The 57,671-nt window shown below is 65.3% G+C and carries 37 protein-coding genes and 1 pseudogene (1 of these 38 running past the window's edge); 27 read left to right on the top strand and 11 right to left on the bottom strand.

Translation table 11 applies throughout. From position 1 onward, the window contains the following. The 5 genes from pspA to ACIBJI_RS22190 all read left to right on the top strand — a co-directional run. Positions 1-108, top strand: the final stretch of a protein-coding gene (gene pspA, locus ACIBJI_RS22210; protein ID WP_364341458.1) for a phage shock protein PspA. The gene continues 723 nt to the left of window position 1, outside the view; 108 of the gene's 831 nt are visible here — the last part of the coding sequence; its start codon lies beyond the left edge, outside the window; the stop codon is at positions 106-108. Between the two features lie 150 nt (positions 109-258). Further along, positions 259-1,149, top strand: coding sequence for a hypothetical protein (locus ACIBJI_RS22205; RefSeq protein ID WP_364341456.1), 891 nt, complete (start codon positions 259-261; stop codon positions 1,147-1,149). 529 nt (positions 1,150-1,678) lie between these two features. Next, the gene (locus ACIBJI_RS22200) at positions 1,679-2,128 is read left to right on the top strand and encodes an SRPBCC family protein (RefSeq protein ID WP_364341454.1); all 450 of its coding nucleotides are present in this window, start codon (positions 1,679-1,681) and stop codon (positions 2,126-2,128) included. After that, positions 2,125-2,469 carry an ArsR/SmtB family transcription factor gene (locus ACIBJI_RS22195; RefSeq protein WP_397085530.1) on the top strand — a complete coding sequence of 115 codons (345 nt, stop codon included), beginning with the start codon at positions 2,125-2,127 and terminating at the stop codon, positions 2,467-2,469. The genes ACIBJI_RS22200 and ACIBJI_RS22195 overlap by 4 nt, the downstream gene beginning before the upstream one ends. 29 nt (positions 2,470-2,498) lie before the next feature. Then, positions 2,499-2,942, top strand: coding sequence for an SRPBCC domain-containing protein (locus ACIBJI_RS22190; RefSeq protein ID WP_364341450.1), 444 nt, complete (start codon positions 2,499-2,501; stop codon positions 2,940-2,942). 103 nt (positions 2,943-3,045) lie between these two features. On the opposite strand, the gene ACIBJI_RS22185 is transcribed toward ACIBJI_RS22190, so the two are convergent. Both ACIBJI_RS22185 and kdgD read right to left on the bottom strand, forming a co-directional pair. Continuing rightward, positions 3,046-4,179, bottom strand: coding sequence for a mandelate racemase/muconate lactonizing enzyme family protein (locus ACIBJI_RS22185; protein ID WP_397085527.1), 1,134 nt, complete (start codon positions 4,177-4,179; stop codon positions 3,046-3,048). 18 nt (positions 4,180-4,197) lie between these two features. Further along, a complete protein-coding gene (kdgD, locus tag ACIBJI_RS22180) occupies positions 4,198-5,112 on the bottom strand; it encodes a 5-dehydro-4-deoxyglucarate dehydratase (protein WP_396956035.1) in 915 nt (304 codons plus the stop codon). 262 nt (positions 5,113-5,374) lie between these two features. On the opposite strand from kdgD, the gene ACIBJI_RS22175 reads away from it, so the two are divergent. The 5 genes from ACIBJI_RS22175 (at position 5,375) to ACIBJI_RS22155 (ending at position 11,405) form a co-directional block, all read left to right on the top strand. Beyond that, positions 5,375-6,760: an MFS transporter gene (locus ACIBJI_RS22175; RefSeq protein WP_397085525.1), complete on the top strand. Its 1,386-nt coding sequence runs from the start codon at positions 5,375-5,377 to the stop codon at positions 6,758-6,760. A gap of 20 nt (positions 6,761-6,780) precedes the next feature. Then, positions 6,781-7,893, top strand: coding sequence for a lactonase family protein (locus ACIBJI_RS22170; RefSeq protein WP_397085523.1), 1,113 nt, complete (start codon positions 6,781-6,783; stop codon positions 7,891-7,893). 171 nt (positions 7,894-8,064) lie between these two features. Continuing rightward, complete coding sequence (locus tag ACIBJI_RS22165; protein WP_397085521.1) at positions 8,065-8,826, top strand: DUF4239 domain-containing protein; 762 nt, start codon at positions 8,065-8,067, stop codon at positions 8,824-8,826. Between the two features lie 93 nt (positions 8,827-8,919). Then, positions 8,920-9,786, top strand: a complete 867-nt coding sequence (locus tag ACIBJI_RS22160) for a hypothetical protein (RefSeq protein WP_397085519.1) — start codon at positions 8,920-8,922, stop codon at positions 9,784-9,786. A gap of 344 nt (positions 9,787-10,130) precedes the next feature. After that, a complete protein-coding gene (locus ACIBJI_RS22155; protein ID WP_397085517.1) occupies positions 10,131-11,405 on the top strand; it encodes a cytochrome P450 in 1,275 nt (424 codons plus the stop codon). Positions 11,406-11,477: 72 nt separating this feature from the next. Here the strand turns inward: ACIBJI_RS22155 and ACIBJI_RS22150 are convergent, their stop codons facing one another. The 5 genes from ACIBJI_RS22150 to ACIBJI_RS22130 all read right to left on the bottom strand — a co-directional run bounded on the left by ACIBJI_RS22150 (position 11,478) and on the right by ACIBJI_RS22130 (position 19,251). Further along, the gene (locus ACIBJI_RS22150) at positions 11,478-12,746 is read right to left on the bottom strand and encodes a cytochrome P450 (protein WP_364342000.1); all 1,269 of its coding nucleotides are present in this window, start codon (positions 12,744-12,746) and stop codon (positions 11,478-11,480) included. A 253-nt stretch (positions 12,747-12,999) separates the two neighbouring features. Continuing rightward, positions 13,000-14,235: a cation:proton antiporter gene (locus ACIBJI_RS22145; RefSeq protein WP_397085515.1), complete on the bottom strand. Its 1,236-nt coding sequence runs from the start codon at positions 14,233-14,235 to the stop codon at positions 13,000-13,002. 35 nt (positions 14,236-14,270) lie between these two features. Beyond that, positions 14,271-15,989 (bottom strand): 3-deoxy-7-phosphoheptulonate synthase, encoded by a 1,719-nt coding sequence (locus ACIBJI_RS22140; protein ID WP_397085513.1) that lies wholly within the window; start codon positions 15,987-15,989, stop codon positions 14,271-14,273. A gap of 40 nt (positions 15,990-16,029) precedes the next feature. Continuing rightward, positions 16,030-17,517, bottom strand: a complete 1,488-nt coding sequence (locus ACIBJI_RS22135; protein ID WP_364341432.1) for an NAD(P)/FAD-dependent oxidoreductase — start codon at positions 17,515-17,517, stop codon at positions 16,030-16,032. Between the two features lie 630 nt (positions 17,518-18,147). After that, positions 18,148-19,251 carry a hypothetical protein gene (locus tag ACIBJI_RS22130; protein WP_364341430.1) on the bottom strand — a complete coding sequence of 368 codons (1,104 nt, stop codon included), beginning with the start codon at positions 19,249-19,251 and terminating at the stop codon, positions 18,148-18,150. Between the two features lie 269 nt (positions 19,252-19,520). Between ACIBJI_RS22130 and ACIBJI_RS22125 the strand changes: the two genes are divergently transcribed. The 5 genes from ACIBJI_RS22125 to ACIBJI_RS22105 all read left to right on the top strand — a co-directional run bounded on the left by ACIBJI_RS22125 (position 19,521) and on the right by ACIBJI_RS22105 (position 37,627). After that, on the top strand, positions 19,521-19,694 hold the full coding sequence (locus ACIBJI_RS22125) for a hypothetical protein (protein WP_169811369.1): 174 nt from the start codon (positions 19,521-19,523) through the stop codon (positions 19,692-19,694). Positions 19,695-19,813: 119 nt separating this feature from the next. Next, the gene (locus ACIBJI_RS22120; protein ID WP_364341998.1) at positions 19,814-20,518 is read left to right on the top strand and encodes a PIG-L deacetylase family protein; all 705 of its coding nucleotides are present in this window, start codon (positions 19,814-19,816) and stop codon (positions 20,516-20,518) included. Between the two features lie 397 nt (positions 20,519-20,915). After that, on the top strand, positions 20,916-34,994 hold the full coding sequence (locus ACIBJI_RS22115) for an amino acid adenylation domain-containing protein (RefSeq protein WP_397085511.1): 14,079 nt from the start codon (positions 20,916-20,918) through the stop codon (positions 34,992-34,994). Between the two features lie 10 nt (positions 34,995-35,004). Beyond that, positions 35,005-35,937 carry an aldo/keto reductase gene (locus ACIBJI_RS22110; protein WP_364341425.1) on the top strand — a complete coding sequence of 311 codons (933 nt, stop codon included), beginning with the start codon at positions 35,005-35,007 and terminating at the stop codon, positions 35,935-35,937. Between the two features lie 325 nt (positions 35,938-36,262). Beyond that, complete coding sequence (locus ACIBJI_RS22105; RefSeq protein ID WP_364341423.1) at positions 36,263-37,627, top strand: wax ester/triacylglycerol synthase domain-containing protein; 1,365 nt, start codon at positions 36,263-36,265, stop codon at positions 37,625-37,627. A gap of 98 nt (positions 37,628-37,725) precedes the next feature. Here the strand turns inward: ACIBJI_RS22105 and ACIBJI_RS22100 are convergent, their stop codons facing one another. Together ACIBJI_RS22100 and ACIBJI_RS22095 are read right to left on the bottom strand one after the other, a co-directional pair. Further along, positions 37,726-38,982 carry a cytochrome P450 gene (locus ACIBJI_RS22100; protein ID WP_364341421.1) on the bottom strand — a complete coding sequence of 419 codons (1,257 nt, stop codon included), beginning with the start codon at positions 38,980-38,982 and terminating at the stop codon, positions 37,726-37,728. A 97-nt stretch (positions 38,983-39,079) separates the two neighbouring features. Next, positions 39,080-39,676, bottom strand: coding sequence for a TetR family transcriptional regulator (locus ACIBJI_RS22095; RefSeq protein ID WP_364341419.1), 597 nt, complete (start codon positions 39,674-39,676; stop codon positions 39,080-39,082). Positions 39,677-40,016: 340 nt separating this feature from the next. Here ACIBJI_RS22095 and ACIBJI_RS22090 point away from each other — a divergent pair, with 340 nt between their 5' ends. Beyond that, entirely contained in the window at positions 40,017-41,471 is a 1,455-nt protein-coding gene (locus ACIBJI_RS22090; RefSeq protein WP_364341417.1) for an AMP-binding protein, read from the top strand. Between the two features lie 221 nt (positions 41,472-41,692). Beyond that, entirely contained in the window at positions 41,693-42,256 is a 564-nt protein-coding gene (locus tag ACIBJI_RS22085; RefSeq protein ID WP_397085506.1) for a hypothetical protein, read from the top strand. A 235-nt stretch (positions 42,257-42,491) separates the two neighbouring features. Here the strand turns inward: ACIBJI_RS22085 and ACIBJI_RS22080 are convergent, their stop codons facing one another. Continuing rightward, positions 42,492-44,768, bottom strand: coding sequence for a hypothetical protein (locus ACIBJI_RS22080; protein WP_397085504.1), 2,277 nt, complete (start codon positions 44,766-44,768; stop codon positions 42,492-42,494). Positions 44,769-45,036: 268 nt separating this feature from the next. Further along, positions 45,037-45,741, bottom strand: a complete 705-nt coding sequence (locus ACIBJI_RS22075; protein ID WP_364341411.1) for a MerR family transcriptional regulator — start codon at positions 45,739-45,741, stop codon at positions 45,037-45,039. Between the two features lie 264 nt (positions 45,742-46,005). On the opposite strand from ACIBJI_RS22075, the gene ACIBJI_RS22070 reads away from it, so the two are divergent. The 10 genes and pseudogenes from ACIBJI_RS22070 to ACIBJI_RS22025 all read left to right on the top strand — a co-directional run. Further along, positions 46,006-46,464, top strand: a complete 459-nt coding sequence (locus tag ACIBJI_RS22070) for a hypothetical protein (protein WP_396956012.1) — start codon at positions 46,006-46,008, stop codon at positions 46,462-46,464. A 51-nt stretch (positions 46,465-46,515) separates the two neighbouring features. Beyond that, positions 46,516-47,427, top strand: coding sequence for an ROK family protein (locus tag ACIBJI_RS22065; protein WP_396956011.1), 912 nt, complete (start codon positions 46,516-46,518; stop codon positions 47,425-47,427). A 439-nt stretch (positions 47,428-47,866) separates the two neighbouring features. Then, on the top strand, positions 47,867-48,979 hold the full coding sequence (locus ACIBJI_RS22060; protein WP_364341407.1) for a GAF domain-containing protein: 1,113 nt from the start codon (positions 47,867-47,869) through the stop codon (positions 48,977-48,979). Positions 48,980-49,048: 69 nt separating this feature from the next. Beyond that, positions 49,049-50,059, top strand: coding sequence for a conjugal transfer protein (locus tag ACIBJI_RS22055; protein ID WP_364341405.1), 1,011 nt, complete (start codon positions 49,049-49,051; stop codon positions 50,057-50,059). 28 nt (positions 50,060-50,087) lie between these two features. Further along, complete coding sequence (locus tag ACIBJI_RS22050) at positions 50,088-50,345, top strand: hypothetical protein (RefSeq protein WP_364341403.1); 258 nt, start codon at positions 50,088-50,090, stop codon at positions 50,343-50,345. After that, positions 50,345-50,881, top strand: coding sequence for a hypothetical protein (locus tag ACIBJI_RS22045; RefSeq protein WP_364341401.1), 537 nt, complete (start codon positions 50,345-50,347; stop codon positions 50,879-50,881). Before ACIBJI_RS22050 ends, ACIBJI_RS22045 begins: the two co-directional genes overlap by 1 nt. Beyond that, complete coding sequence (locus ACIBJI_RS22040) at positions 50,881-53,409, top strand: ATP-binding protein (RefSeq protein ID WP_397085502.1); 2,529 nt, start codon at positions 50,881-50,883, stop codon at positions 53,407-53,409. The genes ACIBJI_RS22045 and ACIBJI_RS22040 overlap by 1 nt, the downstream gene beginning before the upstream one ends. Next, positions 53,406-55,973, top strand: a complete 2,568-nt coding sequence (locus ACIBJI_RS22035) for a hypothetical protein (protein WP_364341397.1) — start codon at positions 53,406-53,408, stop codon at positions 55,971-55,973. The genes ACIBJI_RS22040 and ACIBJI_RS22035 overlap by 4 nt, the downstream gene beginning before the upstream one ends. An 80-nt stretch (positions 55,974-56,053) precedes the next feature. Further along, positions 56,054-56,938: a hypothetical protein gene (locus ACIBJI_RS22030; RefSeq protein WP_397085499.1), complete on the top strand. Its 885-nt coding sequence runs from the start codon at positions 56,054-56,056 to the stop codon at positions 56,936-56,938. Further along, a pseudogene (locus ACIBJI_RS22025) lies at positions 56,935-57,671 on the top strand (hypothetical protein); the annotation flags it as partial. The gene ACIBJI_RS22030 and the pseudogene ACIBJI_RS22025, both read left to right, overlap by 4 nt.

Genomic DNA, 57,671 nt, shown 5'->3' with positions numbered 1-57,671 from the left:
GATGCGCTGCCCGCCGGCGGTGCCACCGCTATCAATCCGGGTGCGGCGCAGGCGAATCCGGCGCAGCCGCAGCCGCAGATGAACAAGGGTCAGACCGCGCAGCAGTAGGCGCGTAGTTCGAAATAAATACAGTTCGGCGAGGACTTGTTCGGTGGAAGACATGGCACGGGTACCTGGCGGGTCGGCCGTCGGTCATGCTCGGGCCCTGCCTGTCCGGCCACCGCGGGTCGCGCGGAACGCCTGCCCTGGAGGAGAACGATGAGCCCGCAGGGACCTCGCGAACAAGGTAAGGGCGGTCGTCGTCGCGGTGCTGCGCTGGTGCGCGCACAGGCGGTGCTCGCGCCACAGCCGGGGAGTCTGCCCGACAGTCTGCGCGAGGTGGGCGAACATGCGCTGGTGGCGGTGCGGCGCTGGGCGGATCCGCGCGAGCGGGAATTGCGTAAGCGCCGCCGGGCTCGCCGCCGCAGCTTCCAACTCGGCACGGTCGGAGGTCTCACTACTGCGGGAACCGTTGGGCTGATGGTGATTTCGGCACCGGTATGGGCGGTAGTGGTGGTCGGCGGCGGAGCGGTGGCGTTGGTCACCGGCACCGCGCTGAGCGCCCGCCGCTATCTCCAATTGCGCAGCGCCCCGCTGCCGCGGGCAGCCTTCGTACCGCGCAAGCAGCCACCGCCGTGGTCCTGCGCGCGCGGGCCGATTTCTCGCTTGGTCCGGGCAGAAAAGGCGCTACACGGCCTCGGCACGCAGATCGCCCGCTCGAACCGACTGCCCGAGGACGAACTCGCCGACATGATCGAAACCGCGGGTTCCGGCGCGGCCGCGCTACACGCGCTGGCCGCCGATATCTCCGCGATGGAACAGGCACTCGGAGCCATGGGGCACTCGAAATCTGTTGCCGCCGTTGGCCTCACCGAGAATATGCAATTCGCGCTCGGCCGCCTCGATAGTGGCGTCGCCGAATACGAACAGGTGGTCGCCGCTGCGGGGCGTATTCTCGCGGTTCCCGAAACTGCCTTGCTACGGCACAACTTCGACACCATCGTCGCCGACCTGCGCGATGCCGCCGATCGCCTCGACGGGTGGGCACAGGCCCTCACCGAGGTTGCGGATCAGCACATCCCGACTTCCCTTCCCCCGCAGGGGATCTAGCGAGCGAGCTCGGAGCGGGACGATACCGCCTCTGCCGTAGTCGCGGGGGCGGGGGATAGTGCTACTGCCGCAGTTGCTGGCCGAGGGACGGTGTACTGCCGTAGATGCTGGGCGGGGGCGAGAGTTGTCTCCTGCGACAGTTGCCGAGGTGAGGGCGAGTGATGGTACTTCCGCCGCAGCGCAGATGATCACTAACGACGGGGGCCGACTACATGGCCCGGCTGCGGCTGCACTTCGCCGCCGACTTGGCGATACTCGACGAATATCCGCAGCATCTGCGGGCGGTGCCCAGCATCGGATGCTCGCCACCCTGCTCGCCGCGCACCCTCTTCGTGGGCACTGCCGACCGGAGGCCAAACGCGGGTGAAAGTATGAGTAACCGCCGAAACCTCTGCTGACCACGGGTGATTGTAGTGCGAGGGTTTCTGCCGTCCCAGACCTGATCGACCAACATGCAACCGATGGTTGCGTGATTGCGGATGGTGGGCTAGCGTTCTGTGCAACCAAACGTTGCGAATGGAGAAAGCATATGGAGTTCGGCAGCATCGAACGCGAGATCCACGTCGACGCCTCGCCCGAGGTGGTCTTCGAGGTGGTCAGCAGTCCCGAACACATCTCGGAATGGTGGTCCGACGCGGCCGATTTCCAGGTGACTCCCGGCGCGTCCGGTGAGCTGGTCTTCGGCGACCGGGAACATGTCGCTCCGATCACCGTGGTGACCGTCGAGCGGCCACGGCTGTTCTCGTTCCGCTGGTGCTATCCGGAGGGCTCGACCGACCTCGCCGACTCGCTGCTGGTCACCTTCGAGCTCACCCCGGCGGGCGCGGGCACCAGGATTCGGCTCACCGAGACCGGGTTTCGCGAGATGGGTTGGGAGGCTGCGAAGTTGGAGGAGACATATCAGGACCACGCCTCCGGTTGGGACAGGTTCATTCCGCAACTCGGCGAGTACATCGCGCGGCTGGTGTCGACCCCGTGACTACGCCCGTCGACGACGATCTGTGGTCCGCGGTCGGGGATCCGACCCGGCGGCGGATGCTCGACCTGCTTTTGGCGGCCGGTGATGGCACGGCCACCAGCCTCAGTGAGCAACTGCCGGTGACACGGCAGGCCATCGCGAAACATCTGGGCGTGCTCGACCGCGTCGGTCTGGTGCACGCCACGCCCGCGGGGCGGGAACGGAGGTATCGGGTGGACGAGGCGCAACTTGCCCGCGCGGTAGCGCAGTTGTCCTCGGTCGGGGCGGCTTGGGACGCCAGGCTCCGGCGTATCAAGCGAATCGCCGAGGCGATTCAGCGCACAAAAGATCAGCAGAAGTGAACATCCAACACTGGAAAGAGGATTCGAAAATGGTGGATATCCTGCACCGCGTCGCGATCAAAGCGTCGACGGCCGAGGTCTATACGGCCCTGACCACCGTCGAGGGGCTCGCCGGTTGGTGGGCGACCAACACCAAGGGCAAAGGCAATGACATCGGCGGCGTGCTCCAATTCCGTTTCGACGCCGGCGGATTCGATATGGAGGTCCTCGAGCTCGACCCTGCCAAGCGCGTGCGCTGGGAGGCCGTAGAGGGCCCCGAAGAGTGGGTCGGCACCCACGTGGATTGGAACCTCGAGCAGGTTGACGACTATGCAGTCGTGCTCTTCAAGCACGAAGGCTGGAAGGAGCCGGTGGAATTCATGCACCACTGCAGCACCAAGTGGGCGGTCTTCCTGCTGAGCCTGAAGTCATTGGTGGAGACCGGAAAAGGCGCGCCCGATCCGCACGACGTCAAGATCGACAACTGGAACTGACGTAACAGGCGAATGGACGGGCGATCACCATGCGCTGGTGCAGTGGTCTCGCGGCGAATGCCGCCACCAGCGCATGGTGATCATCTGACCAGCCCCGGGGCGGTCAGGAGTGGATGGTGTGTTCGGCGGTTGTCCAGGCGCGGGCTTGGTCGCTGATGGTGATGCCGAGGCCGGGGCGGGATGACAGGCGCATGCGGCCGTCGGCGATTTCCAGGCGTTCGTTGAAGAGGGAGTCGAACCATTCGAAGTGTTCGACCCAGGGCTCGCGGGGGTAGGCGGCGGCGAGGTGGATGTGGATTTCCATCGCGAAATGTGGTGCCAGTTGCAGGTTTTGGCTGTCGGCGAGGGCCATTACCTTCAGGAACTGGGTGATGCCGCCGACGCGCGGTGCGTCCGGTTGCACGATATCCGCGCCGCGGGCAGTGATGAGTTGGGTGTGTTCGGCGACGCTGGTGAGCATTTCGCCGGTGGCGATGGCGGTGTCGAAGGTGGCGCTGAGTTGGGCGTGGCCGTCGAAGTCGTAGGCGTCGAGGGGTTCTTCGATCCACACCAACCCGAAAGGTTCGAATGCTCGGCACATGCGGCGGGCGGTCGGGCGGTCCCACTGCTGGTTGGCGTCGACCATCAACGGCACCCGGTCGCCGAGCTTCTCGCGCACCGCGGTGAGGCGCGTGAGATCCACTGCGTGGTCGGGATGCCCGACCTTGATTTTGATGCCGCCGATACCGTGTTCCAACGATTCCGTGGCACGGTCGAGGACCTCTTCGATCGGTGCGTGCAGGAACCCGCCGGAGGTGTTGTAGCAGCGCACCGAATCACGGTGGGCGCCCAGCAGTTTCGCCAGCGGCAACCCGGCACGCTTGGCCTTCAGATCCCACAGCGCGACATCGAAGGCGGCGATCGCCTGCACCGACAGCCCGCTGCGACCGACCGACGCACCCGCCCACATGAGCTTGTCCCAGATCTTGGCGATATCGCTGGGGTCCTCACCGAGCAGCACGGGCGCGATCTCGCGGGCATGTGCGAACTGTCCCGGCCCGCCCGCACGTTTGGAGTAGCTGATGCCGATGCCTTCGAGTCCGGCTTCGGTGGTGATCTCGGCGAAGAGCACGGCGACTTCGGTCATGGGTTTCTGTCGACCGGTCAGCACCTTCGCATCGCTGATCCCGGTGGGCAGGGGCACGGTCACCGAGGAGATCTTGACGCTGGTGATCCGGTCGAGGATGGGTGAGTCCATAGTGGGGTCCTTCTGGGGTCAGGCGATCGTCTTCACGAGGGTGGTGAGCTCGGTGAGTTCGGCCTCGGTGAGGTCGGTGAGCGGCGGGCGAACCCGGCTGGAGGGTCTGCCGACCGCGGTGAGACCGGCCTTGATGATCGATACCGCGTAGCCGGGTCGACGGTCGCGGATGTCGAGGTACGGGATGACGAAATCGCGCAGGTGCGTGTAGACGGTGGCGCGATCACGGGCGCGGACCGCCCGATAGAAATCGAGGGCGAACTCGGGGGCGAAATTGAAGATCGCCGAGGAATAGGTGGTCACACCCATTTCGGTGTAGGGGAGCGCGAAGGTTTCCGCGGTGGGCAGGCCGCCGATGTAGGTCAGTCGGTCGCCCATTCTGGCGTAGATCCGCGTCATCGACTCGATATTGCCGACGCCGTCTTTGAAACCGATGAGGTTCGGGCTGCGCTCGGCCATCCGGGCGACCGTCACGTCATCGCAGGCGGCATTGGCGCGGCTGTAGAAGATCACCCCGAGCGAGGTCGCCGCACACACTTGGGCCACATGTTCGACCAAGCCGTCCGGCGAGGCTTCCACAAGATAAGGAGGCATCAGTAGGATTCCATCCGCGCCAGCCGCCTCGGCCGCGCGTGCCTGTTCCACCGCCATCCTGGTGCCCGCTGTCGCGGGCGCGATCACCGGCACCCGTCCGGCGGTCTCGGCAACCGCGGCGCGCACCACGCGATCGATCTCCGCGCTGGTCAGCGCAAAGCCTTCGCCCGTGCCGCCCGCCGCGAACAGGCCCGCGACCTCGTATCGGGACAGCCAGCCGATGTGATCCCGATAGGCCCGCTCGTCGAAGTCGAGTTCGGCGTCGAAATGGGTGACCGGGAACGAGAGCAATCCGCGCCCCAGCGCGGGTCCCAATTCCTCGGCGGATAGCTGCGACACGGATATCCTCCTGGCAACGGAAACTTCTGATTTCTCTGGAGATTAGGTCCGGCGCACGATGCCGGTCCAACACTGTTTGGAAATCGACCGATACTCGAATGGCATCAGATCAGGCTGTGCGGTGTAAGACCGGCACCCTCTCGTTTGGGTATCGCTCAATACCGAATTGGTGTTCGACGGGTATCGCTTCGGCCCTTTAGCCTCCTTTCACACCCATTGCAGGGTGATCCGGCGCACACCGGCCGGTCACAGGAGGACAGTGATGTTGAAACGTGAGAGTATGCCCGCCGATGGCGGCGCCCGCGCCGTGGTGGCGCCCACCGAACAGCGGCCGGGTCGTCGCATTCCCACGCGCTATCTGGTGCTCGGGCTGTTGTTCATCATCACCGCCGTCAATTACGCCGATCGCAGCAGCCTATCGATCACCGGCAGCGCAGTACGGGCGGATCTCGGATTTTCCACCATCCAGCTCGGCTACATCTTCTCGGCATTCAGCTGGGCCTATGTCGTCGCGCAATTACCCGGCGGGATGCTGCTCGACAGATTCGGTGCACGACGGGTCTATGCGGCGAGCCTGGCATTGTGGACGCTGGTCACCGCGGCCACCAGCCTGGTCGGTCTGATCACCACCCAGGTGCTGGTCGCATTGTCGCTCGTATTCGGGTTGCGATTGCTGCTCGGCGTATTCGAATCCCCGGCATTTCCGGGCAATGCGCGGGTGTCGACCATGTGGTTCCCGACCGCCGAACGTGGCCGGGCGACAGCGGTTTTCAATTCGGCGCAGTATTTCGCGACCGTGATGTTCGCCCCAATAATGGCCTGGGTCACCAATCAATTCGGCTGGCGCTGGGTATTCGTATTGCTCGGCGTGCTCGGCTTCAGTTTGGCGGTGCTCTGGTGGCGCTGGCTGTATCCGCCGCGCGCGCACCGCCGCGTCACCCTGGCCGAACTCGATACGATCGTCGCCGGTGGCGCACTGGTCGACCTCGATACGACCAAGGGCGAGAACGCGACTCAGCGCAAGCGACTCGATCGGCGCATGCTCGTGCGCGTCTTCTCCACCCGGCCGCTGTGGGGCGTCTATGTCTTCCAGTACGCGGTCAACGCACTGACCTACTTCTTCATCACCTGGTTCCCGATCTATCTGAACAAAGGCCGCGGCCTGTCGCTGGTGCACGTCGGATTCGTCGCCGCACTGCCTGCATTGGCGGCCTTCATCGGCGGTCTGGTGGGCGGCATCGTGTCCGATGCCCTATTGCGTCGCGGACGATCGCTGACGGCGGCGCGCAAAATCCCGGCGGCCGCGGGCATGTTGCTCGCCACTCTTATCGCGCTGTCCAACTTCAGCGATAGCACCACGGTGATCGTGGCGATCCTGACCGTGGCATTCTTCGGCAAGGGCATCGGTTCCCTCGGCTGGGCGATCACCACCGATATCGCACCGACGCAGGCGGTCAGCTTCGTGAGCTCCACCATGAATGCCTTCGGCAATATCGCGGGCATTGTCACCCCGATCGTCATCGGCTATCTGGTTTCTTCGACCGGCTCGTTCAATACCGCGCTGTGGTTCGTATCGGCACACGGGTTGCTCGCCGTAGTCGCCCTCATCGGGATGGGCACCATCCGACGTATCGAATTCGACGCCTGAACCGAAATCGGAAGTGCCCCATGACCATCAGATATCGCAGCGCATTCGGTAGCGCCGGAATCCTGCTGGCGGCAGCCCTCGCCGGATGCGCCGCGGACCGTCCCGCCGCGGCCGATCCCACGACGATCGTCTACGTATCGAATGCCGACAGCGCCGAGATTTCGGTGCTCCGGCTCGACAATGCTACCGGTGCGATCACCTCGGTGGACACGGTTGCGGTGCCGGGCAAGGTAATGCCACTGACGACCAGCCGCGACCACCGCATTCTGTACGCATCACTGCGATCGGCACCGTATTCGGTGGCGGCATTCGGAATAGATTCGGCGACAGGGAAATTGCAGCCGACACCGATCGTCGCACTCCCGGACAATATGGCCTACCTCTCGACGGACCGGACCGGACGCTACCTGTTCGGCGCCTCCTATACCGGGGACAAGATCTCCGTGAATGCGATAGATCCATCGGGCCGGATTTCGGCGGAGCCGCTCCAGGTGATCGCGACACCGCCGCATGCCCATTCGATCGTCGCTGATCCGTCCAACCACTATGTGTTCGCGGCCGTACTCGGCGCTGATGTCATCCTGCAGTACCGCTTCGACGAGAGCACCGGACGACTGACACCGAACGAACCGGCATCGGTCGCAACGAAACCGGGCGCGGGTCCACGGCACTTGCTCTTTCATCCGAACGGCCGCTACGTCTACGCCACCAACGAACTGGACGGAACGGTCAACACCTACCGCTTCGATCCCGACCACGGCACGCTCACCCTGCAGCACTCGGATTCGGTACTGCCGCCCGATTTCGCTGGCGGCGCACCCGCTACCTCGGATCTGCACATCACGCCCGACGGCCGCTATCTCTATGTCGCCGAGCGAACCTCCAGCACGATCAAGGGTTTCCGGGTGGCCGATGCCACCGGCGCATTGACGCCGATCGGATCAACGCCGACCGAGGCACAGCCCCGCGGGTTCGCTATTGATCCGCGCGGCCGCTATCTGATAGCCGCGGGCGAGAAGTCCAATGCGATCACCCGCTACACGATCGACCCGGCCACCGGCACGCTTACCCCGGGTACACATCTCGACCTCGGTCGTGATCCGAACTGGGTCGAGATTATCGATATGCCCTGAGTGGCAGCACCTCCACCGACATTCCGTCCCGCGAACGCGGAATGTGTTGGGACACACCATCCATCCGGGTCTCTGCACCGAATAACAGTTGATCGACGCCGCTGATGCTCGCCCTGGACGAGCATCAGCGGTGCGGATCTGGTCGGTGTGTTTCGGGAGGTGCGTCGCCATATGCTGTTGATATTCATCGTGCCCGTCCTTGCGGCGATCATCGCGGTGGCCATCTTCGTGATCGGAGATCGGCTGCGGCCGGATTCGTGGGTGTCGACCGAGGAGGAAGCGGCCGGGTCCCTCGTACTGGAATTGATCAACACGCTCTTTCTGGCGGTGGTCGCCTTCGTGGTGGTGATCTGTTGGCAGGAGTACGACAACGCGCACAATCACACCATTGCCGAGGCGAAGGCGCTGGTGGATACGTATTGGACCGCGCATTCCATGCCGGATCAGGAGCATCGCCGGATCCAAGGTCTGGTACGGGATTACACCGATCAGGTCCTCACCCGGGAATGGCCGGTCATGCAGGCGGACCGGCGGCTGAGTCAGCCCACGCAGGACACCTTCGACAGTCTGCGCGATGCCGTCGGCTCGATCAATTCGACGGATCCGGACGTCGCGGATCTGCGCACGAGTGCCATGGCCAGCCTCGACGCGGCTGCCGAGGCGCGCCAGGACCGGGCCATGGACGCGAGTTACCAGATGCCCGTATTCCTTTACGCGGCTTTGTGGTTCGGGACGGTCCTGCTGCTGTGTAACGCGGTGCTGTCGGGTGTGGAGGTCACCAAGCGCAGTCTGCTGATGACCGCGCTGCTCGGCATCGTCGTCGGCACGGCGGTGCTGGCGATCTACAACCTCGACCGGCCGTTCTCCGGCGGAAACAGTGTCCCGAAGGACGCCTTCGAATTCGCCATGTCCCGCTACGACCACATCACCTGACAGACCGCTCGAGACTTGCGGAGCTGCGACGGACGGGGTATCGGCAACATGACGTTTGTTGTGCAAAGACGAAGGGCCACAGTGGGGTTGGCCGTGGCAACAGCGGTTCCGTTGTTCATGGGTGGGCCCGCGGCGGCGGATTCTACCGGGCCCGAGTGGCCGGCCATCGGTGATATCGCCACCGGAAGCGCTGCCGTCGACGCGACCGGGACCGGGAGTGCGGCTGCGGATTCCGGGAGTAGCTCCTACGGCGGCGTCTTGGATCTCGAACCCAGGGGCTTCGTCACCGGCAGCGCGACTCCGGGGACAGCGATGTCGGGTAATACGAGGCAGGGCAGCGCGGCGACCGGAACCGGCGGCATCGACGACGGCGCCGATGACCCACCCGCCGGCGGGCGCGCGGATGCGACGGCCGCAGCGGGTGAGTCGCTCGGCCTCGACCCGGGCAGCGTCCAATCCGCCTGCACCGGCAGTGCCGTAATCGGAAGCGCGACAATACTGCTCGGTCTGATGACCGGCAGCGGCATAACCGGTAGTGGCGTAACCGGCTCCGGTTTGATCGGCACCGGTTCCGTCGGTTCGAGCGGATCCGGGCTCGGCAGTGTCGTGGTCGGCAGCGCGATGACCGGAAGCGCGCTGCTGACCTGTCTGCTCCTGCTCCCGGTACCAGAGCCGGCTCCGCCCGGCATCCCCATACAACTCGGCCCACCGCCGCCCGCGCCCGCGATACCCGCACCGGCAGCGCTGGTTGCCCCACCTGAATTGCCCCCGCCCGCACCCGCGCTCGCGCCGGAAACGCCGATCCGCACCACCCCGCATCGACCAGCGCCTGCGGCGGCCGAATCCGCCCCGGAGAATCCGATCGCCTGGAACCTGCTGGAGCTGGTGACGGTCATGGTTGTCACGGTCCTGACCGTGGTCCGCAAGGTTGCTGTAGGTCGCAACCGGCGAGCCGAATGACTCCCGCGGGCGCAGCCCTGATCCGCTGAACCCGGGCGAATGCTTGCACGAACGGCTGTTGGGGCTGCGCGTCTCATGAGCGGTGGCTATCATAACGGCGGGCACTCAAGAACTGGTCTGGGGCAACGGATTTGGATCATGGGCACCGGCATGGAACTCGTGATCCGCACCACACGTGCTGCCCACATGGGGCAGATCGGCGCGACTGAAGTCGTGCGAGCAGTTTGTTCGTAACCCGTTGTTCATCTACCTGCCGAAGCTCGCCGCTGTGACGTAACTGAGGTCAGTGCTGGGTCCGCTCGATTGTCAAGGTTCTTTAGTTTTCAAAAGGTCGGAGTTCATCTGTGACAACGCACACGCATCACCCACCGGAATCACGCTCCTCGGTCGGCGGCTCACCGGGCTTCGGGGCCGGTCCGCGCATCGTGATGTACACCCCCGAATTCGCCGCCGACCCGCACCGGGTCTACGGGGAGATGCGCGAGAAGTTCGGTTCGCTGGTGCCGGTGGATCTCGCCCCGGGCGTACCGGCCACGCTGGTGACCGGCTACTACACCGCGATCCGCATCCTGACCGATCCGGACCACTTCCCGGCGGATCCCCGGACGTGGGAGCGGAACATCCCAGCGGACTGCCCGGTACTCGGCATGATGAGGCGGCGGGAGAACGCCCTGCGCACCGACGGGCAGGAACATAAGCGCTATCGCGAGTCCGCCAGCGCGGCGATCAATGACGTCGATCTGCTCGGCATGCACGCTGTGATCGAACAGATCGCGATCCCGCTGATCAACGAGTTCTGTGCCGACGGACACGCTGATGTGTTGCAACGCTACGTTTTTCCTCTTGCGTTCACCGCGGTGAACACCATGCTGGGCGTCGACTCGGATATCGGCGCGCGGGTCGCGGCGGCGGTGGATGCCATGTTCGATGCCGGAGCCGAGGTCGGTGCGGGCGACCGAATGCTGCACGAGGCGCTACGGGTGCACGTCGATCGCAAGCGGGAGGAGCCGGGTGACGACATCACGACTCGATTGATGCGTCACCCGAGCGGTTTGACCGATGAGGAGGTGATCCAGCAGTTGGTGACGCATTACGCGATCGGGGTCGAACCGCTGGTCCACCTCATCGGCAACGCGTTGCGACTGATGTTGACCGACGATCGATTCGCCGCGGGCATGCACAGCGGTAGTCTGTCGACCCGCGATGCGCTGGACGAAGTGCTGTTCACCGACCCGCCGTTGGCGAACTACTGCATTTCCTATCCCCGGCAACCGATTCTGCTCAATGGTGTGTGGTTGCCCGCCCACCAGCCGGTCGTCATCAGCATGGCCGCGTGCAACAGCGATCCCACCGTCAATGCGGTCGACGGGGTCGAGCGCGATGGCAATCGTTCACATCTGGCCTTCAGTGCCGGACCACACATGTGCCCGGCACAGGATGCCGCCTACCTGATCGCCCAGGACGCGATAGACCAACTGCTCGATGCCCTGCCCGAAATCGAGTTGGGCGGTCCGGCTGCCGAACTCGGCTGGCGCACCGGGCCGTTCCACCGCGCGTTGACCGCGCTGCCGGTCGTCTTCCCGAAGTCCGCTCCGTTCCCGGAGTTCCCGCCTCTCTGAGAACCCCTGCCGAGCCGAGGGCCGAGATCGCCGCACCGTCGACGATCTCGGCCCGCCAGCGGACGCCGAGACCTACATGAGTTTCATCGGCGCGGACGGTGTGAAAACGACCGGGAATGCCGCCATCGCACGGTGGAACGGACCGGGCCGCCAGATCAGCTGATCCGGGTGCACCCCGAGCTGGATATCGGGCAGTGCGTCGAAGAGCTGATCGATGGCGTACTGAACCGTCAGGTACGCAACACCTTTGGCCGGGCAGGCGTGCGGCCCGGCGCTCCACGCCAGGTGTGAGCGATTGCCGAGACGTCTTCCGTCGGCGTCTGCGTCGCCGCGGATCTCCGGGTCGTTATTGCAGCCGGTGAGGCTGATGACGACCGGTTGGTCCGCGGGCAGCCAGATATCGTCGACCATGATCGGCTGGCGCGGATAGGTTGTGCAGAAGTTCGCCATGGGCGGGTCGTTGAACAGAACTTCGTCGATCGCGGTGATCGTCGACAGGTTGCGTCCGAGGACATCCGCGCACTTGAACCGGTCGTCGGTGATCATCAGCAGCAGGGCGTTCGTGATCAGGTTGCGCTGTGCTTCGAATCCGGCGCCGTAGAAGCTCATCAGCTGGGCGAAGATTTCTATGTCGTCCATGGCGGCCGGGTGGTGTGCCAGCCGTGAGGTGACGTCGTCGCCGGGATGGTCGCGTTTGAGCTGGATCAGCTCCAGTAGTGCCTCTTTGAGCATCGCCATGCCCTGGGCGCTGCGGACGGTGTCGAAGCGCGCCGCCATGCCGCTCGCGACGCGCTGCCCGATATCGGGTGGGCAGCCGACGATTTGGTTCAGGACACCGAGGACAAGCGGAAATGCGTACTGGGTAACCAGATTGGCGTTTCCGGCCTTGCAGAAGGTGTTGATCAGCGGGATGGCGATCTGCTCGATGGTCGAAGGCAGTCCGTGCACATCGATTCCGTCGATGCTCGCGACCGAGGCATCGCGATAGCGGGCGTGGGTAGGTCCGTCGTTGTTACGTGCGGCCGGGAGCCAGGCCATCATCGGCCGCACCGGGCAGTCCTCGGGGACGGTCTTCTGCCAGACGCGGGGATCGGCGGGGAAGTGGGTGGGGTCGTTGAGGATTCGCACGGCGGTCGCGTAGCCGATCACGAGGGTGGCCGGCACTCCGGGGGCCAACTCGATCGGAACCAGCGTGCCGTACTTACGCCGCATCTCTTCATAGGCGTGGTGCGGATCGGCGACGAACTCCGGTGTATACAGCGGAATCCGCTCACCGGTAGTGCTCGATGAGCCGTGCTGCACGGGGCAAACTCCGGTCGTGCCGGTATGCGGATCGGACATGGGGGTATGCGGTGTGGTCAAAGACGTTACTCCAAACGGTGGAACAGAATTCGACAAAGACTGAATCAATGAGCGCGGGCAGATTCCTCGACCGAGGTCAGCGGTGCGTCGTCGAGTATTCGAAACGACACACCCTTCCTAGGACCTTTCCGGAACCTGGCGACTCGCCCACGCTAGCAACATAGCAACGGGCAGGCCACGACGCCCGGGGAACCTGGTTGCCAGCCGGTTGGTTAGAGCGTGTCGTCGACGACTATTCGATCGGGCCGCCGACGGGTAAGCGGTTGACCGGGGTGGCTGAATCGCCCCGTGGCGTTTCGTGGACACCGATCAGCCGCAGTAGCGGCGCTGTCATCGCCGTTGTCACCAAAGCCATTACTACCAGTATCGAATATAGCTGTGGGCCAATGAGTCCCGTACTGAGCCCCACGTTGAGTATGACGAGTTCGGTCAGGCCGCGGGTGTTCAGTAACGCCGCCAACGCCGCCGCTGATCGCGATGTCAGACCGGTCAGTCGCCCGGCTAGATAAACACTGCCGAGCTTCCCTGTGACGGCCACCACCATGATCACTACCAACTCGCCGACGGCGGCACGGTCGATCGCCCCGAGATCGACCGCGAGTCCGGCCACGACGAAGAATCCGGGCAGCAGCACCAAGCTCAGAATCCGGGCGCCGGATTCGACCGCTTCGCGTCGCGCGCGTGGGAACACCACACCGAAGGCGAACGCACCGAATATCAAATGCAGTCCGATCCATTCGGTTATCGCGCCGAGCAACAGCGCGCCGCCGACACCGATCACGATCATCGTCTGCTCGGTGCCCGCCACGGCGATCCGCGTCAATGCCGGGCGCACGACCCACCACGTCACCACGACCACCGGCACCAGCAGCGCCAGTCGCCACTGGCTGCCCGTTCCAGGGTGCGCGACGGCCAGCACGACGGCCAGCGCCGTCCAGGCGAAGATGTCGACCAGCGCCGCACAGGCGAGGCTGAGCTGACCGATTCCGGTGCGCGTCAGCCCACGATCGTGCAGGATCCGGGCCAGCACCGGAAATGCGGTCACCGCGAGGGCACAGCCGATGAACAGCGTGAAGCTCGGTAGGTCACCGGTTCGGTGGCGGGCGAGCGCGGTCGCGGCGATGCCGCAGCCCAAGACGAACGGCACGGCGTAGGCGGCGACCGATACCGCCGGAATCGAGCGTCGGCTGCCCGAGAATACGCCGCGGTCGAGTTCCAACCCGGCGACGAACATGAATACGGCGACGCCCACATTGGCGAGCAGGGTCAGATACGAGCGGACCTCGTGCGGGAACAGCATGTCCGAAAGATGCGGCCCCAACACGGTCGGGCCCGCGAGTATTCCGGCGGTGATCTCGCCGATCACCGCGGGCTGGCCGACACGTTCGGCCAGCCACCCCAAGATCCGAGCGGCTGCCATGATGAGGGCGAGATCCATTAGGACCACAACGATTTGACTACTTTGCACTTACTTCTCCTCGCGATTCGACGGGCGTGCGCCGATCAGCTTGCCCACATCGCGCTCAGTGTGGTGATGACACAGTGCAATGCCCGTCCGGTATCGAGTCCGGTGCCGAGGCGGCTTCGGGGTTCGCAGTCCAGGTGCAGGCCGGCCGGTGCGGTGCCCGTGGTCCGGCAGGCGCTGACGTAGGTGTGGATCGCGGCGGCGGGATCGTCGGCATGCATCGGATCGCACATCCAGCTCACCGGGGTACCGCCCCGGGTGGCCGCCTCGAACAATGCGGGCAGTGCGTCGGCGGTACGGGTGCCGGACAACGCCGGAATGAGCGTGAGCCGACCGGGCCGACGTATGGGATTGAGATATCGGCACAGGAATTCGACATCGTCCGGCGTCGCGGTCGGTCCGAGGGTTACCGCCAGCGGGTTGCGGACCCGGGCGGCGAAAGACAGGTGCTGGGAGGTGAATTCGTGGTTTCGGTCGCCGATCCACAGCAGTTGGGTCGAACGGTCCCACTCGTGCCGGGTCAGCTGAGGTCGAGTCGCATCCGACTCGCAGGACCGGACGGTGCGCGAGATATGCAGGGGCGCGATGGAACTGTACAGTTCACGGGAGGCTGTGGGCGCGCTTGCCGCGATCGGGAGCATCGCGGCTACCTCGATCAGCAGATCGCGCACCACTGACGCCTGGTAGCGGTCCGCAGCGCCGCGCAGCATCTGTGTGCAGAGTGCGATGGGCGGGTTAGCGACGCGCCAATATTCCAGCTGTGCCGCGGCCCTGTGGTATTCCTGATCGCCCGCCGAGGTCTCGAAATCGGTTGGTGTTCTGCATGGTTCGCTGTTCGTATGCAATTGGCCGATGGTCACGATCGGTAAATCGAGTCCGTGCTTCAGCACGGCGGCAGCACAGATTGCCAGCGCACGGCGGGCGGGCAGCGTCGCGGCATCGAGGGCTGCGGAAGTGCGGGCGCTGAGATGTACTACGAATGCCTGCCCGCGCGCTGCGGCGGCCAAATCGGTGGTGAGCGAGTCGGATTCGCGCGGATGGACCAGCACGGGCAGGGGGCGCGAACACTGTCCGTCGGTGCGCGGTGACTCGGCATCGCAGCCACCCCGGCGCACTGTCGAGGGGTGGGCCGGTTGTGATCGGGAGTAATCCGGCTCATCGGCCCAACTCAGATCTTCATCCGAGACGGCGGCATGCTCCGGTGGCACAAAGCTGGGATTGAATATCTCACGGATATAGCACAGCGGCTGATGCTCTCCGAGCATGATGACGTACGCCTTGAACGCGCAGAGGCGACCATCGGGCCATCTCGTGACGCCCGCCCGCAGCACTAGTCGCCGCTGGGATAGACCCCGAGAAACCAAGCCGCGTCCGATAGGCACGTGCAGATCGTCCGTGCCGGCCGCGGTCGCCGGCCCACTCACGGCGACAACATAGTTTACCGATGCGGTCACCATGTCGGCATTGATCAGACACGAGCGACGGACGATGACGCGGTCGGGACCGGCCAACCGCAATGCCTCGGAGACGGTGGCGGGTAGCTGCTCGGCCACGAGTTCGTCCTGGCGCAGCACCCGCACCTGGAGATCCGTGCCGAGGATGGCCTCGAGTCTGGGCTGGGTGAAGCCGTCGGTGGCCAGCAGCCGCCGGGTGATCGGATGGCCGAAGCGCGCGATCTGTTGCATGGCTGTCCGGGGGCCCGAACCACCGACCGAGGAATCGCCCGGTGGTTCGGGGTCGGAGCGCGTGATCGTCATAGTGACCGGCTTCGCGCTGTGGTTTTCACGAAGGCCGGAACTAGAGTACGGGGACGTCGGCCGCCTTCGGGGGGAGCACCGGCCGCGCGACGGCCTCGACCTCGGCGGCGTCGCGGGGCCGCGTGGTCAGGCCGAGTACCGGCTCGGTGGTGATCCGCACATCGTTGAGCACCGTGTCCGCCAGCGGGTCACGCCAGTGGTCCCAGACGACCGACATGTCCAGATGGCCCATGTATTCGAGGTTGGCCGAGTCCGCGTGCAGCTTTTCGGTCTCGGTGAGTTCGGCGGCGATGGTGTCGGTCGGGGTGAGCTGTTGCTCTCCCGAGGATTCGTCCACATCGGTGAGTCCGGCCATGATCCGGGTGAACGACACCTCGGGGGTGTCGCCTTCGTGTGTCTCGGTGAGCTTGTCTGCGTGCGAGAAGTATTCGTCGGAACCGATGTACTGTTCGTACATACGCGAGACCAACACGAGGAACCGTGAGTAGGCCCGTCGGGCAGTGTGCTCGTAGAAGGCCATCGCGTCGGTTTCGCTCATTTCGCCACGCAGGGTGGTCGCGATCGCGGCCGCGGCGACGAGTCCGCCGTAGGTCGCCAGATGCACGCCGGTGGACAGCAGCGGATCGAGGAAGGCCGCCGAGTCGCCGACGAGGGCATAGCCCGGACCGCTGAACCGATCCGACACATAGGAGTAGTCCTGCTCGGCCTTGACCTCGGCGACCTGCTGCGCGCCTTCGAGCAATGCGCTCATCGCCTTGCTGTCGCGAATCGTGTTGAGGTAGTAGGCGTCTCGACCTTGCTCGCGTAGTCGCTCGCCCGCCTTGCGCGCGGAAACCACGTAGCCGACGCTGAATCGGCCGTTGGACAGGGGGATATGCCAGAACCAGCCGCCCTCGGGGGTGGACACGACATTGATCGCGCCTTCCGGGCTGTCCGGGTGCAGGTGCGCGCCTTCCCAATACGACCAGACCGCGACATTGCGGAAGGCAGGGTGCTGCCGACGCATGTTGAAGCGCCGCTTGGCCAGCAGGCCGTATCGTCCAGACGCGTCGACGAGAAAATCGAATTCCGTGGTCCGAGTGCCGCTGTCACCGGGGCCGGTCCATTCCACGGCTACCGGGCGGTCACCGTCGAAAATCACGTTCTCGACATTGGCGTTCTCGATCACCTGCGCGCCTTGTTCGGCCGCGTTGCGCAGCAGAATATCGTCGAATGCGTCTCGCTCGACCTGGTAGGACCAGGCTTCGGCATCGACGAGCTGGGACCAGTCCAACAGCCAGTTATCGTTCTGCCACTGGAAATAGCCGCCCCGCTTGATCTGGAAGCCATGCGCCGCGACCTTGTCGAACGCGCCGGAAAGACGCAGTGTCGAAAGGCATGATGCGAGCATCGACTCACCGATGTGATACCGCGGGAACGTATCTCGTTCCAGAAGCGTCACACGGATTCCTGCTCGAGCCAGCAGAGCTGCGGTTGTCGACCCCGCTGGGCCGCCACCGACAACGAGGACATGCGGATCGTTCGCCATTTCACACTCCTTGGAACAGCGGACGCCGACGTGGACTGTGCGCCCACATCAGCAACCGAACCAACTCCGGTCCCACGGTGGTGGATCAACCCGGACCGGGCGTCGCCGTCAGTTAGCCATCCGTGGCGACGCCCTCGTCAGATTGTAGCCGCAACAGTCGAATCATCAACCGCCGGAGTCGATTTGGAGGTCTCAGGCAATCGGTGGTAAACGGTGTCTGAAGGGTAGCCAATACCGCGAATCGGACCTTCTCGCCGGCCCGCCCTTACAAAGCACAACTGGGCGGGTGTCGGATGCGGCGGCGCGGTGTCCGCGAATGCATGTCAGCGCAGCACTTTTCGTCGAGATCGTGCGCCGCGATCGGAGGGAGTCACCTGGGTATGACAGGCGAGGCTGTTCGGTGTCGTTTGGCATCACCCCGCTCTTTCGGCAAATTCAGAGTAAAGCCCAAACCAGGTCCGCGCGAGGCGTTCGCAAAGTTGATTTCTGCGGTTGGCGATCCTTGCGCAGCGATCAACGCGCGGATTCCGCTGTGGTGGAAGCCATTTGCCGGATGAAGGGGCCAGCAACGTGGGTGCGAACTGTCAAGTGCGCACCCGCGTCGGCTGATCGCGACGTTCGATCGGGCGGTTATGCTCCGGCCCGCGCGACCTCGACGGTGGCCTCGGCGGCGTGCCGGGCGACCTCGGGAGTGCATCGCCCGAGTCCGCACGCGGTGGCAACGCCGAAAGCATCGCGCCCCAACGCCGCCTCGAAAAGCGCACGCGCGCTGTCGCTGTTCTCGACCGAATCCGTGGAAACCACACCTGCGATCACGCGCCAGTCGGTGGCGAGTGATCGCAGGGGAGCGTAGAAGCGGGGATCCAGCGGTGCGGGCTCGGCGCCGTACGCGCACGGAATATGCACCGGGGGCAGTGGCGCTCCTTGCCGATCCAGCAGTCGCGCAGTGCGATTGAGCAGACTGACCGCGGGAGCCAGACTGCGTGGGGCCAGCAGGCTCTTGTGCTGATAGTCGCCGTAGCACAGGTGCACGGTGGTTTCCGCACCGATCTCGTGCAGCCGTCCGAGGACGCCGGCGAGCTGACGCGCCACCAGCGGGGCCAGCGCCCACCGCGAACCCAGTTGCGTCGCTTTGACCATGCTCAACAGTGCGAGCGGGGACTCCAGCTGCCAGCTGATCCGGTCGCCGTGACGAGCGACTACCTCCGATACCTCCTGCACCATCGCTTCGGCGAACACGGGCAGCTGCCGCAACGCGGCGACCGTGAGATCGAAGTGCCGCAATGCCTTTCCGACCGGCAGCCCACCGGATACGGCTGCGCCCGCGAATGTAAACATTGCGAGATCGAGTGGATTCGGCAGGCTTATCTGAACTCTTGTCTCGGCTAATTCCGGTCGTTCGCGCTGCAATGACTCGAAGGCCGCCACTACCGCATCAATGCGCTCGACCCGGTCCATCGAAACATGCTGTGTTTCCAGCTTGCGGCCAGACTGGAGGCCGTAGCTGGGGAAGTCGCTGTAGTCGGCGAACCCGCCTTCCTCGACGATCTCGAAGACATCGGAATGCTGCTTTCGTGTCCGCAGGTAGTCGATGATCCAGTCGGGGTCGAGATCGCATGGCAAAGCGGTAACCGGCGAGCCTGCCGTGCGATCGGCAAACCATTGCAGGACAGCTTGATCGCCCGTCATCAGGTCCGCTGGAAGACTGCCGACATAGTGTGCGTACCTGGTCATAACTGGTCCCTTAAGGTTCGAAATACATGCGAGCGGTCAGCCAATAGTGGCGCAGGTGCGCGGAGCCGACAACTTCGACGTTTTCCGTTGTCGCACTTGGCGAATTCGGAAATCGGACGGGCTGTCAGGATACTGAGCAGAGCTCAGGGTGAACCCTGATCTTCACCCGGATATCGGTGCTGAGCTGGTGATTTATCAGCGCCCCGCTGCCAGTATCGAGGTGTCGGATCGTCGGATGGCGGTTCGCCCGAGACCTTCTGGAGGCTGGCATGTTGTGGAAAATCATCGGTGTCGTAGCGGTCGTCTGGATCGCGCTCGCCATCATCGGTGCGTTGATCAAGGGGCTGTTTCCGATTCTGGTGATCAGCGCGGTCGTCTTCGGGCTGTACCTGCTGTACAAGGCGGTCGCGGGCTCGGACAACTCCACCGTGAGCAAGCTGTAGCGTCGGCCCGCGGGCCCGCCGGGACTCGGGCGCCGCGGTTTCGAGAGGTAGGCCGTGCGCCGTCCGCCGCGGACGGCGCGCGGCCTACCCACGTTCGAACATCTGCTTGAATGACCCCTGTGGAGCAGGTTCCCGAGGATTGGCAGCGCGGTCTCGTCATCGTGGCGCATCCGGACGATATCGAATACGGCGCGGCCGCCGCGGTGGCGCGCTGGACGGGACAGGGCAAGGACATTCGCTATGTCCTGGTCACCTCTGGCGAAGCCGGCATCGCGGGTATGGCCCCCAGCGAGGCCGGACCGCTGCGCGAGTCCGAGGAGATCGCCGCCGCCAAGGTGGTGGGGGTGCACGAGGTGGAATTCCTCGGCTATCCGGACGGCCGCGTCGAGGAAACCCTGGCGCTGCGCCGCGACCTGGCCGCCGCGATCCGCCGTCATCGTCCGGAATTCGTCGTGCTGTTCAATTTCGGCGATACCTGGGCTCCCGGCTACGCCAATAGCGCCGACCATCGCGCGGTCGGCCGCGCCGCCCTCGATGCCGTATCCGATGCGGGCAACGAGTGGATATTTCCGGATCTCACCGAAACTCCGTGGTCGCCCCGGCTGGCTGCGGTGGTTGGACCGAGCGCCACGCACGCCGTCGACGTCACCGACACCATCGAACAAGCCGCCGCGTCATTGGCCGAGCACCGCCGCTACCTCGAGGCGCTCAGTCCCGAGCCGGTCGCGGACCAGGTGCGCGCGGTCATCGACATGGCGACCGCCCCGAAGTCCGGATTTTCGGCCGCGCGCGCGGTCGGCTTCGAGCTCTACCACTTCGGCTGACCGCTGTGATCGAAGTCACGTCTACTGTCGCCGTCGAGTCTGCTTTCGCGAAAATGTCGCGGAAATCACGTCCACTGGTCCTGGCTGACCCGATCGCAGGTGGTCGGGGCTATTGCTGTGATAGCGATCGTCTACTGATTCGGGGGTTGCGATCTGGTGCGGAAACGTGGTGGCCGACCGTCACCTAGGCTGTTGAAGGCCGTGTTGTGAAGTCGATCGCGCTTCTCGGGCGAATGTCGTAACAGATTCCCGCGCATGGGGATATGGGACGAGTTCGCTCTTGTAAACTCGAACGCTTGACTCGCGGCAGTAGAGCGGTTCGTTAGTGAAGTATGTGCGTTCCATTATGCGGGTGCGGTCTTTAGGCGCGCAATAGGTGAGAGGTGTAATACCGGAAATGGCAAGGGATCGTCGTTCCGCACGCGGTAGTCGTCGCCGAGTCGGTCTGCTGTTCGGGAATTTGCTCGCCGCCGCTGTGGAGTCCGCCGCCGACGCCGTCGCCATCCGGTTCAACCCTTCGGGCGATCCGTCCGATGATAAACAGCTGACCTATCGCGAACTCGACGAGTTGTCCTCGCGCTTGGCGCGCGAACTCATCGAACACGGCGTTGGCGCGGGCGATGTGGTGGCGATCGGTATCGCGCGCAGCATCGAATCCGTGCTGGCGGTGTGGGCGATCGCGAAGACCGGCGCCGCGTACGTGCCCGTGGATCCCGGATACCCGTCGGACCGGATCGCGCACATCCTCTCCGATTCCGGTGCCGTCCTAGGGCTTACCACTACGGCATATCGGCCGGTGCTCGGCGCGACTGTGGACTGGATCGAACTCGACGACCCGGTACACGCCGGGCGCATCGCCGAACGCCCGGCCCATCCGATCTCCTACGCCGACCGGGTCCGTCGGCTCGACGAGCGCCACCCCGCCTACGTTATCTACACCTCGGGCTCGACCGGACGGCCCAAGGGAGTCGTGGTCTCGCACGGCGGCCTGGCCGGCCTGGTTGCCGCGCAGCGCGAACAGTATGCGGTGACCGGGGAGTCGCGGGTCCTGCACGTCTGCTCGCCCAACTTCGACGTTTCGGTGCTCGAGCTCCTACTGGCGTTTTCCTCCGGTGCGACATTGGTGATCGCGCCGCCATCGGTATTCGGTGGGACCGAACTCTCGGATCTGCTGCGACGCGAGCGCGTCACCCACATGCTCATCACCCCGGCCGCCCTGGAATCGGTGGATCCGGACGGTCTGCACGAGCTGCGGGTCGTCGTGGTGGCCGGTGACAAGTTCGGGCCGGAGCTGGTCGGCCGCTGGGCGGGCGAACGTGCGTTCCACAACGGCTACGGGCCCACCGAGGCGACGATTCTCGCCACCAGTACCCCACCGCTGGCGCCGGGCGAGCCCATCACGATCGGCTCGGCCATCGCGGGCATCGGTGCGTTCGTCCTGGATGCACGATTGCGCCCGGTGCCCGCCGGGGTGATCGGCGAACTGTATCTGTCGGGTCCCGCTTTGGCACAGGGATATCTCGGGCGGCCTGGCCTGTCCGCGGAGCGCTTCGTGGCCAGCCCCTTCGGTGCCGATATCGGCACGCCGGGCGCGCGGCTGTACCGCACCGGAGATCTGGTGCGGCGCACCGAAGAGGGCGGCGTCATCGAGTACCTGGGTCGCTCCGACTTCCAGGTGAAGATTCGCGGCTTCCGCATCGAACTCGGCGAGATCGACAACGCGCTCACCGGTCACCCGGATATCGACTTCGCGGCAACCCTCGGCAAGACGCTGCCGTCGGGGGCGACCGCGCTGGTTGCCTATGTGCTACCGACGGCGGGGGCCGACGTGGACACCGAGGGGCTCGGCGAATTCCTCGGCGAGTCGCTGCCCGCATATATGATTCCGGCCGCCTTCGTGGTGCTGGACGAGATCCCGCTGACACCGGTTGGCAAGCTCGACCGCGCGGCACTGCCCGAGCCGGTCTTCGCGCCCCGTGAGTTCCGCGCGGCGGAGACGCCGGTCGAGGAGATCATCGCCCAGGTATTCGCCGAATTGCTCGGGGTCGAGCGCATCGGTCGCGACGACTCGTTCTTCGCATTGGGTGGCGATTCGATCCTGTCGATCCAGCTGGTCTCGCGGGCCAAGGCGCGCGGTGTCGTCTTCACCGCCGCGGAGGTTTTCGAACATCGCACGGTCGCGGCCTTGGCCGAGATCGCCGCCTCGGCCGATGCGGTGGAGCAGCAGCGGCTGGCAGAACTGCCCGGTGGCGGGGTGGGCGAACTGCCGTTGCTGCCGATCATGGCGGCGATGCTGCCCAGCGACTCGTCCTATCAGCGGTTCTCGCAGACGATGGCGCTGCGGCTGCCCGACGGTATCGACCGGGAGACCCTGGTCGCGACCATCGGCGCGGTCTTCGACCACCACGACATGCTGCGCGCTCGGTTGCGTGAAGCCACCTCGGACAACGTCCGGACCTTCGAGGTCCTGGAGACCGGCGCGGTCGACGTCGACGCGCTGGTGCATCGGGTCGAGGTGCCCGCCGATATCGACGATGCGGAGTTGTCGCGGCGCGCGAGCGTCGAGTATGACGCGGCGCTTGGCCGACTCGATCCGGCGAATGCGGTGATGGTGCAGTTCGTCTGGTTCGCTTTCCCGCAGGGCGGTCGCCGTCGTGATGTCTTGCTGGTTGTCGCGCACCACATCGTGGTCGACGGAGTGTCCTGGCGGATTCTGATTCCGGATCTGGCGATGGCCTGGTCGCAGCTGGCGGCGGGGCAGCCGGTGACGCTGCCCGCCAACGGAACCTCGATGCGGCGCTGGGCGCACGCCCTGCGCGACGCGGCGCAGGATCCGGTGCGGGTCGCGGAACTGCCGTTCTGGCAACAGGTTTCGGGTACCGAAGACCCGCTGTTCGGAGCGCGCGCATTCGATCCCGCGGTGGACACCTTCGGCACCGTCGATCGCGTCAAGGTGACGGTGCCTGCCGAGGTGACCGATGCGCTGCTGACCGCGATCCCGGGCCGGTATCGCGGTGGTGTCAACGACGGCCTGCTCACGGCGCTGGCGCTGGCGGTGAGCAAGTGGCGTGGCGAAGGTGCCGGCGGTACCGCGCTGGTCAAGCTGGAAGGCCACGGCCGCGAAGAGGGGCTCGTTCCCGGTGCGGATCTGTCGCGGACGGTCGGTTGGTTCACCAGCGCCTTCCCGGTTCGGCTCGATCTCGCGGGCGCCGATATCGCCGAGGCGTTCGCGGGCGGAAAAGCCTTGGGCGACATCGTGAAATCGGTGAAGGAGCAGCTGCTCGCGGTCCCGGACAAGGGCCTGGGCTACGGCCTGCTGCGCTATCTGAACCCGGAGACCGCCGCCGAACTGGGCGGTGCACCCCAGATCAGCTTCAACTACTTGGGTCGAGTGTCGACGGGAGAGATCCCGGCGCAGCTCGGCGCCTTGGGGTGGGTGCCGGTCGGGGATCTGGGGCAGCTGGATGCCGAGATGGATCCGGATATGCCCGCGAACGGCGTGATCGACATCAACGCGATTGTCACCGACGGCGCGGACGGACCGCAGCTGGGTGCGTCGTTCGCCTTCCCGCGCGGGCTGTTGCCCCGGGAAAAGGCACAGGAGTTCGCCGACCTGTGGGTCGCGGCGTTGCACGCGCTGGCCGAGCACGCGCGGCATCCGGATGCCGGTGGCCTGACGCCCTCGGATCTGCCGTTGGTCACGGTCGGCCAGTCGGATATCGAAGTGTGGGAACGGAATTACCCGGCACTGTCGGATGTGTGGCCGCTCGCGCCATTGCAGTCCGGGCTGCTGTTCCACGCCCTGCTCACCGAGTCGAGCGTCGATGTCTACACCACCCAAACTGTCGTGGACTTGAGTGGCGACGTGGAGGTCGAGCGACTGCGGGCAGCGGCTCAGGCCATTCTGGACCGCTACCCGAACTTGCGGACCGCGTTCGTCGCCGGTGCCGGCGGCCACGCCGTGCAGGTGGTCCTGGACCGGGTCGAAATGCCATGGCGTTCGGTGGATCTGACGCAGCTGCCCGAGTCCGAGCGGTTGGCGGAATTGAAACGGCAGGTCGCGCTGGATCGCGAATCCCGCTTCGACATGTCGGTGGCGCCGCTGATTCGGTTTGCCTTGTACCGCACCGAACAACAGCAGTGGCACCTGGTGGTCACCTCCCACCACATCCTGCTCGACGGCTGGTCGATGCCGTTGCTGATGCGAGATGTACTGGTGCTCTACGCGACTCGGGGCGATCGGTCCGCGCTGCCGCGGGTGCCTTCCTACCGCACCTTCTTGAGCTGGCTGGCGGGCCGTGATCAGGCGGATTCGGAGCGGGCATGGGCGCAGGCGCTGTCCGGTGTGGACGAGCCGACCCAGCTTGCGTCCCAACCGCGCGCGGCCGAAGGCCGAGGTATCGGCAGGGTGGTCACCGAGATCGACGCCGACCGCACCCGCCGGATCACCGAGCGGGCCGCTGAACTCGGCGTCACCGTGAACACCCTGGTGCAGGCGGCCCTCGGCATCCTGCTCGGACGGCTCACCGGTCGCGGCGATGTGGTGTTCGGCACCACGGTGTCCGGCCGTCCGGCCGAGCTGCCCGGCGTCGAGTCGATGGTGGGCTTGTTCATCAATACGCTGCCGGTGCGCGTGCGGATCGACGGCGGGCTGGCGATCGGCGAGTTCTTGCAGTCGCTGCAGCGCGAGCAGGCCGCGCTGCTCGACCACCACTACCTGGGTCTGGCCGATATTCAGCGGATCGCCGGTGCCGGAGCACAATTCGACACCCTGCTGGTCTTCGAGTCCTACCCGATCGACCGGGACGCCATCACTGCCGCCAGTTCCATCGACGGCATGTCGGTGACCGGCGTCGGCACCAGCGACGATACGCACTATCCGTTGACGCTACTGGTGACCGCGACCGCGACGCTCGAGCTGACGTACAAGTATCAGGGCGAACAGTTCCGTGCCGATGAGGTGGAATCCCTTGCCGCCCGGCTGACCCGGGTATTGGAGGCACTGCTCGGCGATCCCGCGGTACGGGTCGGCAATATCGACATCATGTTGTCCGAGGCCGAGCGGGATCGCGTCCTGCTGGACTGGAACGACACCCGGCATCCGGTCGAACCGGAGCTGCTGCTGGACGGCTACCGCCGAGCGGTTCAAGCGCATCCGGATCGAGTCGCGGTGGCCTATGAGGGCGCCGAGCTCACCTACGGGGAACTCGACGAGAAGGTGAATCGCCTTGCCCGCCTGCTGATCTCGCAGGGTGTCGGCGCGGAATCGCTGGTCGGCCTCGCGGTCCGGCGCTCGCTGGATCTGGTCATCGGCATGTACGCGGTCCTCACCGCGGGTGGTGCGTACGTGCCCGTGGACCCGGATCATCCGGCCGAGCGCGTCGAGCACGTGCTGACGGCGGCGCGGCCGGTGTGCGTGCTCACCACGACCGCGGACGCCGTGCCGGTGCCGGATGGAATTCCGTTGCTGCACATCGACACCGCGGATTTGGACGGATTCGCCAGTACCCCGCTGGCGGCCGGGGAGCTGCTGCGGCCGGTGCGCCCGGAGAGCCTGGCGTATGTGCTGTTCACCTCCGGCTCCACCGGACGGCCCAAGGGCGTCGCGGTCTCGCACCGGGCGATCGGCAACCATCTGGCCTGGATGCAGTCCCGATATCCGCTGCATGCCGACGATGTGTACCTGCAGAAGGCCGCCTTCACCTTCGACGCCTCGATGTGGGGCTACTTCATTCCGCTGCGGCTCGGCGCCAAGCTGCTGATGGCCACACCCGACGGCCATCGCGACGCCACGTATATCGCCGAAACCATTGCGGCGCAGCAGGTTACCGTCACCGACTTCGTGCCGTCGATGCTCGCGGTGTTCGCCGCCCATACGCCCGCCGGTGCGATCCCCACGCTGCGGCACATCATCGTCGGCGGCGAGCTGCTGCCCGCGGAGACCGTGGCCGCGGTGCGCGCGGTCTGCGAGGCGTCGGTGCTCAACGTGTACGGACCGACCGAGACCGCGGTCGCCGTCACCACCTGGCTCGCGACCGTCGACGACCAGGGCGGCCTGCCGATCGGATCGCCGGTCTGGAACAGCCGCCTGTATGTGCTGGATTCGCGCCTGCGGCCGGTGCCCGCCGGGGTCACCGGTGAGCTCTACCTCGCCGGTGATCAGCTGGCCCGCAGCTATCTCGGACGCGCGGATCTGACCGCGGATCGGTTCGTGGCCAACCCGTTCGGAACGGGCGAGCGGATGTACCGGACCGGGGACCTGGTGGCCTGGAGCGCGCCGAGTGTCCTGAAGTACCTGGGCCGCACCGACTTCCAGGTAAAACTGCGCGGACAGCGCATCGAACTCGGCGATATCGAGGCGGCGCTGCTGGCGCAGCCGTCGGTGAGCCAGGCGGCCGTCCTGGTGGTGCCCACCGAACTCGGCGACCAGCTGGTGGCCTACGCGGTCCCGGCGCCCGGCGCACACCTCGAGGTGGAGCCGCTGCGTGCCGCGCTGGCGGGCACGCTGCCCCAATACATGGTTCCGGCCACGATCGTGGAGCTGGCCGAGTTCCCGCTCAACACCAGCGGCAAGCTGGACCGCAAGGCGCTGCCACGGCCGACCCTGGCCGGCCGGGAATTCCGCGCGCCGTCCACCCCGCTCGAGGAGATCGTCGCCGGTGTGTTCGCCGAGGTGCTCGGTGTGGACCGGGTGGGCGCCGACGACGACTTCTTCGTCCTGGGCGGCAACTCACTGGTCGCCACCCAGGTCGTGGCCCGGCTGAGTGCGGCGTTGGGCGCGCGGGTGCCGGTGCGCACGCTGTTCGACGCACCGGTGGTCGCCGACCTGGCTGGGCGCATCGTGCCGGATTCCGAGAACGCGGATCGGCCGCCCTTGACCCCGGCCGTGCGCCCGGAGCGCATCCCGCTGTCGCTGGCACAGCATCGGATGTGGGTGCTCAACCAGGTCGATACCGAGTCTCCCTCCTACAACCTGCCCTTCGCCATCCGGCTCACGGGCAATCTGGACGTACCCGCACTGCGCGCGGCCGTCGCCGATGTCCTGGAGCGGCACGAGGCGCTGCGCACGCGGTTCCCGGTCGACGGTCCGGACGCGACGCCGCGCCAGGACATCCTGTCGGTGGCCGAAACGCTGCCCAACGGGCTGGAGGTCGAAACGACCGCCGATCCGGAGCGGGTCGCGGCACTGTTGTCCGCCGGATTCGATGTCACCGAACATCCGCCCGTGCGCATCCGGCTGTTCTCGGACCCCGCCCGCGACGAGCATCTACTCGTCCTTGTCACGCATCACATTTCCGCGGACGGCGTCTCGCTGGCACCGCTGGCACGGGATCTGGCGACCGCCTACCTGGCGCGCACCGCGGGGATCGCCCCGGGTTGGGCTCCGCTGCCGGTGCAGTACGCCGATTTCGCGCTCTGGCAGCGCGAGGTCATCGGCACCGAGGACGACGAGAATTCCATTGCCGCACAGCAATTGGCGTATTGGCGGCGACAGCTGGCGGGTGTGAGTGAAACCGCGCGGCTGCCGCTGGACCGTCCACGTCCGGCGCAGGCATCGATGCACGGTGCGGCGACCGAATTCGCCGTGCCCGCAGACGTGCACGCCAGCCTGGCCGACCTTGCGCGCCAGCACAATTCGTCGCTGTTCATGGTCGTACATGCCGCGCTGGCCGCGCTGCTCGCGCGGCTGTCCGGCGGCTCGGATATCACGATCGGCACGCCGATCGCGGGTCGCGGTTCGGCCGAACTGGACGACTTGGTCGGCATGTTCGTCAATACGCTGACCCTGCGCACCGATGTCGATCGCGATGCCCCGTTCGCGGCGTTCGTCGAGCAGGTCCGCGAGACTGATCTGTCCGCCTTCGCCAATGCGGAGATCCCGTTCGAGCGGGTGGTCGAGGAGGTACTGCCCGCCCGGGCCGTCTCGGCTAACCCGCTGTTCCAGGTGATGCTGTCGTTCCAGAACATCGAGCAGCCGACACTGGAATTGCCCGACCTGACCGTCTCGGCCGTCGATACCGGTGAGATAGTCGCGAAATTCGACCTGCAGGTGATCGTCGAAGCGCGCCGGCACGATGATGGCACGCCGGGCGAGCTGGTCATCGGCTTCGCCTACGCGACAGACCTTTTCGAGGAAGCCACCATCCAGGGCCTGGGCCGCCGATTCGAGCGGATCCTCGCCGCGGTCGCCGCCGATACGCAGGTAATCGTCGGTGCCATCGACATCCTCGACGAGGCCGAACGGGACCGGGCACTGGCCGCCCCCGCGCGGACCACCGAACCGTGCCCCGCCGCACAGCTCGAGCTGCTGCCGCAGCTGTTGGCCGATGCCGTTGACACCAATCCGGACGGCGTCGCGGTGATCTTCGCCGATGCCGCCGAACAGCTGGCGGAATGGGAGTACGTCGACCTCGACGAGCGTTCGAGCAGGCTGGCTCGACTGCTGATCGACCGTGGCATCGGCCCGGAGGATCTGGTCGCGATCGGCATTCCGCGCTCGCCGGAGTCCGTGCTCGCGGTGTGGGCGATCGCAAAGACCGGTGCCGGATTCGTTCCGGTGGATCCCAACTATCCCGCCGAGCGGGTCCGGCACATGATCGCGGATTCGCGTGCGGTGCTGGGACTTACGGTCACCGATATCGCCGCCGACCTGCCCGATGAGGTGCAGTGGCTGACCATCGATGCCGACGATATCGATCGGCGGCTCGACGACTACGGTGCCGATCCGGTGACCGATGCGGATCGGTTGCGGCCGTTGCGCGCCGCACATCCGGCCTATGTCATCTACACCTCCGGCTCGACCGGTAAGCCCAAGGGTGTGGTCGTCACGCAGGCCGGTTTGTCGAGTTTCTGCGAGGAACAGCGCGAGCGTTACCGGGTGACGAGCAGTTCGCGCACACTGCATTTCGCATCGCCGTCGTTCGACGCGTCGGTGCTGGAACTGCTGTTGGCCATCGGTGGCGCCGCGACCATGGTGGTGGCCGCGCCGACGGTCTACGGCGGCGACGAGCTGGCTGCCCTGCTGCGCAGGGAGCGGGTGACGCATGCGTTCATCACGCCCGCCGCGCTGGCGTCCGTGGACCCGGCGGGCCTGGACAAGCTCCGCGTCGTCATCGCCGGTGGCGAAGCCTGCCCACCGGAGCTGGTGCGGCGCTGGACGATTCCGATCGCCGGGCGGCGTACCCGTGAGTTCTACAACGGGTACGGGCCGACCGAGACCACGATCATGACCAATATCAGCGCGCCGCTGGTGCCGGGGGAGACCGTCACCATCGGCGGACCGATCCGCGCCATCACCGAGTACGTACTGGACGAGCGGCTCTCGCCGGTGCCGGATCGCGCCGTCGGGGAGCTCTACATCACCGGTGCGCAGGTGGCCCGCGGCTACCATGAGCGCCCCGCGCTGACCGCCGCCCGGTTCGTGGCCAATCCGTTCGATCGTGACGGCGCCAGGCTGTACCGGACCGGCGATTTGGTCCGCCGAACGGTCGACGGTGCGCTGGAATATCTGGGCCGCAACGACTTCCAGGTCAAGGTCCGCGGCTTCCGCATCGAACTCGGCGAAATCGACGCCGTGCTCGCGGCGCACGAAACAGTCGACTTCGCGGTCACCATCGGACACGAAATCGCCAGCGGTGCAACAATTCTCGTTTCCTATGTGCATGCCGCCGCCGGTGCGGCGGCCGATGCCGACGAGCTGACCGCATTCGCCGCGAACAGCCTGCCCGCGCATATGGTGCCGACCACCGTCATGGTGCTCGACGAGATTCCGCTGACCCCGGTCGGCAAACTCGACCGGGCCGCCCTGCCCGCGCCGGTGCTGCACACCAGGGCATACCGTGCGCCGTCCGGCCGTTGGGAAGAGCTGGTCGCGAGCGTATTCACCGAATTGCTCGCGCCCGCGACACCGGTCGGCGCCGACGACGATTTCTTCGAATTGGGCGGCAATTCGCTGATCGCCACCCGGCTGGCGGCGCGGCTGGGCGCCGCATCCGATACCAGGGTGCCGGTACGCCTGCTGTTCGAGGCGTCGACAGTTTCCGCGCTCGCGGCCCGGCTGAGTGAGAACGAGGCCGGAAGCGACCGTCCGGAGCTGATCGCCGGTCCGCGGCCGGAGCGGATTCCGCTGTCGGCGGCGCAGCAGGCCATGTGGTTCCTCAACCGCCTGGATACCTCCTCGTTGGCCTACAACGTGCCGATGGCGGTGCGCCTGAGCGGTGCCGTCGATACGCAGGCGCTGCGGGCGGCGATCGGGGATCTGGTGACCCGTCACGAGATTCTGCGCACGGTATATCCGCCGATCGATGCGGGCCCGGTGCAGGTGATCTTGCCCCCGGCGCAGGCGATTCCGCCGATGCTGGTGCAGCGCATCGACCCGGCCGAAATCGTGGATGCGGTGGCCACGTTGGCCAGAACCGCCTTCGATCTCACCGTCGAGGTGCCGGTCCGGGTCAGCCTGTTCGACCTCGGCGACGGCGCGAACGGGCGCGAATATGTGCTGGCGATGGTCGTGCACCACATCGCGGGCGACGGTTCGTCGATCGGCCCGCTGGCCCGCGATCTGATGACCGCGTATGTGGCGCGCAGCGCCGGACAGGCGCCGAATTGGGCCCCGCTGCCGGTGCAGTACGCCGACTACAGCATCTGGCAGCGCGAACTGCTCGGTGCCGAGGACGATCCGGAGTCTTTGGCGGCCAAGCAGATCGGGTATTGGCAGCAGGAATTGGCCGGATTGCCCGACCAGCTCGACCTGCCCTCGGATCGGCCGCGACCGCTGGTGCGCTCCTATGCCGGTGGTCAGGTGTCGGTGCGGATCGACGCCGAAACCCACAGCGCGTTGGCCGAATTGGCGCGCGCGCAGGGCGCCACAGTGTTCATGGTCGTGCATACCGCACTCGCTGTGCTGCTGGCGCGGTTGTCCGGGACGAACGATATCGCCATCGGTACGCCGATGGCCGGGCGTGGCGATGCCGTGCTCGACGACCTCATCGGCATGTTCATCAATACCCTGGTATTCCGAACCCGATACGACGGCGGCGCGGGTTTCACCGAACTGCTCGCACGGCAGCGGGAGACCGATCTGCAGGCGTTCGCGAACTCGGATGTGCCATTCGAGCGCTTGGTTACTGTGCTTAACCCGGTGCGCTCGCCCTCGCGGCATCCGCTGTACCAGGTGGGGCTGTCGTTCCAGAACCTGGACCGCGTCGCACTGGAACTGCCGGGGCTGACGGTCGCGAGCCTGGATGTCGGCGTCGAGGTATCGCAGTTCGATCTGCACTGGTATATCGGTGACGCCTACGACGAGGCGGGCACGCCGCTGGGTATCGGCGGCATGGTCACCTACGCCGCCGATATGTTCGACCCCGCCACCGTGCAGGGTTTCGTGGACCGGTTCGCGCGCCTGCTCACCGCCATCGCCGGTGATCCCGGCGTGGTGGTCGGCGAGGTCGATCTGACCGAGGCGACCGAACGCGCCGCGCTGCTCTCGGATGCGGCCGACACGGCGCATCCGGTATCGGCGGATTACCTGCTCACCGGCTATCGCCGTGCCGCGGCGAGCACACCGGATGCGGTGGCCGTCGTGCACGACGAGACCGCATGGACCTATCGGGAATTCGACCAGCGTGTCAACCGCCTCGCCAGGCACCTGATCGCACAGGGTGTCGGTCCCGAATCCGTTGTGGCGCTGGGGATACCGCGTTCACCGCAGCTGGTTGTCGCGATGTATGCGGTGCTGACCGCGGGCGGCGCGTATCTGCCGCTCGATCTCGATCATCCGGCCGACCGGATCGGGTACATGGTGGCGACGGCCGAGCCGATCTGCGTGCTGACGACCGACGGCAATTCGGTACCCGTCACGGGAGTTCCCGTCATCGATATCGACACTCTAGAGTTGTCGGAATACTCCGGTGAGCCGGTCGATTTCGGCGAGCTGCGTGCGCCGCTGCACGCCGAGCATCCGGCTTATGTGCTGTTCACCTCCGGCTCGACCGGTCGGCCCAAGGGCGTCATGGTCTCGCACGGCGCGATCACCAACCAGATCGAATGGATGGTGGCGGAGTACGGGTTCGGTCCCGAGGATGTCTATCTGCAGAAGACGGCGACGACCTTCGACGTATCGCTGTGGGGCTACTTCGCTCCGCTGTGGGTCGGCGCTCAGCTGGTGCTCGCCGCACCGCACGGACAGCGCGATCCGGGCTATATCGCCGAGCTGATCGCCACCCACCGGGTGACGGTCACCGATTTCGTTCCATCGGTACTGCAGGTCTTCCTGGCGGCTGCTGTGGTGGAGCAATTGGCCTCGCTGCGTGCGGTTTTCGTCATCGGTGAGGCCTTGCCGCCCAATACTGTCGCCGATTTCGCCGCGCTATCGGATGCCGGACTGCACAACCTGTACGGCCCCACCGAGGCGGCGGTATCGGTGACATATCGGCCCGCGTCGATCGACGACCGGTTGACGGTGCCGATCGGTGTATCGCTGTGGAATACCCGCACCTACGTCCTGGATTCCCGGCTGCATCTCGTACCCGCCGGTGTCGTCGGCGAATTGTATTTGGCGGGAAGCCAATTGGCGCGTGGCTACCTCGGCCGTGCCGACCTGACCTCGGATCGGTTCGTCGCCGACCCATACGGCCCGACCGGCGCCCGGATGTACCGGACCGGTGATCTGGTGCGCCGCCGTGCCGACGGAGTACTGGAATATCTGGGGCGCACGGACTTCCAGGCGAAGATCCGTGGCCATCGGGTCGAACTGGGGGAGATCGAGGCCGCGCTGCTGGCGGATCCGTCCGTCGCCCAGGCCGTCGTCGTGGTGGCGAAGTCGGAGACCGGCGATCAGCTGGTCGCCTATGCGGTGCCCGTAACCGAGCTCGATGCCGATGTCCTGCGCGAATCGCTGGCGCACGTGCTTCCGGGCTATATGGTGCCCTCGGCCATCATGGTGCTCGAATCCTTCCCGGTGAACAGCAGCGGCAAACTGGATCGGGCCGCGCTGCCGCGGCCGGTCCTGCGCGCCCGCGAGTTCGTGGCACCGGCGACCGACACCGAGCGCGCCGTAGCCGAGGTTTTCGCCGAAGTACTCGGCATTGCTCGGGCCGGAGCCGAGGACGATTTCTTCGATCTCGGCGGTACCTCGCTGCTCGCCTTCACCTTGCAGCGGGCCCTGGCCACCCGCCTCGGCATCGACGTGCCGATGGCGGCGTTGTTCACCACGCCTACCGTGCGCGGCTTGGCCACTCGACTCGACAATCCGGACGAGACCGCGGCCGTGCTCCCGGGCACTGACACCGCGACGATCACCACCGACGCGGTGCTCGAACCGGAGATCGACGCTGCGGGTCTCGCACCGGCTCGGGTCGAGGCCCCGCGCGACGTACTGCTCACCGGCGCAACCGGATTCGTCGGCGTGCATCTGCTCCGGGAACTGCTGTCCAGTACCGCGGCAACGGTCTGGTGCCTGGTGCGCGGCGACGATAGCGAGCGCGCCTACAAGCGAATTCGCGGCGCCATGCAGCTGTACCGGATCTGGGATGATGCCTATCAGGGTCGGATCGTCGCTGTCGCAGGCGATCTGGCCGCACCCGGACTCGGACTCGACCAGTCCGACTGGGCCCGGCTCGCGGAGCAGATCGACACGATCTACCACAATGGAGCTCGCGTCAATCACATCGAGCCGTACGCGCGGTTGCGTGCCGCCAATGTGTCGGGCACCCGTGAGGTGCTGCGGCTGGCGACCACCGGTCGGATCAAACCGGTGCACTTCGTCTCCACGGTCAACGCCGTGATTCCGAATGCGCCCGCACCGGATTTCGTCGCCCGTGAGGATGCTCGAGTGCCTGTGGGCGAGGTATCCGGAAACGGTTATGTGGCAAGTAAATGGGTGGCCGAACAACTGATCCGCCAGGCCGGCGAGCGCGGTGTTCCGGTGAGCATCTACCGTCCCGGCACTGTGTCCGGTGATCCGCGGCTCGGGGTGAACAGCGTCGACGACTCGTTCTGGAACATGATCCGGGCGGCCGCCATTCTCGGACTCGCCCCGGATGTCGGCGACGCCACCATGTCGCTGGTGCCGGTGAACTATGTGGTGGGCGCCATCGTCGCGCTGGCGGATCAGCCGCCGGTCGGCGCGGCCTATCACCTGGTGAACACCCTGCCGGTGGCGATCGGCGATATCTTCGAATCCCTGCGCAGGAACGGGATTCCGATCGAGATCGCATCGATCGAGGAGATCGCGACCAAGCTGGCCGAGGAAGCGGCGGCGCGCGACGCGACCGGCGACGATTCGCTGGTGCGTGCCGCCTTGGTCAGCGGCAACTACGGCGGGGCCGCGGCCACGGTCGAGGACACCAATACCCGACTCGAGTTGGCGCAGTACGGTATTCACTGCCCGCCCATCGATGCCGAGGCCCTGGACGCCTATGTCAGGTCCTTCATCGATGCGGGTTTCTTCCCCGCCCCGAGCGACGTTCAGCTGTAGAGAGGAAAGTATGACCGCCGAAGCCCAGTCCCGTCCCGCCGCCGCCTCGGGCGCCTTCGCCCTCGGTGGTGACCTACCGGTCGCGCGCCTGGGCTACGGCGCGATGCAGCTGACCGGTGACGGTGTGTGGGGCGACCCGAAGGACCCGGACGAGGCCGTGCGTGTGCTGCGTCGTGCCGTCGAGCTCGGTATCACCCTCATCGATACCGCGGATTCCTACGGTCCGTTCGTCAGCGAAACTCTCATCCGCCGGGCGCTGCACCCGTACCCGGACGAGCTGGTCATCGCCACCAAAGCCGGGCTGGCCCGGCCCCGTCCCGGCGAGTGGGTGCCGATCGGTCGCCCCGAATATCTGCGCCAGCAGTTGGAATTGAGCCTGCGTCATCTCGGTGTCGACCGCATCGATCTCTTCCAGCTGCACCGGATCGACCCGCAGGTGCCGCTCGCCGATCAGCTCGGTGAGCTGGCGTCGCTGCAGCAAGAGGGCAAGATCCGGCATATCGGCCTGTCCGAGGTGACCGTCGCTCAGCTCGACAAGGCGCGCAAGATCGCCGATATCGCCTCGGTCCAGAACCAGTACAACCTCACCAACCGCAGTGCGGAGGACGTGCTCGAATACGCCGAGGCGAACAACATCGCCTTCATCCCGTGGTTCCCCATGGCGACCGGCGATCTCGCGCGTCCGGGTGGTCCGCTGGATTCCCTTGTGCGCGAGGATGCCAGCCCGTCCCAGCTCGCGCTCGCGTGGCTGCTGCGCCGCTCGCCGGTCATCCTGCCCATTCCCGGCACCTCCAGCGTGGCGCATCTCGAGGAGAACACCGCTGCGGCCACCATCACACTTACCGACGATGAATTCGCCGCACTGTCCGCGGTGAGCACCCCGGCATCGGGGGGAGGCGGGCGGGGTTGGCGTTCCCTGCTGCCGAAAGTGTCGCGTAGCTGAGAAGCGCCGGGTCCGCTGCCGAATGAATGCGGACGGGACACTCGGGAGGCGGCCGGAGCCCGGGGACGCGGCCGGAGCCCCGGGGACGCGGCCAGGAACCCGGCGAATGGGTCCGGGGACCCGGGGAGTCCGGCCAGGGACCCCGGAGAGGCGGCGAGGGACCCCGGAGAGGCGGCGAGGGACCTCGGGGAATCGGCCGGGTACCGGGGAATCGGCCGGAGACCCGGGACTTGGGTCGTGAGCGCCGACACCCGATTTCGATTCCGGCAGACGTGATGGCCACTGACCGATGGCATAGTGCAGCAATCGGATCGACGAGAGCAGCATGATGTACGAAGCACAACTGGTGGCCAATGACGCCGCCTATTACTACTTGGCCCGCTCCGGCCGGGTCACCGACTGGCCGATGTGGTGGATATTCGACAACGGCGAAGCGCCGCTGACCGCTGCCGATATCGCCGACCACTTCGGCGAACGAGCCGAACTGCTCGAACCGCTGCGCCGTCGGATCGAGGAGGTGCCCGGCGGGCTCGGGCACCCGTTCTGGGTGGTCGACGACAGTCCGGTCGACACCCACATCGTCACTCATGCTGCGGCACAACTGAATTGGGCACAGTGCCAGGACGAGATCGGGCGCATTCTCGAGCAACCGCTGGACGCTCGGGTCATGGCCTGGCAGCTCCACGTATTTCCGAACGTCACCGGTCTCGCGACGCTGAGTGGCGTGGGCACCGTTGTGCTGATGCATGTCAGTCATGCGCTGATGGCGGGTCCGGCCATGACATCGCTGTCGGAGGCGTTGTTCGCCACGGTGCCGTTGCGGATCGAGGGGCAAGGTCCCGCCACCCAGCGCCCGCGCCCCGCGCTCGCCGCCGTGGCGGGTGCGCTGCGCTGGCCGTTGCAGGCGCTGCGTTTCAATGTCCGCGTCCGACGTGAGATGCGCCGGATCGCCCGCGAAAACGACGACAGCGGACCGAACGTTCCACCGGTTTCCTCCACCCGGCTCAACCGCCGGATCGGGCCGGGACGCGCCATGCGGACGATCCCGTTGGAGCTGAGCCTCGTTCGTGCGCAGGGGGTTACGGTGACGTCGGTCGGCTTGACGGCGATATCGCACGCATTGCAGCGCTATCTCGAAAAACGGGATGGCAGCTGTCCCGACGATCTCGCGGTATTGGTGACCGTCGCGGTTCCCGACGCGCCGGTAATGGGGGTCAATCGTGTCGGTGCCGATGCTGTCGCCCTGGCAGCGGCGGAACCCGACCTCGCCGCTCGTGCGCGGGCGATCGACGCCACGCTCCGGGCGCGCCGCCACTCGGCGTCGAGCCGCAGGGAACTCAACCGTCTCGCACTCATCGACCTGCTGCCGAGCCGCACCTACCGGGCGCGATTCGGAACTTTCGGGCCCGCCGATCCGGACGCGCCTGCGCACGCGCACACGATCCTGACCAGTATCAGGTGCGAGCCGACCGCCGCATGGTCGTTGTCGGGCAAGCCATTTCGCTTCGCCGGCATGCTGCCGCCGGTGTATCCGGAAATCGGTTTGGCACATTCGTTCGTCGGCGCCGGCGACAGCTTCACCGTATCCGTGGCATGCGATCCGGCGATCGTCCCCGACCTGGACGATTACTGCGACCTCCTGCGGGAGTCGTGCCACGAAGTCGCGGCCGCCCTCGGACAGTCGCAGTAACGACTCGCAGCCCGGGCAGCTGTCGCCTCGGGATGTTCCCGCGCACCGATTGGGTGCCCTACCACTTCGAGACAAGACCTGGTCGGAGACGAACGTGCCTACCAGGCCACCGGCAGGGCCTTCGGTCCGCGCACCAGAAGGCCGGACTTCCACGGCACCTCGTCCACCGGTACGGCGAGGTGCAGGGTCGGGAACCGTCGCAGCAGTGATCCGAGCGCGATTTGCAGCTCCACCCTGGCCAGTTGCGCGCCGAGGCAGTGGTGCGCGCCGTGTCCGAAGGCCACGTGCGGGTTGCGTTCTCGGGTCAGGTCGAGGTCTTCGGGGTCGTCGAAAACCGTCTCGTCCCGGTTGGCGGCTTGGGTATTGACGAATACCGACTCACCGGACCGGATATCGACCCCACCCAGCTCGAGGTCCTCGGTGGCGATTCTGGGAAACGAACCGCCCGAACCCAATTGGACGTAACGCAGTAGTTCTTCCACCGCGTTCGGGACGAGTTCCGGTCTGCCGCAGAGCAATTTCCAGTGTTCGGGCTCGGTCAGCAGTACATAGGTGAAGTTGGCGATCTGATTTGCCGTGGTCTCGTGGCCAGCGATGAGCAAGCCGATACCCAGGTTGACCAACTCCGCCTCGCTGAGCTGGTCCTCCTCGTCGCGCGCGGTGACCAATGCGCCGAGCAGGTCGTCGGTCGGCTCTTCGCGACGCTGCGCCACCAGTTCGGTGAGGTATGCCTCCAGGCCCGCGCGTGCGGCGCTGATCTGTTCGCGGGTGTGTGCGGTGGTGGATAGCACCGTATCGGAGAAATCTCGGAATCGGTGCTGGTCTTGCGGTGGGACACCGAGCATTTCGCAGATCACGGTGACCGGCAGCGGCAACGCGAGCAGCTGCACCAGATCCGCGGGTGGGCCGAATCGCTCGATGTCGTCGAGCCGCTCGTCCACGATCTGCTGGGCGCGCGGGCGCAATGCCTGCACTCGGCGGCCGGTGAACGCCTTGACCACGAGCTTGCGTAGCCGTGTGTGCTCCGGTGGATCCATGCTCAGCAGCGAATCGCGGCGCGCGGGTTCCGGTGTGGTGCGCGGAATATCCTCGCGCTCGACCGCGGCCGCCCGACTGAATCTCGGGTCGGCGAGTACCTGTTTGACGTCCTCATAGCGGGTGACCAGCCAGCCCTCACCGCCGTAGGGGAGTCGTATGCGGCTGATCGGCTCTTCCTGGCGCAGCCGCGCGAAGAGCGGATCCATATCCAGGCGTATAGGGGTACTGAAGGGGAAGCTGCGCACCTCGTGGTCGACGGTCTCACCCGTCGCCCGGCTGCCACCCCTCATGGAATCGCTGCGCGATGCTGCCCTCATCTGAACTCCCTTCCGCGATGGCGGATGGTTGATGTAAGCGAGTGCTTACAACCGATGGTAGGGATCGACGCGGTGGCCCGTCAACGGGTGAATCCCGTTATGACGGTGGAAAATTCACATCCACCCGCTCCAGCAGCACTTGCGCGGCGCGCAGCACATGCTCGGCAACCGCCGCTGGATCCGCGCTGGCCAACGGATCTCGGCGGTGCACCGAGCGAACCAAACCGATGCCGAGCAACCAGGCGAGCAGGAGATCGGCGCGCAACTCGGCATCGGGTCCATCGGTGAGTGCGGAAAGTGCGCCCACGTACTCGTCGCCCAGTTCTCGCCGCACCGCGGCCGCACCCTCGTCATGTCCGCTGGAGCGCAGTGCGGCCTGTAGCCAATGTGCCTGTGCCGCAGAGTCGGTCGGCTCGAGCGCACGTGCGAGTAAGCGGCCGAGCAATGCCTCGGCAGGTCCCTCTTCGAGCACGCGCCGACCCCGATCCGCAATCGACGCGCGGAACAGTTCGTCCTTATTGCCGAAGTACCGGAACAGCAGCGCCTGATTCACCCCGGCCCGTGCCGCGATCTCACGCACCGTGGCGCGCTCGTAGCCGCGTTCGGCGAACAGTTGTTGCGCCGCCGCCAATATCGCGAGTCGCGTTGCGGCCGCATTCCTTTTGCGGCCAACGGGCTCGTACTCATCAGACATGGACCCTCCGGTTGAGCTCGACAGTGCAGCGTAAGTCGCGTTCCCAAAATTGGGAACGGGGATTGTGCAAGCGGCCGTCTCGTGCCGGTACTGTTGCGCACCTGGCATCGCTAAGAATTGGACCTCGATGTGGTGCTGGAGACGTCACGATGCGGAAAGGCGTTGGTCGCGCGGCCCTTCGGGTTCCATTGCTCACCTCTTGTTCCCCCTTGCCGGGAGGTGCCGGGGATAGCTGCTGCGACCTGCGATGGGTGCCGTTCGTGACCCCACTCCCGGTTGCGGAATCCAGAATTCCGCAACGGGAGTGGGATACCACCTTGCGCCATCGGAAGGACAATTGATGGATGCCTCCGATCGGCCGATTCTTGTTTCCGCCGATGCGGATCCGCTCTTGTCATTCGGTCAGCTCGAGGCGTGGGCCGAGACCGTCGCATGGTGTTTGAAGAAGAATGGCGTCGGTGCGGGCGACGTGGTGGTCGCCGAACTACCGAATTCGCCTGCTTTCGCGGCCGTAATGTCGGCCGTATGGAATATCGGTGCGGTATTCGCGCCCGTGGATTTGCGGCTGAGTGCGCGGGAGAAACAGCAGATTTTTACACTGGCCGGGCCCCGAGTGGTGGTCGCGCCGACCCTCGCTGCCACCGAGTCGCCGACGCTATTGTGGCGCAACCCCTTCGAGCCGCCCGCGCAGCTCGATTGGATCCCTACCCAGCCCGCGCGCCGCGGCGGCTGGGTGCCGACGGTGCCCGCACCCGCCGTGCACGAGGATGACCGACTGATCCTGTTCACCTCCGGCTCCACCGGAGCGCCGAAGGCGGTGGCACTGTCGGAGGCCAATATCGCGGCCGGAATCGCCGCTGTCGCAGATCATTTCGCACTCACTCCGGACGACCGCACCATCGCACTGCTGCCCTGGGCGCAGAGCCATGGCCTGTTCGCCAACCTGATGGCGACACTGCGCAGCCGATGCACCATGGTGCTACCCGCCGCGGGCGAGGCGCGACAAACGCACCGGTTGCTGGATGCCGCGGCACCCACCTGGCTCACCGTGATGCCGATGCAGCTCGCCGGTATTACCGCGGGACTGGTGGCATCGCGAAAGCGGGCGCGCGGCATGCGTTTCCTGCGCACCGCCTCGGCCCCGCTATCCCGTCTCGCGGCCGAGCGCGCGGAACGGCTGCTCGACTGCCCGGTGGTGGAGGCACTGGAACTCGCCGAAACCAGCCACCAGGCGGCGGCCGATCCGCCGTCGTGGGAGCGGGTGCCCGGCACGGTCGGCACCCCGACCGGTGTCGAATTCCGCTTGGCCGGTGACGAAATCGCGGGCGGCCGCGAACTGGAGGTCCGCGGCACCGCACTGTTCAGCAGATATGTCGGCAATCCCGCGGCCACCGCGGCGGCGTTCACCGCGGACGGCTGGCTACGCACCCGCGACGTGGCGCGCCGGGAAAACGACGGCCGCCTGCGAATCCTGGGGCGGCTCAGCGAGATCGCGCACCGCGGCGATCATGCGGTGGCACCGGTCGACGTGGAGGCCGCGCTGGACGAACATCCGGACGTCGTCTCATCGCTCGCGACCCGGGTGCCGAATCCGCATCTCGGCGACGACGTCGCGGCCGTCGTCCATTTGCGTGAGGGTTCACAGACCACCAAACGCGACATCATGCGCCACTGCCACTCCCACTTGGCCGAACACCAGATTCCGGGCCAGCTCCGCATCGTGAGTCGACTACCTCAATTGCCGAACGGAAAGCCCAGCCGCCGCATGGCGGCGCAGCTGTTCGAGATCGGCTGAAACAGCACGTCGTTTCCGCCGTGTACTCCTGGTCTGCGCGCCGAGTCTTTGTTCCGCGCACCTTTCCGTGCCGCGCGCGAACCCTGCCGCTGAGAGGTCGCGAATTGGGTTCCGAGTCGCGAAGTTACTTCCAACAAAGCCGCTCCCTGGAGCCTGCACGCGCCTGACCGACCCACTCGAATTCGTTGGCGCTTCTGGGGGGAGCCAGCGATGATTGGTGGGTGGATATCACCACACCGGACGGCAGTCCCTGGCGAATCGGAACCGACGCGGAGAGTTCATGGATTGCGGACGGTACGTCGGTCGGCCTGACCATCGTCTCCGCGATCCCGCCGGTTTTCGACAGGTACGCCACGATCGTCGTGCCGGAAGATGACGACGTGGCCTGGGAAGCGCTGGACCGAGCGCTGGTATCGGTCCTGCGCGCTGAGTCGGCGAACCAGCGTTGGTGGTTGGGATACCTCGATAACGGCGCCGACGACATCGTCTTCCCCGAAACTCCTCGGGTGACCTTGTATGCCGATTGGCAATACGTGCTGGTCGAGGCGGGGCCGGAGCAGGCGCTCACCTGGCGCAAGCTGACCTGGCGTCAACGCCGTAGCCTGCCCGACCTAATGTTTCCGACCGACCGCCGCTGGCTGGTGTCGCGGTTGTTCGACGACGACTGGATCTGCGTCGGCGGGCCTGTCGGACTGCTACACAAGCTTCTTCGCCATCCTGACCTCGAGACACGTCGAGTGGAACTCGGGCAGGACGCGACTCCCCCCGGCCACATCGCCATATAGCCACGGATTCGGGGTATGAGGTCGCGCAGATTGGTGACCTTCAGGACAGGACGCAACCGCAGGCACAGCCGCCCGCAGAACTGCCCGCGTGACTGGAACCGGCCCGGACACCTGCGTGTGCGCGGCGGAGGCCCCCAAGGGATTCCGTTGCCACTGTTACCGCCTCGACGAACCGGTCTGGATCCGCGGTCGTCGGCCCGCACGATGTGGTCTACGGCTTTTTCGTTGCGCGGACCTAGAAGGTCGGTATCGCCTTCGATGGGGTCAGAGTGCTGCTGCCGGTCCAGTACTCGGGTAGTGCCATCTTCTGTAGGATTCCCGCTGCCGCCGCGAAGTTTTCGGATTCGGCGGCTGCCAAGTATTGTCGACTCAGGTGCACATTGATGAATCTATTCATAAGCGCGGCCCGCTCCCGGGAAACGGTGCCGGTCAAGTTGGGCAACGAATTCCCGGTGCCCGACACGGCATCTCGAATGGCGTGGATGACCGGTTCGGTCGGGTTGTCGAAGTAGTCGCGCAGGAACTGCTGTTCGGGCGCGGTGAAGCTGCTGAACTGCAGATGGGGGTCGGCGAAGCGACGTTCCGCCAGTCGATGCGCGGTCCGCTTGAACAGTGCGACATTGGCCGGAGTCTCGCCCAATTTGAGCACACCGAGCGAGGCGATGGCCTGCCCGACATGTTTGTCGCCGTCCCACATATTCGGGCCCCAACTCGTCCGGTAGTTGTAGGCCTTGATCGCGTTGGTTCGCATTTCCTTATCGGTGAATCCAGCACTGAACATCGCTGCCTCGGCATCGCCCAGGCTTGCGCCGCGGTCGATCACTCGATCGATCGCGACAGCGGCGCCCATCGGCGTGTGACCATACGTCGCCGCGGCGGACCTGGCAGAGTCGATGATCTGCTCGCGCGTGCGATAGTAATTCCGAATCCAGCCGAACCGATCCGCCTCGACCGCCATCCGCATATTCGCCAGCTCCGCTTGCTGTCGCATTCCGGAGCGGGAACTCAACGGGGATCGCCTGCGGCCCATCAGGTATTCGGTAACCGGCGAGGCGTTCATCGTGTTGAGTGCCGCGAGTCCGGTAACGAGCCGCTGTGTTCCGGACATACTGCCGCCCGCTCCCGCCATGGAGCCTCCGCCGCCACCGGGCTGGCTGGCATGTCCGCTCGCGAGCACTCCACCGATCTGGTTGGCGATCCGCCCGGTTCCGGCGGCGAGGCTGTGGCTCATCCGGCGCAGCAATACGATTCCGACGATCATGAACGATCCGCCGATGAAGATGACCGCGATGCCGTGGCCCTGCGCCTGTTTGAACACATCGCCGAGCACCAAGGCGTAGACGCCGAGATAGACCGTGAACGCGACCATTTTCCCGGACGACACGAAGGCATCGACGAGATTGCGCACCAGGAAGGTCTGGCTCGGTCCGTAGACGTATCCGCCTGCGGCGAAGCCGAATATCGCCATAAAGGCGTGATAGATCGACTCCGCCGCGGCCACCACGATCTTGCCGGACAAGTACACGCCGAACATGAGCAGGACCGCGGCGAAGATCAGTAACAGCAGGCCGGTGCAGATCTGGCCCGCATTGGGATTCTGGGCCTTGGTGTACGCTGCGGCGTCGCCGCAACGTTTCATGCCGCTGGTGACCTTGTCATCGCTACCGGCCAGCACACCTTCCGACCAGGCGGCGCGGCAGGCCGGCGAATCGTCCACCACGTGGCCGAAGTTCCACACCTGTAGTGGATAACGCACGAAGTTGTCGGCGAGTGTGCTCTCTATCGAGTCGACGATCGCATTCGGGCTCGGATTCGATTCGCCGTTGAGGCCCGCGGCTACCGCCACACCGACGTCACGTCCCTGGGCGAGCAGCCCGTCCGAGGACAACACATCGGCCAGCGGATGCGCCAGATAGGGGACGCTGAACATCGCGACCCCGATCATCGTCATCACCTGCAGGGTGGCCTTGGAGAAGTACCCGCGCACAACGAACCAGGCCACCGGTATCCCGCCGATGGTTACCGCGAACACAAAGATGAGGGGCGTCCCGACTTGTCCGGCCAGGGTGTCGGCGACGCGGCTCAATGGCTCGGCGACAAGGTCGAGCCAGCGGAAGCTCACCGCGTAGTCGATCACCCATATGCCGGTGACCTCGGTGGCCATGAACCCCGCGAATTCCAGATCGAGTGCGGTCGACAATGCCGCATTCCCGGGGTGCAGAATACTGCCGTGATTCGTGGCGAAGACATAATTGGCCAGCGGAACTCCGTGCGAATCCCGGACATTCATCCAACCGACCGCATCGATTGTCGATGACCCGGCGGTAGCGGTGCCCGTCTGCGCCGTGGCCACCGCGCCGATCGACATCGGAACAACGAACAGCACAAATGTGCCGAGCAGTAGCCGAGCGGTTATTCGGCGCAGTCGAGTCGCGCCGATCCAGTGCCCGCACCGACGGATGACTGCGCGCGGCCGCCACCGCGCTGTATCCCAGAACTCCGAGTCCGACAACGTATTTGGACGGTCTATCCTGCCCGACCCGAGTCGCGTGCCAATGAGATTATCCGATCGCCCGAACACGCATACGAATATAATGGCTGGTCGAACATCGAAAACCCTTTGGGCTCACGATGATTCGTATGTGATACGTATAGAATTCGACGACTGTTACCGACGACACATGAATTCATGTAGTGCATGGCTGAAATCTGATCATCCGCCGAAACTCGATACGAGTTCGCGGCGCGAAATATTTCCGCGCTCCGGACAGGATGAAATTTTATGCGGTAGGCGGGATTTCGGAGTGCCTGGCGAAGGCCTGATCGATCAGCTCCGATGTTGCACGAGTCACGATCAGCCGCGCGATGGCCAGATCGGTCTCGAGTTTCGTGCGGTCCTTGGGGGTGCGCTCGGATTGTTCGTAACCGCGCCCGGCCAGGCTGTAGAACAGCTCGGTGGCATAGCGATCGGCGATCCGATCGCAGTCGGCGCGCAGCCGCTCGACCAATTCGAAGGCGGCCGATGCCGGGAGGCCGACATCGACGAGCCGGGAGGCCAGATCGCAGCAGCGTGGATTGGTCAGGCGGTAGGCCTCCAGTGGATCGTCACTCGAGGCGAGAGCTTGCTTCACATATTCCGGCAGTTCGGCCGAGTGTTCTTCCCGAGCGGCGCGGCCCGCGTTCTGGGGGGTGGTAGGCGGCTCGGCGGTCGACTGGTCGGGTGCGACACCGAGGACATCGGCCAGGCCGTCCCCACGGTCCCAGGCCTCGAGCAGTTCTCGGATCCCGTTCAGCTTCATGCCGCGGCTGAGCAGTCGGCTGATGGTCTGCAGGCGCTCCAAATGGTCGGAGCGGTAGTAACCGATCCGACCCCGCACCTCGGGGGAGGGCAGGAGACCACGCTCGTGGTAGACGCGCACGCTGCGCACCGTGGTGTCGGCTACCCGGGCCAATTCATCGATCGTGTATTCCGACTGCACAGCCATACCTCACAGGAAACCACAACTTACCCCGTAGAACGCGGCCCGTGGATGAACGTGCCGTTAATCAACGATACGTCGAGATCACTACTTGGTCAATGTGCCGTTACATAGCGGCGGAAATGGTTGCCGGGTAACGGATCGTAAGTTAACGTGCGTCATACGGCAGTTCACTGCCGGTTTCCGGGGACTGTTGAGCAGCCCTGATGCCCGCCCGACAATGGGACACGTCTTGCGTGGCGTGTGCCCTCGGCAGTCTCGGAGACGGCTATGAGCATCATTCAGGCGCGTCGCCCAGCGATCGGATCGCAAACGGCGACACAGATTTCGGCGATCCCCACTGCGGCCAAGGCCGCGCACCGCCCGCCCTGCGCGGATGGTCCGGACGATTGGGACCTCGATGTCGGCACCCCGGAATCCTGGCGAGCTGCCATCCAGACTTGCCAACACTGCCCCTTATTCGCCAAGTGTGGGCAGCTTGCGCAGACGCTCACCGCGCGAGGTGACGGCCCACGAGCGATGATCTGGGCCGGCGTGGCATACGACAGCGCGGGCCGGGTGGTGGAGAACCTCGATCGGCACCGCACCGCCCCGATCGATCACAAGCGGCCACTGCGCATTATTCGCAACAGCACCCGCCCGGTATGCGCTGATCTTGTGCCTGCGACCCCACGACGGCGTATCGTGCTCGGGCACCGGCTGCGATCTGCCGGTTCGAGCGGCCTGTAGAACTGTGGGCGGCGGACGGTACATGAAAACTCTTGTGGCGGTGGGTGACCTATGACGGTGTTGGCTCTGGAGATCGGTCCTGAGGGGTTCGCGGTGACCCGCGTGGCCGACGATGCCGAGGCCGAGGATGTCCGGAGGGCTCCGATACCTTCCGGTGCGGCATGGCCCACCTGCCGGGATCTGTTGCTGGAGGTGGCGCAGAATCAAGAGGTCACCGCCGTCGGTATTGCCTCGTCAGGGCCGGTCGACATGGCGGCCGGGGTCGTGGCACCGGCCGACATCCCAGAGTGGCGAACCGGTTTCGCACTGACGGAGGCCGTGCAGAAGACCTTTCCGACTGCCCTGGTGCAACTCGCTCTCGACGGCGTGTGTCTCGGCTTGGCCGAGCGGAACTTCGGAGCTGCCAGCCAGGTCATGGACTCGCTTTCGGTATCGGTCTCGTCTCGGATCAGCGCTGGACTCATGGTCGGTGGCTTCGTCGTGGTCGGGCGTACCGGAAATGCCGGGCATTTCGGCCATGTCCTGGTCCCGGGTTTCGACGACCTCTGTGAATGCGGTGGGCGTGGTTGCCTGGAGGCGGTCGCGAGTGGCGCGTCGATACTGCGGTGGGCACGTGGCAACGGATGGCACGGAAGCTCTGTCGACGACCTGGCCGAAGCCGCGCGAGCTGGTGACGAGATCGCGGTTGCCGCGCTGAATCGCGCCGGAACGGCGCTCGGTCGGGCGATCGCCTCGGTAGCGCCGTTACTGGATATCGATCTCGTCGTGCTCGGCGGCAGCGTGGCGAGATCCGGTCCGGCGCTGTGGAAGCCGCTCACCGCGGCCGTGGCGACGCACGCCCGACTCGGTTTTCTGACCGCGCTGCGCGTGATTCCGTCGGAGTTGGAGAACGTCGGCATCCTGGCGGGTGCCGGTCTGCTCGCTCTGATGGCGGCGGAGGCAGCCTCGGCCCCGAGCGAGTAATCGGCCGTTCCTGAGGTCGGCTGGAAAACCGTCAGCAATGGGCACGGCTGATGGTGTCGGCCCGTGCGGTGCGTTTGTTCGCGTGCCGTCACCGGTTTCCGCGGCGTCTGGTTTCCTCCTGTCCGAGCATTGTCGTGCATCGGAATCGACGCAGGTCGCCGAGGTTTCAGCAGGTGCGGTGACGCGTGGTTGCGGCGGGAGATTGCCTGTGCCGCTGTTCATCTTGTCTTAGGACTAGGTTAAGAAACCAGCATTCGGTTTGCTCCATCCGGTATGAATCACAAGACTTCGAACAGGTGAACTTGTTCCTGACGTGTTGATTGGACCGCTGAACAACGGTACATTGAACGTGTCACGATCGTGGCTCATCTGAGTCATGAATCCGGAGGAACGGCTGGTACGGGCAAGCGAGATGCGGAGCGACGCAGTAATCCCATGGGTGACCATCGAAACGTTGACGCCGGACATGATGTCGGTGGCGTCGGTGGGGGAAGCACCGCGTGACTTCGCGGGGTGGCCGCGAGTTCTCCAGCGGCTGCTCGCGAAAATGCCTGCGGTATATGACAGTCTGACGACCGCGCGGTTGGCCGCGGCCATGCAGGCGGCGCGTGATCAGGCCGAAGATGTGGATCTGCGGATCCCGACTCGTTCGGGTGTGCACGAGCTGAAGATCCGGCCGGTATTCGGGCCGGCGGGCGATGTGCACGCGATCCGGCTCTGGCTCGGGCCATCGGCTGCGCAGGCGCCGGAATTGCGTGCGGCAGTGGGTATGATCTGGGATCTGAATTCGCAGACCATTCAGCAGCCTATCGGCGTTACTCGACTCTCCGGCAGTGCGCCAGAGGAATACGTGCCGAGGATGTCGATCGCGGAGCTCTTTTACCGGATGTCGGCGTTCGATCGGCATGCCGAGATGCTCGATCTGCTCTACGACCCCAAGCCGGGGGACAAGCTGCAGTTCGATGTCACGGTGCCGCACAGTTCCGGCCGAGCCGGGCGTTGGCGCATCACGATCCGGGCCCGTGACGACGAGCGGACCCGAGGGGCATGGTGGCTGATCGAGGACATCTCCTCCGACGATCAGCCCGCCTCGTGGGCCACGCTGGAACGAGTTGGGCTGCGTGAGGCGCACCGTCGCGCGGGCACCCACTTGGCGGTTGTGCAACTCGAGTACACCAGCATTTCGCATTGGCTCACCGATCCCGCGCCATGGGTGCGCTGGGATTATCTGTTCCAGCCGGTCGACGTATTTCATCCGGACGATCGGATCCGGTTGATCGAGCTCGGTGACCGACTGCGGGCGGGGGAAACCGCCGGAGTCACGATGCGTGCCCTCAACTACGGCGGCGGTTATACGCCGACGTCATTGCTGCTGTATCCGTACCCCGGATATTCGACTCGGCCGTTGGCCATCGCGCAGTTGGTCCGGGTCGCCGATGACGTGCCCGTCCTGGAACCGCACCGGCCGGTCGAGCCGAGCACGCCGGTCGGTTACGACGATCAGCTGCGTCATTGGCTGGTCGATCGCATGAAACGCAGCCCTGCCTACTGATTGTCCTTATTCCCAGCCACGGGAACAGGCGGGCAATTGGGAGCGGTTCGGCTCTCTACCATTTCGAGAGTGCGGACAACGGCTGGCAGGCAGGCAGATTCGGGCGAGGAATTACTTCGCCGGATGGCCGCACGCCGCCGCCGCGACAATGCCATTGTTGCCGTCATCGCCGTGCTCGCGGTGCTCGGCGGTGGGCGCACCATCCTCGGCTGGTTCGCCGATAAGCCGGTCGCCAAGTCGCCGGATTCCATGTCGACCTCGATCATCGGCCATGCCCAGTTGGCGGAGTCCTTCGCCGAGGAGTTCGTGGTCACCTACCTCAGCGCCTCATCCGGACAGCAGGAGCGCCTCGGTGAGTACGTCGGCGGCGGACAGCAGATCAATCTGCCCGCGACCGGGCGACAGGTGTCCGATCCGATCGTCGTGTTCACCTCACGCAATCTGAGCACCGAGGCATTCGACGTCTGGTCGGTCACGGTGTCGGTCCGGGTGGCCAAGGCAGCTGGCGGAGCCAGCGGCAATCGCGAGTACTACCGAGTCTCGGTATCGGTGGCGGCGGACGGCAGGCGCCGCGCGCTGGCGGTGCCCGCGGCGGTCGAATCGCCGGGGCGCGGCATCGATCTGGTGCTGGGATATCAGAATCCGTGTGGCGCGGAATCGCCACTGGCGCAGGTGGCCTCCGGATTCCTGTCGACGTATCTCACCGGCTCGGGTGATATCGCGCGCTACACCATACCGAACTCCGGGATAGCCGCACTGCGGCCAGCACCGTTCACCTCCGTGGAGACCACAACGGTGGCATCCGATGACGGCGGCTGCGGTGTCGGCGGTACGAACGCCCGCGTGCTGGTCACGATCAACCCGAAGACCGGCAGCGGCGCCGCGCCGACCCTTGCCTACCCACTGACGATGATCCAGACCGCAGGGCAGTGGCAGGTCGAGTACCTGGATTCGATGCCCGAACTGCGCGAACCCATGACGGTAGTCGCCGCCAACGAAGGGTCCGGCGGCGCCCCAACCAGCACGGCGACCACAGCACCCAGTTCCGCAGTGTCGATTCCACCGGCAACACAGAACTGAACAGAAAGGCATCATCATGGGTAGTCAAATGAGCATCATCCTGTACAACGGGCTGATCTTCATCCGTTGGGCGGGGATGATCGTCATCGCCGGTTGCGGCATGGTTCTGCTCATTTCCGAAGGGGTGAAGTCGAAGCTGTCACCGGGCAAGCTCATCGGCGTCACCCTCTCGGCATTGATGGCGGGGATCCTGTTCTGGACGCTGCCCACCCTGCTCAACTACGCGCGCGTCGACTCCAATAGCCGGATCGTCCAAGACCAGCCCATCGGCGGGACGTACCGCTAGTGACCCAAGTCGTCAAGGTGTTCACGCCGATCAAACGGGTTCCCACCCTGATCGGCAAGGCGCAGAACGGGCAGAAGCTCCCGTTCGGGCCGTACACCTTGCCGCAGATGATCGGCGGCGGCGTGCTCATCGTCATCACGGCGGTGCTGGCCATGTCGCTGCCCACGAATCCCGCCATCACCTTCGTGGTGGGTGCGGTCATCTCCGTCGTCACTGTTTTCGCACTGGGTTTGGTGCCGTATACGGGTGTGCGGTTGACATCGCGGATCCTGTGGATCGGCCGATTGATCGTCATCCGCAGGCCGGTTTCCGCCTCGGGCATGCCGGTCGGCGAGGAGTCCGGGCGACACACGCTGTTCGTCGAGGAGAGCATCGTGATTCTGCTGCCTGATCGTAAGGTCGCCGCGGACGATGACCGCCCGGCGGTAGCCGTAATGGCTAGCGAGCGTCCGCTCAACATTCTCGAAAGATGGAGCAAGACATTGCCAAAGGTGGAAGACAAGGGCAATGGCGCGTTACCCGGAGGGCGGAACTGATGGCGTTCGAACGAGACCTGCAGCCGACCGCCGCTATTCGCGGGCATCTGCAATTCACGCACGGCGGTCTGGTGACTGCCAACTATTTCATCAACCCGCTGGGCTACGGGTTGCGCAAGGCCAGTGACAAGTTCGATGTCAAGGCGGCCCATCATTCACTGATCAATAATCTGCCGAACGGTTCACTGCTGCTGGGTATCCAGGCTCGTCTCAATACCCTCGACGTGCTGAGCAAAATGGTCGAGGGCGTGGATCTGGACGAGTGCGAGGATTACGCCACCGAGGTGGTGGCCTCGTTCGAGCGGGTCCGCGCGATCCTGCCGCAGACCCGGATATATTTGCTGTCGATCCCGGTCGGGGCCAGCAATTCAGGTATTTCGGCATTGTCGCGAATGTGGCGCGGCACCACCACGACCATCGACGCCGCCGCCCTGTCTCGAGCCGACCTGGACGCCTACGACGAGAAGGCCAACGAAATCCTCTCGCGCATCGGTGGCGATTTCGACCCCGTTCCGGTGCCTGCCGCCCTGTTCCAATGGCTGTGGGAGCACTATCTGAGCCGCGGCGCAGTCGGCGATCCAGTTGCGCCGACTCGCGCCGGTGTGTTGGACGACGCGACATCGGCCGTCTTCCGCTCGGCCGCCCTGGACGAGGGAGCACAGGCCGACAGCAATCGACGCATCCGCCCCTCCTTCGTGCCGGTGATCAAGGTGGTACAGCCGGATCTGGTTTTCCAACCCTCCTACCAGGCGGTGCTGACCCCGCGGTCATTCCCGTACGCGGGCATGTCCTTTCCCGGCGGCAGTGAATTCCTCAGCGTGCTCGAAGGCATGCAGGACGTCACGGTCGACTGGGGCATGCGGATATCGACGAAGCCCGCCGAGCAGGTGCTCAAGAATAATGAGCTGAGCCTTCGGCGCCTCGGTGAGCAGATGGACCAGCGGGATCAGGAGGTTTCCTTCGCACAGAACACCTTGATGTCGAAGGCGCAGATGTTGGGTGAGTACAACCAGCATTTCGAGGTCAACGGCGGTGAATCCGAGGTGTCCTTTACGACCGTGATCGCTATAGGTGGAGCGTCACGCGATGCGACGACCGATGCGGTGAACACGCTCAAACGTCGGTACCGGCGCTTCAATGTGGAGATGACCGCGCCGGTCGGCGCGCAGGTCGATCTGTGGTCGATGCTCATTCCCGGCAGTCCGGCGCGGCGGGCGTACGACGATTTCGCGCATATTGTGCCCTCCGATATGTGGGCGGGCTTCGTTCCCTTCACCACCAGCCAGATCGGCGATGACAGTGGTCCGGTAATCGGGGTCAACCTGTTGTCCGGAAATTTCGAGCCGATCCATTTCGGGATCATGGAAGCGGCACTGCACGACCTGTCCGCATCGTTCGCGGTCACAGGTGAGCTCGGATCGGGCAAATCCTATTTCTTGAAGCTCATGGCCGTGCTGGTCCACGATATGGGCGGGCAATTCCTGGCCATCGATCGCAGTCAGGTCGGTGAATGGGAGCATTTCGCGTCCTCGATCGATAATGCGGTCGTCATCGATCTGGCCAATCCGACGGTGTCCTTGGACCCGCTGCGCCTGTTCGATCCACGGGTCGCGGGGGAGCGGGCGCTGGATTCGATCCTGCCGCTGCTGGATCTGTCGCCGACATCGGGTGCGGGCGCCGCCGCCAGCAATCTGCTGTCACCGAGGGGAATTGCCGAGCACAGCATCCGCAGTCTGCTGGACTTCCTGCAGGTCGTGCGGCGGCTGCGGGACACACCCGGGTTGGGCGAGGACTACGCCGATTTGGCGGCGCGGCTCGGGACCGTGGTCGACCGGGTTCCGGTGCTGTTCGATCCGAAGCTGCGGCCGCTGCGGCTCGATGCCGCGGCTACGGTGGTCCGCAGCCACAATCTGGCATTGCCGACAGCGGAGGAACTCACCACTCCGCACTTGTACAACCGGTTGCCGCTGACAAAGCGCCTGGGCACCGCGCTTTACGAACTGGTCGGCGTTGCCGCCAGGGAAGCGTTCCTCACCGACAACGGCAGATTCGGACTGCTGGTCGGCGACGAGGCACACCATTTCACGCAGACCCAGGTCGGTTCCGCGGTGACCTCCGATTTCAGCCGGGACGGTCGAAAGCATTTGGCCGCAATCGGATTGGCGTCCCACGATCCGGCGACGGACTTCCAGGGCGCGGCGCACAATCTGATTCCCAACCGGTTCGTCTTCCGGCAGCGTGATGAAACGTTGGCCCGCAACAGCCTGGAATGGCTCGGCGTCGATCTGGAAGAGGCGTCTTTCCTGCTGCAGATCCTGCGCGAAGAGACCTCGCCGCCGGTCGGCCAAGGCCGACAGGTGCCGGAGGAACGGCGCGGCGAGATGTTTATGCGGGACGCGCTGAACCGGATCGGCCGTGGCAAGGTGCTCGGTCCCGCACGCGCCGATCGCGCCGAGGCGATCAGCAGTACGCCCTCGGGGAAGGGCGCCGCTCGATCGGCATTGCCACAGCGTCAGGAAATCGCATGAGGCTCCCGTCCACCGTGCCCACTTGGTCGCGCGCGTGGCACGGCTCCGATCTGCGACGCGAACTGGAGTTCTGGGATCCGGAAAAATGGCAGCCGAGGGTGCTCGGGCACCGATGTTGGCTGTGGATCACCGCGACCCGGCGTCGACGTTGGATCTTCTGGGGGCTCGTCGCATTCTTCATGCTATTTGTATTGCCGGCTGCGCTCAGCGCGGTTGCCGGCGCGCAAACCGACACCGAGACCGTGCAGTCCAGCGGTAACGGTGCGCTCGGTTTCACGAATATGCGGGATTCATATGGGGTCCCGGTGTCGCGGTATACCTACATCACAAGCGACGGAAGCCTATTCCATCCGATCACGACCGTGATGGCGGCGATCCTCGGCCTTATGTGCGAGTTCTTCCTTATTGCTGTGGTTCTGCCGATCTGGGGGTACGACTCGGCGGTCCGCCTGGGTTGGCTCGATTGGCTCCGCGCACCCTTGACCGGGGCTGCCGAAGGTGTCACCGCTCAGATCGCGACGGCGGCGGTGTTCTTCTTCTTCGTTACGCTGGGCGCGTTCTTCGTCGCTTATTTCGTGGCACGCGGATTTTTTGCCAAGGCATCGTTTCAGATTGCGACCATGCTGGTGATGGCAATCGTGAGTGCGCTGTTCCTCAGGGATCCGCTCGCCGAGATATTGTCCTCGCACGGCATGCTGGCTCAGGGCCGCGATGTCGGCCTTTCGGTGGCGGCCGGCGTGAATGGTGACAGCAGCCCGAATCCCGCGGCGCTCGCACAGACCATGCAGCAGAGTATGGTCGACAATTTTGTGCGGCATCCGCTACAGGTGTGGAATTTCGGCCACGTTGTCGACGAGCGGCCGGCGTGTGCCTCTGCGTGGTCATCCGGCATATCGGCCGGCAATGATAGCCAGGTCAAGAAGGGTTTGAAGGCCTGTGGCGATTCCGTCGCGGCCACCGCCGCAGACAATCCCAGCATGGGTCAGATCGGTGCCGGTCTGTTGGTGCTGATATTGATGTTGCTGGGGATCGTACCCTTCTTCGGGTATATGTCCATCAGGATTGTGTGGTCCGGGCTCGACGCGATCTATTGGGCATTCATGGGCCTTTTCGGCTTCGCCGCGGGTGGCTATGTGTACGGTCCTACGCAGACATTCACGATCCGCAGTGTCGTCCATGGCTTCTTTTCTTTCTTCCGGATGGCTGCGGAAATTGCTTTTGTCGCTGTCATAGCTTTGATCGAGAACGAGATGCTGAAACAGGCGAAAGGTCGGGAAATCGCGGTCTTGTTCTTCACCGCGGTGATAATGATCGTCGCATTCCTTCAGGCCAAGCGCTTCACCGGTAACCTCGACCGCGGCAATGAATGGATTGCCAACCGCTTCGCGATCGCGGTCCAGAATGGAGGGACGCGCGCGGGTGCGGGTTCTGGAGGCGGTGGTGGGTATGCGCTCGGTATGGGACAGATCGGCGCGCGCCACAAGATGGGTGGTATGGGGATGATGGCGCTGATGGGTGGTGCGAGCACGATTGCCAACTCACCACTGACGGAATGGATGATGATGGGGCTGCCCGGATCGTTCCATCCGCAATCCAGGCTGAAGAGGGCAATGACGGAGGCGCAGGGAGGCGTGTGGGTCGGGGACGATCGGTTCGGTGGGCGGTACGGCTGGTATGCGCAGTCGTATATGAACCGGGAACTCTTTGCGTCCAACGCCGGACTGGAAGCTGTCGAATATGGCGGTCTGGACTCGGTCTTGGGCAATGCCGCAGCCGTGCAAGGCGTTCTCGATGTCGGCGGCACTGCGGCCGATTCATTCGGAGCCATGATCGGCGCCGGTGCGAGAGACGAGAAAAGGGCGCGGCTTGCGTCGCGCTCGCGGGCAACTATCGCCCAAGCCGCTGGTAACGAACCGCTCCAGGACCGCGACCTTGCGTTCTTGGCTGCTGCTTTGCGGCATACCCAGAATTCAGCACGCCTGCTGATCAGAGGCGATGGCAGTGCCGACGAGGTCGCGGCCAATTTCGGTACTCTGCAGCAGGCGGCCCGGGAATTCCGCAGGGTCAGGGCGGGCGGTGTCGCCCTGGACGAAGACAACCCATTGGGTCATCCGCAGGTGGATTTCGTCCGAGAATATGCTGGTGACCACAGTCGAGGTATTTTTGGTGACATTCGTGATAATCCGGATGAAGCGGCAGCGAAGATGAGGGCGTTGAATAATGTGATAAACGGGACTGTGCCTACGACTGGCATGACCGCCAACGACCGTAGATTGCAGAGCGCTAATGTCGGTGTGCGGGAGGCGGAGCGTATGAAGCAATGGATTATGAACGAGCATGCCAGGAACGCGCAGAATGCCACAGAAGCGCTCGTTCGTAATGTAGCTGATCCGGAAGCAATCCGAAATCTCCGGGATACGGTCTACGACGCCGTCCGATCAGAACATTTGGGCTCGGGTCGAACCACGGATTTGTCCAATACAGTGACACCACGCGGACAAAATGACGCCCATCCGCGCTGGGTACAGACATTGGGACAAGTCGACAGGCTGCTGGGGAACTAGATATACGCCCGCGCGAAGGTGAAGTCGCTCGGCCTGCACAGAGAGGGTATTCGATGATGGGGCGCCTGATGATCCTCGCGATGATCCCGACTTGGGTGTGGGTGCTGCTCATTCCTGTAGTCGGGCTGTGCGGCGTCGGGGGGATGCTTATGACGCTGGCGGGGAACACCTCAACATCGGCCGCTGCGGATCTGCACTACCAGTGCGATAGTGCCGTCGGTCCGGATCCGGCCGTCACGACAACGACATCGAGCGCTACCACTTCGCGCCGGGCAGCCGACACCATTCCCGAATCCGAGGCGCCGACCACGAACCCGTATGCCGAGTGGACCATCGCGCCGGATGACACCGATGCCTCGACCTGGCAGCGCTCCTGCGCGTCCGCGATGCGATCCGCATCCTGGCAGCTGCCGCCGTTGCAGACGGTCAATACCGGGCTCGCTGTGGAGTGCGCGCGGCAGTTCGCGCTGGCGGTGGTCCGTAACCCGGCGACGCTCGAGCCCGGCCGCAATGGCTCGCCGGGCACCGCAGATGCCGCGACATTGACCAAGAGCGTCATCGATGCGGCATCGGACGCGGCAATGACGGGGCAATGTCTCGCGGCGGCGGGCGCCGGTACCGGCACGGTTGGCTCGTCATCGGGTGCGACCATGCCGCGCACCGAGTCGACGCAGGTTGCGTGCGGGCGGCCATCGAGTTCGACGACTACCGCTCGCTCCTCTGTCGTGCTGCCGAGTGCCATTGCCGCCCAAGGTGTTTGCGGTCAGCGGGTCGATACCGAAGCCATCTCGCCGGGGGATCTGGTCTTTTGGGATTACCGGTCCAACGCCCCCACCCGAGTCGGCATTGCTGTCGGTTCTACCCAGATTGTCACTGTTGATCCGGATTCGGGGCAGGTAGTCGAACAAGTGCTGCCGACCGGAGGTGACGTTCGGGTCAAGCGGGTGTTGAAGGGGGATTCATGACGAGTCCATTGGTGTGGGATGCGGGGGTTGAGCCAGCTGTCGATGATCTGGATGCGGAGGGGGATTCGGGTGAAGGTGCGCTAGCGGGGGTGGTGACGCCGTGGACGCGCAAGCCTCGGCAGGGAGCGAGCCCGGGAGCGGGCGGTTTGAGCCCGGGGGCGGGTTCGGGTGGGAATTCGCAAGCATCGCAGGAGGGTTCGGACTCCGAGAATAAGCCTGCTCTGCCTGGTCAGTCTTCGGGGGATGGTTCCGGACAGGGCGCGGTGGCGCCGGGGCAGGGTGGTTCGGGTAAGGGTGTGGTGCCGCCAGCGGGTGCGCCGGGTGCTGCGGGGGCGCAGGCGGCTCCGGCGCCGAGTGCGCCTGCTGAGGGGGCTGCTGCGCAGGCGGCTCCGGCGCAGGCGGCGCCTGCGCCTGCGGGTGCGGTGGCGCCGAATACGTCTCGGACCACGGATGATTCAGCCGCTGATCATGGTGGCGGGTTGTTGGATCCGGATACTTTGACGGCGTTGGCGCCGACGGCGATGATGACCGGGGCGATGATGCTGCCGATGATCGCCTCGGCGTTGGCCGGACTCGGTGGTGGCGGGGGTGGATCCGGTTCCGGTTCCGGCACTGGTGGTTCCGGTGAAAGCGGTGAGAGTGGTGGACTCACCCCCGAAGCGCAGCAGGCCATCGACGTACTCAAGCAATTGAAAGACGTCTACGGCACCAAAGACAGCGATAGCGATAGCGA

Origin of the sequence: Nocardia sp. NPDC050408, from assembly GCF_044458905.1 — a bacterium.
Taxonomy (GTDB): domain Bacteria; phylum Actinomycetota; class Actinomycetes; order Mycobacteriales; family Mycobacteriaceae; genus Nocardia.
Note: the sequence above shows the minus strand (reverse complement) of the source record. Positions and strands in the feature narration are given on the sequence as shown.

Excerpts from the sequence above, each read along its gene's own strand:
- ACIBJI_RS22100 (WP_364341421.1), bottom strand. The coding sequence starts at position 38,982 with ATGAGGGCAGCATCGCGCAGCGATTCCATGAGGGGTGGCAGCCGGGCG.
- ACIBJI_RS22205 (WP_364341456.1), top strand. The coding sequence starts at position 259 with ATGAGCCCGCAGGGACCTCGCGAACAAGGTAAGGGCGGTCGTCGTCGC.
- ACIBJI_RS22135 (WP_364341432.1), bottom strand. The coding sequence starts at position 17,517 with ATGGCGAACGATCCGCATGTCCTCGTTGTCGGTGGCGGCCCAGCGGGG.
- ACIBJI_RS22190 (WP_364341450.1), top strand. The coding sequence starts at position 2,499 with ATGGTGGATATCCTGCACCGCGTCGCGATCAAAGCGTCGACGGCCGAG.
- ACIBJI_RS22165 (WP_397085521.1), top strand. The coding sequence starts at position 8,065 with ATGCTGTTGATATTCATCGTGCCCGTCCTTGCGGCGATCATCGCGGTG.
- ACIBJI_RS22090 (WP_364341417.1), top strand. The coding sequence starts at position 40,017 with ATGGATGCCTCCGATCGGCCGATTCTTGTTTCCGCCGATGCGGATCCG.
- ACIBJI_RS22075 (WP_364341411.1), bottom strand. The coding sequence starts at position 45,741 with ATGGCTGTGCAGTCGGAATACACGATCGATGAATTGGCCCGGGTAGCC.
- ACIBJI_RS22175 (WP_397085525.1), top strand. The coding sequence starts at position 5,375 with ATGTTGAAACGTGAGAGTATGCCCGCCGATGGCGGCGCCCGCGCCGTG.
- ACIBJI_RS22105 (WP_364341423.1), top strand. The coding sequence starts at position 36,263 with ATGATGTACGAAGCACAACTGGTGGCCAATGACGCCGCCTATTACTAC.
- ACIBJI_RS22050 (WP_364341403.1), top strand. The coding sequence starts at position 50,088 with ATGAGCATCATCCTGTACAACGGGCTGATCTTCATCCGTTGGGCGGGG.
- ACIBJI_RS22035 (WP_364341397.1), top strand. The coding sequence starts at position 53,406 with ATGAGGCTCCCGTCCACCGTGCCCACTTGGTCGCGCGCGTGGCACGGC.
- ACIBJI_RS22200 (WP_364341454.1), top strand. The coding sequence starts at position 1,679 with ATGGAGTTCGGCAGCATCGAACGCGAGATCCACGTCGACGCCTCGCCC.
- ACIBJI_RS22150 (WP_364342000.1), bottom strand. The coding sequence starts at position 12,746 with ATGTCCGATCCGCATACCGGCACGACCGGAGTTTGCCCCGTGCAGCAC.
- ACIBJI_RS22115 (WP_397085511.1), top strand. The coding sequence starts at position 20,916 with ATGGCAAGGGATCGTCGTTCCGCACGCGGTAGTCGTCGCCGAGTCGGT.
- ACIBJI_RS22185 (WP_397085527.1), bottom strand. The coding sequence starts at position 4,179 with ATGGACTCACCCATCCTCGACCGGATCACCAGCGTCAAGATCTCCTCG.
- ACIBJI_RS22170 (WP_397085523.1), top strand. The coding sequence starts at position 6,781 with ATGACCATCAGATATCGCAGCGCATTCGGTAGCGCCGGAATCCTGCTG.
- ACIBJI_RS22125 (WP_169811369.1), top strand. The coding sequence starts at position 19,521 with ATGTTGTGGAAAATCATCGGTGTCGTAGCGGTCGTCTGGATCGCGCTC.
- ACIBJI_RS22040 (WP_397085502.1), top strand. The coding sequence starts at position 50,881 with ATGGCGTTCGAACGAGACCTGCAGCCGACCGCCGCTATTCGCGGGCAT.
- ACIBJI_RS22070 (WP_396956012.1), top strand. The coding sequence starts at position 46,006 with ATGAGCATCATTCAGGCGCGTCGCCCAGCGATCGGATCGCAAACGGCG.
- ACIBJI_RS22095 (WP_364341419.1), bottom strand. The coding sequence starts at position 39,676 with ATGTCTGATGAGTACGAGCCCGTTGGCCGCAAAAGGAATGCGGCCGCA.
- ACIBJI_RS22130 (WP_364341430.1), bottom strand. The coding sequence starts at position 19,251 with ATGACCAGGTACGCACACTATGTCGGCAGTCTTCCAGCGGACCTGATG.
- ACIBJI_RS22030 (WP_397085499.1), top strand. The coding sequence starts at position 56,054 with ATGATCCCGACTTGGGTGTGGGTGCTGCTCATTCCTGTAGTCGGGCTG.
- ACIBJI_RS22065 (WP_396956011.1), top strand. The coding sequence starts at position 46,516 with ATGACGGTGTTGGCTCTGGAGATCGGTCCTGAGGGGTTCGCGGTGACC.
- ACIBJI_RS22140 (WP_397085513.1), bottom strand. The coding sequence starts at position 15,989 with ATGACGATCACGCGCTCCGACCCCGAACCACCGGGCGATTCCTCGGTC.
- ACIBJI_RS22110 (WP_364341425.1), top strand. The coding sequence starts at position 35,005 with ATGACCGCCGAAGCCCAGTCCCGTCCCGCCGCCGCCTCGGGCGCCTTC.